Below are 57671 nucleotides of genomic sequence, written 5' to 3'. Positions count from 1 at the left end.
TTCGCCAGTTGCAGTTCCAGCCGGAGGGCGCAGCGCTGCCGCTGGTGCCGCAACCGGTTTTCTTCAACGGCCACAAACCCCACGCGACCACTATTGCCCCGCGTTTGGGAGCAGACAACGCCCTATTTGGCTTGAACAAAGCAGGAGTACAACCATGAACTTCGAAATGACCGCAGAAGAGTTGGCCGTGGTCGGCAGTGCCGAGCAAGTGGCCCGTGAAGTGATTCAACCGTTGGCCCAGCACTACGACGAAATGGAGTCGTTCTGTCTGGCGAGCATCAGGGCCCTGGGGGACCTGGGCTGCATGGGGATCAACCTGCCAGAAGAATATGGCGGCCTGGGCATCGGCAGTCTGGCCATGAGTCGTGTGGTGGAAGCGGTGGCGGGTGCCTGTGCCTCCACCGCATCGGCCATGACCGCGCACTTTTTGGCCACTGACTCGATCCTGCTTGGCGGCACAGAAGAGCAAAAGCAGGAGTGGCTGCCACGGGCGGCCAGTGGCGAATTGCTCGGAGCCTTCGCCCTGACCGAGCCGGCGGCGGGCTCCAATCCGGCCGACATGCGCAGCCGCGCAGTGCGGGAAGAGGGCGGCTGGCGTGTGCGCGGCAGCAAGCACTACATCACCAACGCCAAGGAAGCGGACTTTATCGTGCTCTACGTCAAGACTGACGCAGACGCCGGTCACAAGGGCATAAGCGCATTTATGGTGCCCCGTGGAACAGCGGGTATCAGCTTCTCCAGCCCGGAAAAAACCATGGGCCTGCGTGGCAGTACCATCTATGAGCTGTCCTTCGATTGCTGGCTGCCGGAGTCGGCGCTGCTGGGTGTTGAGGGTCAGGGTTTCAACACGGCAATGGCGGTGCTGGATCGCGGGCGGGTGGAAGTCGCGGCCATGTCGCTCGGCATTGCCAATGCCGCACTGCAAGCCAGCCTGAGCTGGGTGCGTGAACGTCAGATCGGTCCCAAGCCGCTGGCGGCCTATCAAGGCACGCAATGGCGGCTGGCAGACATGTACGCTCAGCTTGAAAGTGCGCGCATGCTGACCATGAAAGCTGCCGCCCGGCGTGACAGCGGCGAGCGCTTCAGCCTGGACTCGGCCACCGCCAAGCTGGTAGCCGCCGAATGTGCGGGGTTTATCACCGATGCCGCGCTGCAATTGCACGGCGGCTATGGCTACAGCCGGGACTTGCCGCTGGAGCGCTATGTGCGTGACGCGCGAATCCTGCGGATTTTCGAAGGCACTTCCGAAGTGCAGAAAATCATCATCTCCCGCGCCTTGCTCGACGCCGCCAGATAGTCGGTCTGTGGCAGGTTCGGATTGGAGCCTGCCCGCTGTTGCAAGGATGCACTGAGGTTCGGTCAAGGATTGGAAAAGTCTTTCCCAAAACAACACGGCGCACCTTGGGTGCCAGCCTGAAGGAACTGCTTATGTCCACGCACAACCAGGATTCACCACGGGCCTCGCTGGTCGAACAGCGCTCTATTGATTACATCCCTGAATCGGAGCGTCACGGGCGCCTGTTCAGTCAATTCACCCTGTGGTTCGGGGCCAACCTGCAAGTGACCGCGATTGTCACCGGGGCCCTGGCCGTGGTGCTGGGCGGCGATGTGTTCTGGTCGTTGATCGGCCTTTTGATCGGGCAAGTGCTGGGCGGCACCATCATGGCGTTGCACGCTGCACAGGGCCCGAAACTGGGGTTGCCGCAGATGATTTCCAGCCGTGTGCAATTCGGCGTCTACGGCGCCGTGATCCCGATTGTGCTGGTGTGCCTGATGTATGTGGGCTTTTCAGCCAGCGGTTCGGTGCTGGCCGGGCAGGCCGTGGGGCAGTTGGTCGGGGTGAGCGATTCGTGGGGCATCTTGATTTTTGCTGCGCTGATCGTACTGCTGACCGTTCTGGGGTATCGCACCATTCACATGATCGGCCGTGTGGCGAGCGTGGTCGGGGTGCTGGCGTTTTTCTACCTGTTCTACACCTTGATTTCACAAAACGACATTGGCCTGCTGCTCAGCAATAAACACTTTTCGCTGAGCAGTTTTCTCCTGGCCATTTCGTTGTCCGCATCCTGGCAGATCGCCTTTGGGCAATATGTTGCGGACTACTCGCGTTACTTGCCGGCCAATACCTCTTCGTTGAAAACCTTTCTGGCGGTGGGGCTGGGCTCTGTGGTCGGCTCGCAAATCTCGATGGTTTTCGGTGTGTTCGTGGCAGCGCTGGCGGGAAGCCAATTTGCCGGGCATGAGGTGTCGTACATCGTCGGCATGGGGGCGAGCGGTGTGATGGCGGCGGTGCTGTATTTCTGCGTGGTGTTCGGCAAGGTGACCATCACCACGCTCAATGCCTACGGCAGTTTCATGTCGTTGGCGACCATTGTCAGCGGTTTTCGCGGTAATCACGACATATCCAAACCCCTGCGCCTGTTTTACATCCTGCTGATGGTGGGTTTTGCCACCGCACTGGCGCTGCTGGGGCAGCATTCGTTTCTCAAGGATTTCTCGGCATTTATCCTGTTTTTGCTGGCGTTCTTCACCCCGTGGAGCGCGATCAACCTGGTGGACTTCTACCTGATCAGCAAAGAGCGGTACGACGTGCCGGCCTTGTCTAACCCGAATGGCCGATACGGGCGCTGGAACCTGCGCGGTATTCTGGTCTACGCCTTTGGGGTGGTGGTTCAATTGCCGTTCATTGCGACCAGCTTCTACACCGGGCCTCTGGTGGAGCAACTGGGCGGGACTGATATCTCGTGGATCATCGGCCTGACGCTGCCAGCGCTGGTGTATTACTTCGTGGCGCGCAAGTCGGTGCAGTCGTTGCCGGATCAACTGATTTTGCCCGTCGAGCCCGCAACGGTTTAAGGGCTATCCAATCAACACAGGTGCGCAGTGCTGTTTGTTGTCGGCACTGCCCCTGTAGCCATAGAGGAAGAAACTATGAAGGTGCTGGCCTGTATCAAGCGCGTGGTCGATTACAACGTTAAAGTGCGCGTCAAAGCGGACAACTCCGGCGTTGACCTCGCCAACGTCAAGATGTCGATGAACCCCTTCTGCGAAATCGCTGTGGAAGAAGCCGTACGCCTTAAGGAACAAGGGATTGCGACTGAAATCGTCGTCGTCTCCATCGGCCCGACCACTGCTCAGGAACAGCTGCGTACCGCGCTGGCACTGGGTGCAGATCGCGCCATTCTCGTCGAGTCCGCCGAAGACCTGACCTCCCTGGCCGTCGCCAAGCTGCTCAAGGCCGTTGTCGACAAGGAACAGCCTCAGCTGGTGATCCTGGGCAAACAGGCCATCGACAGTGACAACAACCAGACCGGCCAGATGCTGGCTGCGCTGACCGGTTTCGGTCAGGGCACTTTCGCCTCCAAAGTCGAAGTGGCAGGTGACAAGGTTGCCGTGACCCGTGAAGTGGATGGCGGCGCGCAAACTGTTTCGCTGAGCTTGCCAGCGATCATCACCACTGACCTGCGTTTGAACGAGCCGCGTTATGCGTCCCTGCCAAACATCATGAAAGCCAAGAAGAAGCCGCTTGAAGTACTGACCCCGGACGCGCTGGGTGTTTCCACGGCCTCGACCAACAAAACCCTGAAAGTTGAAGCGCCTGCCGCACGCAGCGCTGGCATCAAAGTCAAGTCGGTGGCTGAACTGGTCGAGAAACTGAAAAACGAAGCGAAGGTGATCTGAGCATGACTGTCCTGATAATCGCAGAGCATGACGGTGCGGGCATTGCATCGGCAACCCTGAATACGGTGGCTGCTGCTGCCAAAATTGGCGGTGATTTGCACGTGTTGGTTGCAGGCCAGGGCATTGGCGCTGTAGCCGAAGCCGCCGCGAAAATCGCTGGCGTGGCTAAAGTGCTGGTCGCCGACAACGCGGCTTACGCCCATCAGTTGCCTGAAAACGTGGCGCCATTGGTTGCTGCTCTTGTTCAAGGGGCAGGGGGTGCTGGCTACAGCCACATCCTGGCGGCTGCCACGTCCAACGGCAAAAACATCCTGCCGCGCGTTGCTGCGCAGTTGGACGTGGATCAGATCTCCGAGATCGTTTCGGTCGTCAGCGCTGATACTTTCACGCGTCCGATCTATGCCGGTAACGCCATTGCCACCGTGCAGTCCACTGCGCCGGTAAAAGTGATCACCGTACGTGCGACCGGCTTCGACCCGGTTGCCGCAGAAGGGGGTTCGGCAGCGGTTGAAGCGATTACAGCGGTTCACGATGCAGGCACTTCGTCGTTCGTTGGCGAAGTACTGGCCAAGTCGGACCGCCCTGAACTGACCGCTGCCAAAATCGTCGTTTCCGGCGGTCGCGGCATGCAGAACGGCGACAACTTCAAGCATCTGTATTCACTGGCGGACAAGCTGGGTGCCGGTGTGGGGGCTTCCCGCGCAGCAGTGGACGCAGGTTTTGTGCCTAACGACATGCAGGTCGGCCAGACCGGCAAAATCGTTGCGCCACAGCTGTACATCGCGGTGGGCATTTCCGGCGCGATCCAGCATCTGGCCGGCATGAAAGACTCCAAGGTGATCGTTGCGATCAACAAGGACGAAGAAGCACCGATCTTCCAGGTGGCCGATTACGGCCTGGTAGCGGACTTGTTCGAAGCTGTGCCTGAACTGGAACAGGCAATCTGACCCCAGAGGTGAGAGATGCAAAAAAGCCCCCGGAGATTGTCCGGGGGCTTTTTGGTACAGCAGGGGTTATCAGCTGTAGCTGTTAACTTTGACCAGTGCAGGCTCTGTTTGAGCCTTTTCCCAGGTCAGGGTCAAGGTTTGCAGGATGCGCGCCATGTAGTCGCTATCGGCGGCAGCCTTCTTGCCCACGTAGCCTTGGCCACGGCGGTACATTTTGAGGTGGGCTCGCATCTGTGGACGGTCCTCCTCGAAACTGGTTTCTTCCTTGCACGAAGCCACTGCATCGATACGAACATCACCGGCGTCACTGATCCACAGAATGTGATCGTTCAGCGTGTCTTTCTGGGCGGCGAAGAGTCGAGCCAGCTCGTTAACAGTCGGTTGGTTATTCAGGTTCATAGCTAACTCCTTGACCACTCGTTGATCTGTCTAATTGATTCGCGCAACTGCACCTGCAGCGCTACGTAGTGTCCATCTAAAGCAGATCTGTCTTGAGTTCGTCATATGTAGTCGTAAAACACGGCACTACATAAAGAGCGTAAAGCGAGGGAGATCAGCGTGAACCAGGATGCCAGGGTGACATGACGCATCAGCCACAAGCTTCTTGAGGACGTTTCGCTAGCCTCTGTCGTCTTTGACGCGGACGATCAAGCCAGGTCAGCTTCATCAATTCTGCCTTGTGGGCAGTACCTATCCCGGAACAGCCCGACAGCTCGTCGGACATGCTTGCAACAACCCTTTCCAGCGCTTCCGGTGGGGAAGACGTCTGCATAATGCTGGGGGAAAATCGTGTCGTCAATACATATGTAGTGATTATTTTTATGCACTACATATGTGACTGATGGGTCGTTTTTCAGCATGCCGGTCATCCCGTCAGGCACGGGCACACGCAGCCCGCGCCGCGAGGTTTCGCTGGGCGACGGGCTGCCTGGGGTCAGATCAGTGGGGTGAGCCGGCGCGTTGAAGCGCCTGCAAAATCAAGCTAGAGGCTGCGTACCCGCCCCGGATAATTCATCACAAACTGCACATGGGCCTTCACGCCCGTGGCCAGGGTTTGGTCATCGGCGGTGAAGTAGGGGCTATGGTTATTCGCCACTTTGCTCATGTCCTGGTCTTCAGGCGTGGCCCCCAGGAAGACGAACAGCCCCGGCACTTTCTCGGCGTAGTACGAGAAGTCTTCGCTGGGCGACAGGGATGCCTCCAGCCGTTGCACCTTGCCGGGCGCTGCGAGTTCAAGCGCCGGGACCATGGCCGCCGTCAGTTGCGGGTCGTTGGTGGTGACCGGCGCATGGTTGACCAGCAACAGGTTGGCTTCGGTCTCATAGGCGCTGGCAATGCCTTGCACCAGCGGCGGCATTTTTTTCAGCAGGGTGTCGCGCACCGCCGCGCTGTTGCTGCGGATGGTGCCGGTCATTTCCACGGTCTCTGGAATGATGTTGGCTGCCGAACCTGCATTGACGGTGCCGACGCTGATCACCCCCATCCCCAGGGTCAGGTCGGCACGCCGGCTGACCAGGGTCTGCAGGCCGTTGATGATGCCTGCACTGGCCACCACGGGGTCAACTCCGCTCCAGGGCGCCGAGCCGTGGGTCTGCTTGCCCTTGACGATGATGCGAAAGCCGTCGCTGCTGTTGAGTACGGTACCGGCCTTGTAATACAGGTGGCCGGTGGGATAACCCGCCATCACGTGCACGCCGAAGATGGCTTCGACCTTGGGCGAGTCCAGTGCACCGTCGCGGATCATGGCCTGGGCGCCAATCAAGGCATCGGACTCGAACTCGTCCACGTCCGCCGCGCCTTCTTCTGCGGGCTGGAACAGAAATACGACCGTGCCCGCGACCTGATCACGGTGTTCGGCCAGTACTCGGGCTGCGCCCACCAGCATGGCGGTATGGGTGTCATGGCCGCAGGCGTGCATGACCGGAACGGTTTTGCCCAGGCGGGTACCGGTGGCCGTGCTGGCGTACGGCAGGCCGGTCATCTCCTTGACAGGCAGTGCGTCCATGTCGGCGCGCAGGGCCATCACCGGGCCGGGGAGTCCGCCCTTAAGCACGGCCACCACCCCCGTCTTGCCCACTTGGGTGCGCACCTGCAAACCCAGGCTCTTGAGCTGTTCGGCGACCAATGCAGCGGTCTTGAACTCCTGATTGCCCATTTCGGGGTTCTGGTGAAGGGTATGGCGCAGCGAGATGACCTGGGCGTTGACCGAATCGACGGCGGGATCGACCCAGCTCAGGTCCGCGGCCTGGCTGGCGGTGGCAGTCAGTGCGCTCAATAGCGCGAGGTACAAAGGGGCAGGGCGTAGACGGGCAAGCATTGAGCTTCTCTTGTTTGTTGTTTTTGGGCCGCACAGGTTATGTCGTCACCCATCGGAGTGGTTCGACCGGCTGGCTAAAACCGTTCGATTATCGAACATTGGCCAAGGGTCCAATTGATCTGCACCCATGAGCGGGCCTAATCTGGCGTACGTGACACCCATAAAAATGACAACACCGAGTACCTTGCCGATGGATAGCCGCCTGCTGAGTGAACGCAGTAGCGTGTTCCGACACGCGGACCCCCATGCCGTATCCGATTACGTGAACCTGCATGTGGGTCAGCACTGTATTGGCCTTTCCAGAACCACACGCCCCCTGGCGAGCCTCAATCACCGAAAATTCGCCGAACTTGACCTGTGCCGCATCAGTTACGGCGGCAGTGTCCGCGTGACGTCGCCTGCGCTGGAGACCATCTTTCACCTGCAGGTCCTGTTGAGCGGCAATTGTCTGTGGCGTGGCCCGACCCGTGAGCACCATCTGGTGCCGGGCGAGCTGTTGCTGATCAATCCCGACGACCCGGTCGACCTGACGTACTCCCAGGATTGCGAAAAATTCATCCTTAAGATACCGGCCAGCTTGCTTGAATCGGTGTGTGACGATCAGCGCTGGCGGCGACCTGCGGGTGGTGTGCGCTTTATGCGCAATCACTATCGGCTCGATGAGCTGGAAGGCTTTCTCGGCTTGCTGGGCATGGTATGCCAGGAGTCCGAGGCCAGCGACCCGCTGCTGCGGGTGCAGGAGCACTACACGCAGATTATCGGCAGCAAGTTGCTGACGCTGATGCAGACCAACATCAGCCGTGAAAACCTGGCCTCTGCCAGTGCCAGTATCGAGCGCATCCTCGACTACATCGAACGCAACCTGAAGCAGGACCTGAGCGGTGAAGACCTGGCCGCACAGGCGCACATGAGTCCGCGCTCGCTCTACACCCTGTTTGAACGCCAGTTGGGCGTTACCCCCCTGCAATACATCCGCCAGCGCAAGCTCGAGCGTATCCACGCCTGCCTGAACGACCCGAGCTGCACGGTACGCAGCCTCACGGAACTGGCGCTCGATTACGGCTTTATGCACTTGGGCCGTTTTTCCGAAAGCTACCGTTTGCAGTTTGGCGAGCTGCCTTCGAGCACCTTCAAGCGCCGGCATTGCGTCGCCCTGTAGATACTCTGTTGCCAGCCGGCCTGCTCAGAGAAATGTGCTTCGCTAAAAAGGTCGGCCTGTAGGCCGCCTCGGCGGGCAGTTGATCTTGTTTTTGCACTGGTTTTTGATCTGCCTGCCCTTCGGGAGGCCGAGAGGAGGTTCTGCGTAGTGGGTCGACCGGCATGGATGCCGGGAGAGCCGTGTTGGGTCATGGATGGCCCGTCACGGCTGGCGCGGCGTCCTGCCGCGCCACCCCCATAACAGCACCTGCGTTCGGCCTTCTGTGATGGGCATTCGCGTCGTCTGGACATACGTGTGGCTCCAGTAAAAGCAAAATGCATCGCAGACGCCACAGAGCCTTGCACAAAACGTTTTAGCGCCAACAAACAAGTCGCTGACGAGGAACGAAGTCTGCGATCGGCATGATCGCGGTGCATCAGAAGCATTGGATTGAATGGTTTTGCGGTCGCTGTGCGCCCGATCGCAGCCTCGCGGAGCTCGTCAGCGGCTACGTAGTGACAGAGCTCTGCGCACTAATCGGATAACGATCCGCAGTAAACGGATATTGCTTCTCGAATCGACTCCCTAACCTGACCGGGCCTGAACAATAACAACGGAGGCCCTGGCCATGTCCCTGGGAATCGATTACTTGAATGCCATGCTTGAAGAAGACAAGGACAAGGGCGTCTACCGCTGCAAGCGCGAGATGTTTACCGACCCTGATCTCTTCGAACTTGAAATGACCCACATCTTCGAGGGCAACTGGATCTACCTCGCCCACGAGAGCCAGATCCCCAACGTTAACGACTTTCTGACCACCACCATTGGGCGCCAGCCGATTTTTATCGCGCGCAACAAGGCCGGTGAGCTCAACGCTTTCCTCAATGCCTGCAGCCATCGCGGCGCCATGCTGTGCCGGCACAAGACCGGCAATCGTGCCAGCTACACCTGCCCGTTCCACGGCTGGACTTTCAACAACAGCGGCAAGCTGCTCAAGGTCAAGGACCCGAGCGCGGCCGGCTACCCCGAAGGTTTCAACTGCGAAGGCTCCCACGACCTGACCAAAGTTGCCCGTTTCGAGTCCTATCGCGGCTTTCTGTTTGGCAGTCTCAACCCTGACGTCAAATCCCTGGCCGAACACCTGGGTGAGTCGGCCAAGATCATCGACATGATCGTCGACCAGTCCGCCGATGGCCTGGAAGTACTGCGCGGCGCCAGTTCCTATATCTACGAAGGCAACTGGAAACTCGCCGCTGAAAACGGCGCCGATGGCTACCACGTCAGCTCCGTGCACTGGAACTACGCCGCCACGCAAAACCAGCGCACCCTGCGTGAAGCCGGTGAAGAAATCAAAACCATGAGCGCCGGTAGCTGGGCCAAGAGCGGTGGCGGTTTCTACTCGTTCGACCACGGCCATTTGCTGCTCTGGACCCGCTGGGCCAACCCCCAGGATCGCCCGGCCTACGAGCGCCGCGACGAGCTGTCACGGGACTTCGGCCAGGCCCGCGCCGACTGGATGATCGATAACTCGCGCAACCTGTGCCTGTATCCCAACGTCTACCTGATGGATCAGTTCAGCTCGCAAATCCGCATCGCCAGGCCCATCTCGGTCGACAAGACCGAGATCACCATTTACTGCATCGCCCCCAAGGGCGAGAGCAGTGAAGCGCGCACCAAGCGTATTCGCCAGTACGAAGACTTCTTCAACGTCAGCGGCATGGCCACCCCGGATGACCTGGAAGAGTTCCGCTCCTGCCAGACCGGTTACGGCGCAGGTCGCGGCTGGAACGATATGTCTCGCGGTGCCGAGCACTGGGTCGAAGGTGCCGATGCCGGTGCCCTGGAAATCGACCTCAAGCCCTTGCTGTCCGGCGTTCGTACCGAAGATGAAGGCCTGTTTGTGCTGCAACACAAGTACTGGCAGGAAACCATGCTCAAGGCCACGGCGTGCGAGCCTGGGCTGATCCCCGTGGAGGCCGTGCAATGAACAGCCTCTATGGAATGGTGTGCGAATTTCTGTATCGCGAAGCGCGTTACCTGGACGACGGCCAGTGGGATCAATGGCTGGAGCTGTACGCCGCCGATGCGAGTTTCTGGATGCCGTGCTGGGACGACAACGACACCCTGACCGAAGACCCGCAAAGCGAAATTTCGCTGATCTGGTACGGCAGCCGTGGCGGCCTGGAAGACCGGGTGTTCCGGATCAAGACCGAGCGCTCCAGTGCGACCATGCCCGACACCCGCACCTCCCACAACCTGAGCAATATCGAGATCGTCGACGAGGCCGACGGGCTGTGCCAAGTGCGCTTCAACTGGCACACCCTGAGCTTTCGCTACAAGACCACCGACAGCTACTTCGGCACCAGCTTTTACACCCTCGACCTGCGCGGCCCCCAGCCGCTGATCAAGGCCAAGAAAGTAGTGCTCAAGAACGACTACGTGCGTCAGGTCATCGACATCTACCACATCTGATCAACGCTGTGATGCGTGCCTGAAGGTGCCTGCGGGCACCTGCGGCCCGGCATCGCCTGCGAGGTACATTATGAGCTTTCAAATTGCGCTCAATTTCGAAGACGGCGTTACCCGTTTTATCGAAGCCAACAGCCAGGAAACCGTCGCCGATGCGGCTTACCGCCAGGGCATCAATATCCCGCTGGACTGCCGCGACGGTGCCTGCGGTACCTGCAAGTGCTTTGCCGAAGCCGGGCGCTACGAGCTGGGCGACGATTACATCGAAGACGCGCTGAGTGAAGATGAAGTCGAGCAGGGCTACGTGCTGACCTGCCAGATGCGTGCCGCCAGCGACTGCGTATTGCGTGTGCCCGCGTCTTCGACAGTGTGCAAGACACAGCAGGCCAGTTTTGAGGCGAGCATCAGCGATGTGCGCCAGCTGTCCGAGAGCACCATTGCGCTGTCGATCAAGGGCGAGTCCCTGAGCAGCCTGGCCTTCTTGCCGGGTCAATACGTCAACTTGAATGTACCGGGCAGCGACCAGTCGCGGGCTTACTCCTTCAGCACGCTGCAAAAGGATGGCGAGGTCAGTTTCCTGATTCGCAATGTGCCGGGCGGATTGATGAGCAGCTTCTTGACCGGGATTGCCAAGGCGGGCGACAGCATGACCCTGGCCGGGCCGCTGGGCAGCTTCTATTTGCGCCAGATCCAGCGCCCGCTGTTGCTGCTGGCCGGAGGCACGGGGCTGGCACCGTTTACCGCAATGCTGGAAAAAATCGCCGAGCAGGGCAGCCCGCACCCGGTGCATCTGATCTATGGCGTGAGCAACGACTTTGATCTGGTTGAAATGGACCGCCTGCAGGCCCTGAGCGCCCGCATTGCCAACTTCAGCTTCAGTGCCTGCGTGGCCAACCCGCAGAGTCAGCATCCGCTCAAGGGCTACGTCACCCAGCATATCGAGCCATGCCATCTGAACCAGGGCGATGTCGACGTGTACCTGTGCGGCCCGCCGCCGATGGTGGAGGCAGTCAACCTCTACATCCGTGAGCAAGGCATTACACCGGCCAATTTCTACTACGAAAAATTCGCCGCTGCCGCTTGATTCCTTTTTAACCGAGGTTGCCATGAACAACAGATTCGACAACAAGGTCGTGCTGGTTACCGGCGCAGCCCAAGGCATCGGACGCCGTGTGTGTGAACGCTTGCTGGCCGAAGGCGCGCAGGTCATTGCGGTGGATCGTTCTGAACTGGTTTTCGAGCTGCAGGGCGAGGGCGTGCTCACCCTGACGGCCGACCTTGAGCAGTACACCGACTGCGCTCGGGTGATGGCTGAGGCGGTAAAAACCTTTGGCCGTCTCGATGTGCTGATCAATAACGTGGGCGGCACCATCTGGGCCAAGCCGTTCGAGCACTATCAGGTCGAAGAAATCGAGGCTGAAGTACGCCGCTCGTTGTTCCCCACCCTGTGGTGCTGCCATGCGGCGCTGCCCTACATGCTGGAACAGGGCCGTGGCGCAATCGTCAATGTGTCTTCAATCGCCACCCGCAGTGTCAACCGCGTGCCTTACGGCGCGGCCAAGGGTGGAGTGAATGCACTGACTGCCTGCCTGGCGTTCGAGAACGCCGGGCGCGGCATTCGGGTCAATGCCACCGCACCGGGGGGGACCGAGGCACCGCCGCGACGTATTGCGCGCAATGACGCCGAGCAAACCCCGGACGAGAAAGTCTGGTACCAGCAAATCGTCGACCAGACCCTGGACAGCAGTTTGATGAAACGCTACGCCAGCCTCGATGAGCAGGTCGGCGCGATCCTGTTTCTGGCCAGCGACGAAGCCTCCTATATCACCGGCGTAACCCTGCCGGTCGGCGGCGGCGACCTCGGCTGAAGGGCCGGTATCAAGTACCTGACGGGAAGACTGAAATGAACCAAGTCCTGATTGAAAGCCTGACGACCCTGATCGTCGACCTGCCCACCATCCGCCCGCACACGCTGGCGATGCACACCATGCGCAAGCAGACCCTGGTGATCCTGCGCCTGCGTTGCAGCGACGGCATCGAAGGTATCGGCGAAGCCACCACCATCGGCGGCCTGACCTACGGGTACGAGAGCCCGGAAAGCATCAAGGCCAACATTGATGCGCACCTCGCGCCAATGCTGGTGGGCAAGCCTGCGGACAATATCAATGCCGCCATGCAGACCCTGGACAAGATTGCCAAAGGCAATACGTTTGCCAAGTCCGGGATCGAAAGCGCGTTGCTGGACGCTCAGGGCAAGCGCCTGGGGCTGCCGGTCAGCGAGCTGCTGGGCGGTCGGGTACGTGACAGCCTGGAAGTGGCCTGGACCCTGGCCAGTGGCGACACCGCCCGGGATATCGCCGAAGCCGAGCAGATGCTGGATGTGCGCCGTCACCGGATCTTCAAGCTCAAGATTGGGGCCAACCCGCTGGAGCAGGACCTCAAGCATGTGCTCGCCATTAAAAAGGCCCTGGGCGACCGGGCCAGCGTGCGCGTCGACGTCAACCAGTACTGGGACGAATCCCAGGCCATCCGGGGCTGCCAGGTGCTGGGTGACAACGGTATCGACCTGATTGAACAGCCGATTTCACGGGTCAACCGCTCGGGCCAGGTGCGCCTGAACCAGCGCAGTCCGGCGCCGATCATGGCCGACGAGTCCATCGAAAGTGTCGAAGACGCCTTTAGCCTCGCAGCAGACGGCGCGGCCAGCGTATTCGCCCTCAAGATCGCCAAAAACGGCGGCCCTCGCGCCGTGCTGCGTACTGCGCACATTGCCGAAGCTGCGGGTATCGCCCTGTACGGCGGCACCATGCTTGAAGGCTCGGTGGGCACGCTGGCATCGGCCCATGCGTTCCTCACCCTCAAGCAACTGACCTGGGGCACAGAACTGTTCGGGCCGTTGCTTTTGACCGAAGACATCGTGACCGAGGCGCCCCGGTACCGGGATTTTGAGCTGCACATTCCGCGTACCCCGGGTCTGGGCCTGATGCTGGACGAAGAGCGCCTGGCGCGCTTTAGCCGCTGACACTCTGAATAACCCCTGTGGGAGCGGGCTTGCTCGCGATGCAGACGACTCGGTGCATCAGGCCAACCGCGCTGATGCTATCGCGAGCAAGCCCGCTCCCACAGCCACTTCCCCTATTTCTTCAAGGAGAGCCCCATGCTTTTCCACGTAAAAATGACCGTGAACCTGCCACTCGACATGGACCCGGCCAAGGCCGCGACGCTCAAGGCCGACGAAAAGGAACTGGCCCAGCGCCTGCAACAGGAAGGCAAGTGGCGCCACCTGTGGCGCATTGCCGGGCACTACGCCAACTACAGCGTATTTGACGTGGCCAGCGTCGAGGCCTTGCACGACACGCTGCTGCAATTGCCGCTCTTCCCCTACATGGATATCGAGATCGAAGGGCTGTGCCGCCACCCGTCCTCGATCCATGACGACGACCGCTAACCCTTTCATTCCCTCGCACAAGAACAAGATAAGGTGAGCCCCATGACCGTGAAAATATCCCACACTGACGGTATACAGAGCTTCTTCAAAGAAGCCGCCGGCTTTGGCAGCGACAATGGCAGTCCGCGTCTCAAAAGCATCATCCTGCGAGTGCTGCAGGACAGCGCAAAAATCATCGAAGACCTTGAAATCACCGAGGACGAATTCTGGAAGTCCGTGGACTACCTCAACCGTCTGGGCGGCCGCTCGGAAGCCGGTCTGTTGGTAGCAGGCCTGGGCATCGAGCACTTTATCGACCTGTTGCAGGACGCCAAGGATGAGCAGGCCAGTCAGGTCGGCGGCACGCCTCGCACCATCGAAGGCCCGCTGTACGTGGCCGGTGCGCCGCTGTCCGAAGGGCACGCGCGGATGGACGACGGCAGTGAAGAGGGTGTCGCCACTGTGATGTTCCTCGAAGGCCAGGTGTTCGACACCCAGGGCAAGCCGCTGGCTGGCGCCACGGTCGACCTGTGGCACGCCAACACCAAGGGCACCTATTCGTTTTTTGACCAGAGCCAATCTGAGTACAACCTGCGTCGGCGCATCATCACGGATGCCGAAGGTCGCTATCGCGCCCGCAGTATCGTGCCATCGGGCTACGGCTGCGATCCACAGGGGCCGACCCAGGAATGCCTGGATCTGCTGGGGCGTCACGGCCAGCGTCCGGCCCATGTGCACTTCTTTATCTCGGCCCCCGGCCATCGGCACCTGACGACCCAGATCAACCTGTCGGGCGACAAGTACCTGTGGGACGACTTTGCCTATGCCACCCGTGAAGGTCTGGTGGGCGAAGTGCAGTTTCGCGACGATGGCGCCCGTGATGTGACGGGGCGTTATGCCGAACTTGCCTTCGACTTCCAGCTGCAGCAGGCCGCCGCCCCCGCAGCCGAGTTGCGCAGCCATCGCCCGCGGGCGTTGCAGTAAAGCTGTTCGTCCAGCAACAGTTGAGCAACACCCAGGCGTGAATCCGGGCACTCCGGGGGGGGGGTAATCCCCCCCCGGACAAGCCCTGAATCCGGGCCCGCAAGGTGAATCGATACAGCGGCATGGTCTGTGCAATGTTCCTGAAAAAACACTTCAGGAACCACACCCATGCCTGCAACCGCTTCGAACAAACCGTTCATTCGTCGTAGCCGACTCTGGCAAGCCCTGACCCTGGCCGTCGTCAGTACAGGGCTTGCGACACTGGCCAGCGCCGATGACAGCGATGTCCCTTCGCTGGCCGGCAAACGCATCGCCATCAGCATGACGGGCACCAGTCATTATTTCGATGTGAAAGCCTTTGAAGCGCAGGTCGAGGAGGTCAAGCGCCTTGGCGGCACGCCGATCACCCTGGATGCCGGGCGTAATGATAAAAATCTGGTGACGCAACTGCAGACGGTGGTGACGCAAAAGCCGGATGCCGTGATCCAGACCCTGGGCACCCTGAGTGTGATTGACCCGTGGCTCAAGCGCATCAGCAAAGCCGGTATACCGCTGTTCACCATCGACGCACCCTCGCAATACAGCCTCAACAACACCACTTCGGACAATGTCGCCACGGGTAAAAACCTGGCCGGGCAACTGGTGGCAGACAGCGGTGGCAAGGGCAACATTCTGGTGTTCAACGGTTTCTATGGCGTGCCGGTGTGCGCGATCCGTTATGACCAGCTCAAGCTGGCCCTCAAGGATCATCCTGAGCTCAACATCATCGACCCCGAACTGCGGGATGTGATCCCTAACACCGTGCAGGATGCCTACAGCCAGGTCAGCGCGCTGCTCAACAAATACCCCAAGGGCAGCGTCACCGCGATCTGGTCCGCCTGGGATATTCCCCAACTGGGCGCCAGCAAGGCGCTGGTGGACGCCGGGCGCACGGAGATCAAAACCTATGGTGTCGACGGCACGCCTGAAGTGCTTGAGCTGCTTAAGCGCGAGGACTCACCGGTGGGCGCAGTGGTGGCCCAGCAACCGGCACTGATCGGTAAAACCGCCGTGCAGAATGTGGCGCGCTACCTGGCCGGGCAGCATGACTTGCCCAAGGAAACCCAGGGGCCGACGTTGCTCACTACCGCGGCCAACCTTGAGCAGGTGCAACGTCTGCGAGGCGACCAGTGATTCCCCCCGCGCTGCATCTGCAGGGTATCGCCAAGCGCTTCGGGCCTACCCAGGCCCTGGACGGCGTAGACCTGTGGGTCGAGCGCGGCTCGATTCACGGCCTTGTGGGTGAGAACGGCGCCGGGAAATCGACCCTGATCAAGGTACTGGCTGGCATCCACCGGGCCGACAGCGGCACGCTGGCGATCGACGGGCAGCCCTTTACTGCGTTGAGTCCGCGTCAGGTCGAAGCCTTGGGCGTACATTTCATTCATCAGGAGCGTCTGTTGCCCGGCCGTTTTACCGTGGGTGAAGCGCTGTTTTTTGGTCATGAACTCAGGCGCGGCCCTTTTGTCCGGCGCCGCGCCCAGGACCGTGAGGCAGCACGGCTGTTACGTGAGTACTTTGATCTGGAGTTCCCGGCGGGCGCACTCGTCAGCGAGCTGGACAGTGCGCAGCGTCAGATTCTGCAAATTACCCGGGCCTTGCTGGCCAAGCCCAAAATACTGGTGTTCGACGAACCCAGCGTGTCCCTGGTCAAGCGCGAAGTCGATCAGCTGCTGGCAATCATTCGTCGTTTGCGCGATCAAGGCCTGACGATTGTGTATATCTCTCACTACCTGCAGGAAATCGAAAGCCTGTGTGATCAGGTTACGGTGCTGCGCAATGGTCGGGCCGTGGCGGTGGTCGATCCGCGTACCACCTCGACCACCCAGATTGCCCGGCTGATGGTCAATCGCGACGTCGGCGAGATGTACCCCAAAGACGTGGTCAAGCCGGGTGAGGTGGTGCTTGAACTCAAGGGTTTGGGCTTGGGTACTGCGTATCACGACATCAATGTGAGCCTGCGCCGGGGCGAGGTGCTGGGGCTGACCGGACTGGTGGGTTCCGGTGCCAAGGAACTGCTTAAAAGCCTGTTCGGCCTGGTGCAGCCCGACCGTGGCAGTGTGCACTTGCAGGGGCGCCTTGTGCGCCTCAAGTCCCCCCGCGACGCCGTTCGCAAAGGCATTGCGCTGGTCCCTGAAGAGCGCCGCAGCCACGGGGTAGCGCCGCTGCTGTCAGTGCTTGAAAACCTGACCCTGGCCGGGCTTTCGCGGTTCAGCCGCTGGGGCCTGATGAACCCTGCGGCCGAGGCCCGGGAAAGCGAACGACTGATCGCTGAACTGGGTATCAAGACTGCGGGCCGCGAAGCCCCGGTCCGGCAACTGAGTGGCGGCAATCAGCAAAAAGTCGCACTGGGTAAATGGTTGGGTCGCGGCTGCGCGGTGTACCTGCTTGACGAGCCCAGTGTGGGGGTCGACATCGGGGCCAAGGTCGAGATCTATCGCCTGATCGGCCGCCTTGCCCAGCAAGGCGCGGCAGTGCTGGTGCTGTCCTCGGACTTGCCGGAGCTGATGGGTATTACCGACCGGATTCTGGTGATGCACCGTGGGGCCCTGGCCGGTGAGTTCGATGCACGCCAGGTCGACAGCGACCGTTTGCTGGCCTGCGCCACAGGGGCCCGTGAGTTGTCCGCCCCGTGCCTTTCTACCGAGCGGGAGCCTGAACATGCCGTCGTCTGAAATCCTCGCCCGGCCTTTAGTGCGCAGGCTCGGCCTGCTGGTGCTGCGCCGGGGTTCACTGCTGGCGTTCCTGCTGATTCTGGCGGTGTTCGCGGTCAGCGCACCCAACTTTCTCAGCCCGGGCAACATTGCCAACGTGTTTGCCCAGTCGGCGATCCTGGGCATCCTCGCCTTTGGCCTCACCTGCGTGGTGATCGGCGGTGGTTCCAACGTTGTTTCGGGCGGTCTCGATCTGTCCCTGGCGGCCAATCTGGGCCTGTGTGCGGCGGTCTACAGCAGCCTGAACAACGCGGGACTGCAGGCCGGGGAGGCGATTGGCCTGACCTTGCTCTGCGGGCTGGCCGTCGGTGCCCTGAACGGTTTTACCGTGGTGGTGCTGCGCCTGCCGCCACTGCTCGCAACCCTGGCGAGCATGAACCTGATTGCCGGGCTGGAGCTGGTACTGACCCAGAACAGCGTGTTGCCCACCGATTCGGCGTTGCTGGACACCCTGGCCAATGGCGAGTGGCTGCAGGTGCCTGCGCTGGCCTGGGTGCTGCTGGGTGTGGCGTTGTTGCTGGGCCTGCTGATTCAGCACACTCCTTATGGATTGCGTTTGTACGCGGTAGGCGAATACCCCGAGGCGGCAAGGGCCGCCGGGTTGGGGGTGGGCCGCTAAGTGTTTTCCAGTTACCTGGTCGCGGGGCTGTGCGCCGCCATTGCCGCCTTTTGTTCGGCCGCGTATTTCAGCGGCAGCACCACGGGTTCCGGGGAAATGCTGCTCTCGGTCGTGGCCATCGCTTTTCTGGGGGTGGTGTTTTCAAGGCGGCTGGTGGCGAACATCCCCGGCACGTTGTTGGCGACGCTGTTGCTGGGTTTTTTGATTAACGGTTTCCAACTGCTGAACATCGCCAGCTTCTGGGTCAATGGTGTGCAGGGGGTCCTTATTTTAGTGGTGGTGGCCATGTCCAGCGCCTTGCGCACAGAGGAGGGCGGACAATGAACACGCTCGCTGCAACGCCCGTGTCTAGGCTGTTTTTATCCCGTACATTGCGGGGGATCCTGCCGCTATTGATCGTCGTGATCGTTGGGTTTTTCGCGGCGACAGCGCCGGGGTTCTTGACCCTCGGCAACCTGAGCAGCCTGCTGCTGAACAATTTTGTGCTGCTGGCGATAATTGCCATCGGCATGACCTGGGCGGTGGCGGCAGGGGGGATCGACTTGTCGGTGGGCACGGCGCTGGACTTCGCCAGCCTGGCCTTTGTGGTGGTGCTCAATGGCGGTCATGGCCTGGCCATTGCGATACCCGCAGCCTTGCTCGCCGGGGTGCTGGTGGGCGGCTTCAATGCGGGGCTGATCGCAGGTCTTGGCATTACGCCGTTTCTGGCAACCCTGGGTACGTTGTTTATCGGCATCAGCGTTCAGCAATTACTGTCTGAAGGGGGGCAGCCGATCTACATCGCGCAGAGTGTTTTGCCGGGGCTCACTGGTATGACGTGGCTGGGGGTGCCGCTGCCGTTGTGGCTGTTACTGGGCGTGGCGGTGGGGTACGGGGTGATACTGGCCCGAGGGCGACTGGGGCGAGAAATCCTGGCGGTTGGCACCCAGGTGCAATTGGCGCGCTACTCGGGGCTGTCGATCCGCGTGATCAGCCTCAAGGTGTTTATCGCCAGTGCGCTGGCCTGTGCCGTGGCCGGGATTGTGCTCAGTTCCACGGTCAACGCCTACGTGCCGATGTCGGGCAATGCGTTCTTGATCAATGCCATTGGAGCGGTGTTCATGGGCACCACCCTGAGCCGAACCGGGCGCGCCAACATCCCCGGCACGTTGCTGGGGGTGTTGTTCATCAATGTGATTGCCAATGGTCTGTTGCTGATTGGCTGGAACTTCTATTGGCAGCAGGTGGCGACCGGCGCGCTGATTTTGCTGGTGCTGGCGTTCAGTTTCGCCAGTCGCCGCCTGCAGTTGGGGCACTCGTCGTGATCTATCCGGCTTTGAGGCTATTGCCGATCTGCCACACATACAGCGGCTCAGTCCCGTTAACGGCCCAGTCACCGACAATCCGTGCCTTGTATATCCACGGGTTGTGGGAGGCTGCCGTGCGGGCATTGCGCCAATGGCGATCCAGCGCCTTGCTCACACTGACCCCTGAAGCCCCCAGGGCGTTGAACAGATCGCTGGTCGCCCGCAGGATCAACTCCGACACCACGACCTGAGCTTTTGACGTCTCGATCTCGGCATCGATGTTGGCCTGGCGCTCGGCGTCTGCGTCCTGGGCCAGTCGCGCTACATAGGCCCGTTGCAGAGGTTCCGCCGAGCGCAGGGTAGCCGCTTCGGCCGCATACACCTGGGCCGATATCTGCCCGACCACCTGCAGGATCTGGGCGTCGCCACTGGCGGTGTCGGCATTGCCGTGGCTGAACACCCGTTTGCGCTCGCGAACCTCTTGGGCAATATCCCGTTCCACGGCACGGCCAATGCCCGCCAGTACGGCCAGCAGCACCAATTGATAAAAGGCCGTCTGGTATTTAAACCGCGTCTCGAAGGGAATCACGTGTTCGGCGCTCAGGGGGACATCCACATACTGCGAGGTGCCGCTGCCGGTGGTGCGCTGCCCGAAGCCGTCCCAATCATCGCTCTGGGTCACGCCGGGATGACTTGCATGCACCAGCGCAATCACGTCGGCGCCGTTGTCGGAGCGTTGGGCGTACACATCGATCCAGTCGGCAAAGATACTGCCGGTGCTGTAGTACTTGGCCCCGTTGAGCAGGTAGTTCTCACCGTGGGGGGTGATTTTGGTGAGGATTTCCCCCAGTTTGACCGCGCCGACCTCGGTCCAGCCATTGCCCACCAGTTCCCCTGCCACAAAGCGTGCGAACCAGGCCCCGCGTGACGGGCTCGGAGGTGCATTGAGGCGGTCTTCGACAAACGCAAAATGGCCGCGCAGTGATTGTGGAATGTTGGAGTCGGCTTCGGCCAGCTCGATCAGCAACTGGAACAATTGACCGATGGACGCACCGGCACCGCCATACTCGACGGGCACTCTGATTGCGCCAAAACCGGCCTGTTTCAACCAGCGAATGGGCTCGTAGGGCAGCTCGCGAGCGTGTTCGCGTTCAACATTGCCGGCGGCGATTTTGCGGAACAAGGGACGAAAGCGATTGGCCAGGGTTTCGTAGTCGGTACCCGCGGACAGAGGTGATGCGGTCATGGCAGTTCTCCTGAAATGGAAGGTTCCTGTCATGGGGGATTGCATGGTTTGTGCCGTTGGCGACAAGCCCGCAAAGCCTGGGATTCGCTCAAGCCAACTGACTGCTGGCCAACAGTTAAAAGCCAAGGTGTACGAAAACAGCACAGCCACCCTCACGAATACCCCTGTGGGAGCGGGCTTGCTCGCGAGGGTATCGTCGCGATTTAACTCAAGGATCGCGGCGTCCGTATCGCGACCAGCCCCGCTCCCGCAGAGCAGGCGTAGAACCGGCACGGCCTGTGCAACAGCGCCTGCAATGTGTAGCGTCAGGAGCAATTCGATGTCCCGTGAAATCCGTTTGAATGCCTTCGACATGAACTGCGTCGGCCATCAGTCCCCGGGCCTGTGGGCCCATCCCCGTGACCGCTCGTGGCAGTACAAGGACCTTGAATACTGGACCGACCTGGCCAGGATCCTGGAACGTGGCAAGTTTGACGGGCTGTTTATCGCCGATGTGCTGGGGATCTATGACGTGTATCGCGGCAATGGCGATGCGGCGATCCGCCAGGGCGCACAGGTGCCGGTCAATGATCCGCTGCAATTGATTCCGCCAATGGCCCTGGTGACGGAGCACCTGGGGTTTGGCCTGACCGCTTCGTTGTCGTTCGAGCATCCGTACCCCTTTGCCCGGCGCCTGTCGACGCTTGACCACCTGACCAAGGGCCGTGCGGGCTGGAACATTGTCACCTCCTACCTTGAAAGCGGTGCCAAGAACATCGGCCAGCAAGCCCTGACCGAGCACGATGCCCGCTATGACTATGCCCAGGAGTATCTGGAGGTTTGCTACAAACTGTGGGAAGGCAGTTGGGAAGAGGGCGCCATCCTGCGTGACCGCGAGCGGCGGGTGTTCAGTGACCCGAGCAAAATCCATGAAATCCGCCACGACGGCAAACATTTCCAGGTCCCGGGCATCCACCTGTGCGAACCCTCACCGCAGCGTACGCCGGTGCTCTATCAGGCTGGCGCCTCCAGCCGGGGCAAGCAGTTCGCAGCCGAGCAGGCCGAGTGTGTGTTTGTGGCCGCGCCGTCCAAGGTGCTGCTGAAAAAAACCGTCGCCGATATTCGTCGACGTGCCGCCGAGGCGGGGCGTGACCCCTCGAAAATTCTGATTTTCAACCTGCAGACCGTGATCCTCGGCGAGACTGATGCACTGGCCAAGGCCAAGTTCGAAGAATACAAAAGCTATGTCAGCTACGAAGGTGCAATGGCCTTGATCAGTGGCTGGACCGGGATCGATTTCAGCCAGTTCAAGCCCGACGAGCCCCTCAAACACGTGCACACCAATGCGATCCAGTCCGCCGTCGAAACCTTCTCCACGGCCGATCCGAACACCCTCTGGACCCCCAATGCGCTGGCGGACTGGGTGGGCATCGGCGGTTTCGGACCGCTGTTTGTCGGCAGCCCTGAAACCGTGGCTGACCTGCTCGAAGAGTGGGTGGCCGAGACCGATGTGGACGGCTTCAACCTGGCTTATGCGGTGACCCACGAGACCTTTATCGATGCCGTGGATTTGCTGGTGCCTGAGCTGCAAAAGCGCGGTGTGTACAAGAAGGAGTACGCCCCGGGCACCCTGCGCGAGAAGTTGTTTGGCGAAGGTCCCCGCCTGGCTGAAGGACATCCGGGGGCGGGCTATCGCAACCTGGGCGAGCTTAATCGGGCCCACGAAAAACAACGGGCCTGAAGCTCGGCGCTGGACACAGCGGGTGAGCTGAACGCAGCATGGGTGATCGATCCTGCGTTCAGCGCTTAATAACTCCAAGAACGAGTGAGTAACCATGAGTGAGCCGCAAACCGGACAGGCAACTCCTGCCATCCGTGAGGCCGATGTATTGATTGTGGGCGGTGGCCTGAGCGGCACCTTGTTAGCCATGCAACTGCTGCGCTTACCCGGCGCCCGGCGCATCGTGCTGGTGGAGCCCAGGCCCGAGCTGGGCCGGGGCGAGGCTTACAGCGCCACCGAACTGGGGCATACCCTGAACGGTAATGCAGCGCGCATGAGCATCGAGCCCGATGATGCCGATGACCTGACACGTTGGTTGCAGGCCCACCTTGATGACGGCGGCTGGCCGGAGTCGGGTGCCCAGGATCTACCGGTCAGCGAATTGTTCCCGCCCCGCGGGCTGTTCGGCGTGTATGCCCAGCAGCGTCTGGCGCAGGCAATGATCATTGGCGAGGCGAATGGCTCCAGCCTGACCCATGTGCGCGATGAAGTGATCGACCTGCAAACCCTGGAGCACGGCGTGAGGGTCACGCTCAAGGAGGGAGCCCGGTGGCAGGGCGCAGTGGCCGTATTGGCAACCGGCATGTTCCCGGCGGCCCGTACGGCCCAGCGCGAGTCCAGCGGCCTTAACGCCGCGGCACTCGACCCGTGGAATGTCGACGCATTGCGAGCGCTGCCGCCGGATGCCCGGGTGCTGATCATCGGCTCGGGGCTGACCATGATCGATGCCCTGGAATCCCTTGACCAGGCGGGTCATCGCGGGCCGATCGACGTGTATTCGCGTCACGGCCTGTTGCCCCATGTGCGCCGTCAGCCGCCCGCCTGGGAGGATTTTCTGAGCCTGTCGCCGGAGCTGCGCAGCCCCTTGCAGTTGCTGCGCGAACTGCGTCGTCAATGTGCGCAGGCGCAGGCGCAGGGTATCGACTGGCAGGCGCCGCTGGACACTGTCCGGGTGCACATTCCAAGGCTTTGGAGCCAGGCCAGTGATGCACAGCGCCGCCAGTTTGTGCGGCATGCCCGGCCTTGGTGGGAAAGCCATCACCATCGTTCGCCGCCCCAGGGCAATGCCTTGCTGGAACGGTTGCTCAAGGAAGGTCGGCTGATGGTGCGTGCCGCGTCCCTGCAAGGAGTAGACAGTGCCGGCCTTCGAATTCGACTGCGTTACCGTGGGCAAACTGAAGCGGTGTGGGTGCAAGGGGATGGGCTGATCAACTCCACCGGCATTGAATACGACTGGCGCCGGGTGGATAAAGCCTTGCCCCGGCAACTGCTGCAGCGTGGGTTGATACGGCCCGGCAACCTGGGGCTGGGCATTGCCGCCGACGCGGGCGGAGCGGTTTTGAATGCCGATGGCGAGCCGGGACAAAGGCTGTTTGCGATGGGCCCGCCGTTGCGTGGCATGTGGTGGGAAAGCACTGCGGTGACCGACGTTGCACTACAAGCCAAGGCATTGGCCAATCGGTTGGCTGTAGAGTTTTGACCTGACAGACCGCGTCGGCTGCATCCACTGCCTGGCACAAATCCCTGTGGGAGCGGGCTTGCTCGCGATGGCATCTACCCGGTAGGGCTGAAAGACCGCGTCGCCAGCATCGCAGGCAAGCCAGCGCCTGCAGGTCTTGCGTTAGCCCCTGAATCTGCGTCCCGGACATAGAATCGGACACGCACAATGGCCATATAAATCCCCTTTTGGCCTGCCTCCCTCTGTGATCGGTTCTGGCTGTCGGCAAGAATCAACCCCACCACTCAAATAACAACAAATCCTTTCGTCCTTACCCTCGGCCTTCTAAAGGCCTCTGCCGTGTACAGAACATAACAACTATCGATCTCACGCCGAACCTGGGGAACTGATCCATGGACACTCTGAAATGCTTACTGGGCGCCACTGTCTGTGGGCTCACGCTGCTGGCCACCAGCGTACATGCCGAACAGCGCGAGTTGCGGGTTTACAACTGGGCGGACTATATCCTGCCGTCCGTTCCCAAGGACTTCGCCAAACAGACGGGCATCAAGGTGACCTGGGATTCTTTCGACACCAATGAAGCCCTTGAAGCCAAGCTGCTGACCGGCAACTCGGGGTATGACCTGGTGGTGCCGTCCAATCAGTTTCTCGATACCCAGATCAAGGCGGGAGTGTTCCAGAAGCTGGACAAGTCCAAGCTGCCCAACTGGCAGCACCAGGACCCGGCCCTGCTCAAGTTGCTGGACACCAATGACCCTGGCAACCAGTACGCGGTGCCTTACATGTACGGCACGGTGCTGATCGGCTTCAACCCGGCCAAGGTCAAGGCCGCGCTGGGCGAGAATGCTCCGGTGGACAGCTGGGATCTGGTGTTCAAGCCCGAAAACATGGCCAAGCTGAAATCCTGCGGCGTGGCGATGCTTGATTCCCCCTCGGAAATCCTGCCGTTGGCGCTGCATTATCTAGGACTGGACCCCAACAGCCAGAACCCGGCCGATTATGAAAAAGCCAAGGAGCTGATGCTCAAGGTCCGCCCCTACGTGACCTACTTCAACTCGGCCAAGTACATGACCGATATCGCCAATGGCGACATCTGCGTGGCCATCGGTTATTCGGGCAGCTTCTACCAGTTCGGCAATCGCGCCAAAGAGTCGGGTAACGGTGTCGTGGTCGATTGGCGCTTGCCCAAAGAGGGCGCGCCGATCTGGTTTGACACCTTCGCTATCCCTAAAAGCGCGAAAAATGTCGAAGAGGCCCACGAGTTCCTTAACCACCTGCTGGAGCCCAAGGTCATTGCCGGGATCAGTGATTTCCTTGGCTACCCCAATGCCAACAAGGACTCCCTGGCGCTGATCAACAAGGACATCACCGCCAATCCGAACCTGACCCCAACCAGCGAGGCGTTGAAATCCCTGTACGTGGTGCAGCCGCTGCCGCAGAAAATGGAACGGGTGCGCACCCGGGTCTGGACCAGTATCAAGTCGGACAAGTAACCCCTCAGGGGTAGTGAATGGGGGTTATCGTCAAGTGCCTGCCGGGTTCCTAAACTGGGGGCACTTAATCGAACGACGAGAACAGCACCATGCGTATCCGAGAGCTTGGCATCACTATCGGTTCAGGTACCCCGGGCGTGTACAACGCCATCACCGACGTACCGGGTGTGCGAGTGGGGCATCACACGCTCAATGTTGAAACCGATGGGGTTTCCATCCATTCCGGTGTCACCGTGATTGAGCCGCGGGCCGGAGCCACCCATTTGCAGCCGTGTTTTGCAGGCGTGCATGTGCTCAACGGCAACGGCGACGCCACGGGGCTGGAGTGGATCCGGGAGGCGGGCTTGCTGACCTCGCCCATTGCCTACACCAACACCCACAGTGTCGGCGTGGTTCGCGATGCGCTGGTAGCTGCCGAGCGGGAGATGGGCAAGCAACATACCTACTGGTGCATGCCCGTGGTGCTGGAGACCTACGACGGAACGTTGAACGATATCTGGGGCCAGCACGTGACTGCCGAGCATCTGCAACTTGCCCTGCAAGCGGCCGAGTCCGGGCCTGTGGCAGAGGGCAACGTGGGGGGCGGTACCGGAATGATCTGCCACGAATTCAAGGGCGGGATCGGTACGTCATCACGGGTATTGAGCCCGGAGCAGGGGGGCTGGACGGTAGGGGCGCTGGTGCAGGCCAACTACGGCGTGCGTGAAGCCTTGCGGGTGGGCGGCTACCCGGTCGGCACGGTGCTGGATGACGTGCCATCGCCCTTCAAAAGCGGGGTCAATGTCGGCGTGCCGGGCATGGGGTCGATCGTGATTACCCTTGCCACCGATGCGCCCTTGTTGCCCCATCAGTGCACCCGTCTTGCACAGCGTGCCAGTGTCGGGTTGGCGCGGGTGGGGGGAGGAACCGAGGACTCCAGCGGCGATATCTTCATTGCCTTCGCGGTGGGCAACCAGAACTTGCCAGCGGCCAACTTCGGTCATCCGGGTGAGCCGACAACGGCGTTGCAGATGGTCAACAACGACTACATCTCGCCGCTGTTCGTGGCAGCGGCCGATGCGGTAGAAGAAGCCATTCTCAATGCCATGCTGGGCGCCGATGACCTGACAGGCTGTGGCCATACGGTGCTGGCGCTCAAGCCTGAGCGATTGCTGGCGGCGCTCAGGCAGGTGGGCTGGAAAGCACCTTGAGCCTGTAGTCGCTGCCGAGGCACGAAGGCTGCGAGCCTTTAGCGATATACATCGCCAATCGCAGCCTTCGTGCCTCGGCAGCGACTACGGCCGGGGGCGGGATATTGGTTCAGAGCTTCGGCAATTGCCCGACGCGAGCCATCATTTCGGTGACGATCTGCAAGTCCAGCATGAACTGCTCCACCGTCTTGAACTCGTTGTCGGTATGGCCGGTGTACTTGACGTTGGGCATGGCCAGACCGAACTGCACGCCATTGGGCAGTTCATGGACCGATGTCGCACCCGCCGAGGTGCCGAAGGTGTGTTCCATGCCGAGGTTTTCGCTGGCTACGGCCAGCAGCGCCTTGACCCATTCACCCTCCGGGTTGCGGTACATCGGTTCGGCGATGGTGTAGTCAAACGTCACCGCCACCTGCTTGCTCTTGCTCCAGGCATCCAGCTTCCCGGCAATCTGCTCCTTGAGCGCCTGCGGGGACTTGCCCTTGGGCACGCGCAGGTTCACGGCAAGCTTGAGGGCCTTGTCATCCAGCCCGACAAACGTCAGTGACGTGGTCAGCGGCCCCATGAACCCGTCGGCAAAACCAATCCCCAACTTGCCACCTTCGTAGTCCAGGCCCCAGTTCTCGGCGCCATAGTGGGCGGCATCGGTAATGTGGTTGTGCTTGAGGGCGACCTGGCCATCAATGCTGCTGATGAAGTCCAGCATCCTTGCCACCGGATTGACCCCGGACTCGGGCTCTGAGGAGTGGGCAGACACCCCCGTGACGGTCAGCACGACATCCTTGCCGACCACCTTGGCGCTCACTTCGAAATTCCCGCCATTGCGCTTGGCATAGTCGGCACCGGCTTTATTCAACGAGGCGGCCAGCTCTTCAGGCGTGTCCGTGACCAGGGTGGCGACCGAGGTCGACGGGATCTGATTGGTTGCCATGCCGCCCGTGAGCGAGATGATTTCCGCGCCCTGACCCTCGGCGTTACGCCGTGCAAAGGTGGCCATGACCGTGCCGTAGCCTTTCTCGGCAATCACTACGGGGTAGCCGCCATCCAGCGCCAGGTTGTAGTTGGGGACCGGGTTGTTCTCGAAGTAATAGGGGATGGCGTCACCGGAGGTTTCCTCGGTGGTGTCGATCAGCAGCTTGAAGTTTCTGGCCAGCGGCAACTTCTCCTCCTTGATCACTTTCATGGCGTACATCGCCACCACAATCCCGTTTTTGTCATCCTCGGTGCCACGACCGTACATGCGATCGCCAATCAGGGTGACCTTGAACGGATCGAGTTTTGTGCCGTCCTTGAGCACCCAGTTTTCCGGGGTTACCGGCACCACGTCGGCGTGGGCGTGAATACCGACCACTTCATCGCCACTGCCTTGCAGGGTGACTTCATAGACGCGGTTGTCGACATTGCGAAAGTTCAGGTCGAAGGCCTGGGCAAGGCCCTTGATCTTGTCGGCGATCTTGATGAATTGCGGGTTCTCGTACTGGGGCACACCGTCCAGGTTGACGGTCGGGATGGCAACCAGCTCACGCAGGGTCTGGGTGGCCTCCTTGCCGTATTTCAACCGCGTGTAGAGGCCCAGCAGACGATAGATTTCGTTCTGTTGCTCAGGGGTCAATGCCTTGTTGTCGAGAAAGGCGTTGAGGGTCGGCTGCAGGTTGTCGGCCTTGGCCAGATCGCTCTTGGCCAGCGCACCCAGAAAATGCCTGAAGTCAGTGACCGGGGTTTCACTGAAGGTCTTGAGGATGGTCGCGCTCTGTTGCGGCGTGATGGTGGCGTGGGCAGCGGTGCTGAACGCCGCAAGGCTGGCCATCATCAATGTCGCGGCGGCCAGGTGCTTAAGTGGAAAGTGCATGGTGTGGGGCATTCCTTTGCGGGCAGTGGGGTGGAAATGGAGGTAAATGAAACAAAACATTTCCAAACTTACACTGCAAGGAAGTGCAACGGTAGGTGCTTTTTATTCCTGCGCCTGTAAAAACAGCGAGAACAGTTCGGACTGTGACTTGATTCCCAGCTTGCTGTACATGTGCTTGCGATGCACCTTCACCGTCTCTGCGGAAATCGCCAGTTTTCGGGCAACTTCCTTGTTCGAACAGCCGCTTAGCAGCAATAGCCCCACCTCCATTTCCCGTGCGGTCAAGGGTGTACTCAACTGCTCGGTAGCGGTTTCCAGGCGGCTTTGCCAGTTGGGTGTCAGCTCTGCTGCCTCCCTGGGTTCACGCTCGAACACCAGGCGCTGGCGCATCAGTGCGGCCACCCAAGGCTGTACCAGCCCCAGCAATGCGGTCTGTTCCAGGCTGAACCGGCACTGGCTGCCCAGGGACAGGCTCAGGGTTCGTTCATTGTCGAGTTGCACATTGATATGCACCTCGTCGGTGACGATATTCAGGCGGAAGTAGCGCTGATAGTAATCGGTCTGTTCAAAGCATTCCGGGGCCACGTCCTGCAGCCGGAACAGCCCGCTTTTCGGTGATTCGCGGTTGGCAATGTAGAACGGGTCCAGCAGGTACAGGCCCTTGAGATAATCCTGGAACAGTGAATCCATACCGCCGTCTTCGCCGGGGGATTCGGCCAGGACCTGCGGTTTGCCGGCGCTATAGATCAGCACCACCCAGTTGTCCACGGGCACATAGCGGCCCAGCAAACGCACCAGCGCCGTCCAGAAATTGGGCTGGTTGAGGGTTTCGATCACCCGGCCCACCGCGTCATGCCAAGCCACATCCTGCAACGTCAGATTCATCTCACTACCCATTGGGTGTTACCCCATCGAAGTCATTTAAAGGCGCTGTGCCGCGCACCATACTCGGCTCATCCCTGGGTAAAAGGACCTGAGATGAACATTGAAATGGTGCAACTGGCTGGCCGTGACGGCGACACCGCTTATAACCTGTCGCGCACATTGAATGCCATCGCCACCTGCGCTGGCGATACGGATTTGCTGGTGTTTCCCGAGACCCACCTGACCGGATTTGTCGGCGGCCAACAGCTGGCGCAGGTGGCCGAGCCCCTGGACGGTCCGACTCTGCACGCTGTGCTGCAGGCCGTACGGGAGCGTGGTGTCGGTGTGGTAGTCGGGATTGCCGAGGTCCATGAGGGCACGTTCTACAACACCTCGGTACTGGTGACGCCCGAGGGGATCGCGCTGCACTACCGCAAGACCCATCTTTGGCCCTCGGAGCGTGGCGACTTCTGCCCTGGCGACCGTTTTACCACCGTTGTGTGGCAGGGCGTTCGGATTGGCCTGCTGATCTGTTACGACATAGAACTGCCGGAAACCAGCCGGGCCCTGGCGCAACTGGGGGTCGAACTGATCATCGTCACCAACGGCAACATGGATCCCTATGGCCCTGTGCACCGCACGGCAATCATGGCCCGCGCCCAGGAAAACCAGGCATTCGCCGTGATGGTCAACCGCGTAGGGGCAGGGGACGACGGGCTGGTGTTTGCGGGTGGCAGCATGGCGGTCGACCCGTTTGGGCGGGTGCTGGTTGAGGCCGGGCGCGAAGAAAATCGCCAGGTGGTGGCGCTGGATTTTGATCAGCTGAAGGCTGCCCGTCGTGATTACGACTACCTCAAGGATCGCCGTTTGTTGCTGTCGGGCACCCAGCTCGAACATGCAGACGGTCGTCGCGAACTGTTGATCGGAGCCTGAACATGAATAATAAAAACGGTATGCGCCTGGCCCTGGCCGCGGTGTTGAGTTGCAGCCTCGCGAGCGCGGTTGCGGCTGAACAGCAGGTGAACATCTACAACTGGTACGACTTTATTGCCCCCGACACGATGAAAAACTTTAAGGCCGAAAGTGGAATCGGCTCGATGTACGACGTGTTCGATAACAGCGATGTGATGCAAAGCAAGCTGATGGCCGGGCGCAGTGGCTATGACGTTGTCGTGGCCACCGGGGATCTGCTGCCCAACCTGATCAAGGCCGGGGTGCTCAAGGAGCTGGACCCTGCGCAGTTGCCCAATCGCTCACACCTGGACCCGGACATCCTGGCCAAGATGCAGAGTAACGATCCGGGTAATCGCTACGCCGTGCCTTACCTGTGGGGCACCACGGGGGTGGGCTATGACGTCGACAAGGTCAGGGCCGTACTGGGGGCGGATGCGCCGATCGATTCCTGGGACCTGATCTTCAAGCCCGAGAACCTGAGCAAGCTCAGCCAGTGTGGCGTGGCGATGCTGGACGCTCCCAGTGAAATCATCCCAATCGCCCTGCATTACCTGGGCCTGCCCTACAACAGCACCAACCCCCAGGACTACCAGAAGGCCGAGGCCTTGCTGCTGACGCTGCGGCCTTACATTCGCTACTTTGACTCGTCCAAATTCATCACGGACCTGGCCAATGGCAACGTGTGTGTGGTGGTGGGTTGGGCAGGCGGGGTGCAGGACGCCAAGACCGCCTCCCAAGTGGCCGGCAATGGACGAAACATCCGTTACAGCATTCCTCGCGAAGGTGCGCCGATCTGGGTCGAAAGCATGGTCTTGCTCAAGGACGCGCCCAACCCGCAGCAGGGCCTGGCATTCATCAACTACATGCTGCGTCCGCAGGTGATTGCGCAGACCTCGACCTACCTCAAATACCCCAATGCCAATCAGGATTCCAGGGCGCTGATAGACGAAAAAATCCGCGACAACCCGGAAATTTACCCCGGCAAGGACGTTATGCAGACGCTGTTCCCGCTTGAGCCGCTGCCCCTGAAACTTGAGCGGGTACGGACACGGGTATGGAGCAAGGTTAAAAGCGGGACGTGAGCCCCACAAAACCAGAGCTTCATCATCACGGTGGGAGCGGGCTTGCTCGCGATGCAGGCGGCGCGGTTTTCCGTTGAACCGCGCCGCCTGCATCGCGAGCAAGCCCGCTCCCATAGGAGTGCTACAGAATCGCCGTCTCGCGACAGACTTTGCTCGCCCTCGGCATCGCCGGCAGCACTGCTTCTTGCAAGGTCCGTGCTGCCGGGTGGGTAAAGCGCATTTGCGGGGTGACGGGCATGTCCTCCACCAGCTTGCCTTCGGCCAATACCACCACTCGCTGGCAAAAACGCTGCACCAGGCTCAAGTCATGGGTAATCAGCAAAAACCCCGTGCCGCAGTCGCGCCTTACTTGTGCCAGCAAATCCAGAATCTGCACTTGCAGCACCCGATCAAGGTTGGACAGGGCCTCGTCGAGAATAATCAGCTGAGGTCCGATCGCCATGGCCCGGGCAATCCCGGCGCGCTGCAGTTGGCCGCCGCTCAGTTGCGCGGGGAGTTTGTCGATGTCCCGGGCTTCCAGCTGGACCTGCTGCAACAGGTGTTCAACCCGGGCCTTGCACGACTCGGCAGACATTGTGCTGAGATGGCGCAGAGGCTCGGCAATGCTCCAGCCAATGCTGCGCTGGGGGTTGAAGGCGCTGAGGGCGTCCTGGAATACCATCTGCACGCTTTGCAAAAACGGCGGCTGGCCATTGAACGCAATGCTGCCCTGATCGGCGGTTTCCAGGCCCATCAGCAGGCGCGCCAACGTGCTTTTGCCGCTGCCGCTGCCCCCCAGCAGGCCAAGGCTCTGGCCTTGCTCCAGGTCCAGATTCAATCCGTCGAGCACGTGCACTCGATGCCGTTTGCTGAAAAAACCGCCAGCGGTGTAACCGTGACTCAGGTCGCGTACTTGAATAAAGCTCATGGCGCGCAGCCCTCCAGGGTCAATGAGTGATGCGCCGCCAGCAGCGTGCGCGCTTCCTTGCTTTGCGGTGCGTTGAACAGCTCATGCACACCGGCATGCTCGACAATCCGCCCGTTGGCCATGACGCTCACCCGGTCGGCGCAGCGCGCGACGACGCCCATGTCATGGGTTATCAGCAGCACGCCCAGGTTGCGTTGTTCCACCAGCCGCTCGAGCAGGTCGAGAAAGCGGGCCTGGGCCACAACATCCAGATCGCTGGTGGGTTCGTCGGCCAGCAAAAAGCGACTGTCGGCCAGCAGGGCCAGGGCAATCATCATCCGCTGCAGCATGCCGCCGCTCAGTTGAAAGGCGAATGAGTCGAGCACCCGCTGATCATCGTGCAAACCCACTTCGTGCAGGGTGGTCTGGATCAGCCGCTCGGCCTCGGCGCCTCCCAGGCCTCGGGTCTGAAGGGTTTCGAGTGCGTGCTGGCGCAATGAGCGCACCGGGTTGAAGGCGCTGCGCGGGTTTTGCAGCACCAGCGCCACTTCACGGCCGCGCAGGTGCGTGGCCTCAACCGGGCGCCCGTCCAGCAGCAAGGTTGCGCCGCTGCTGTGGACACCGGGGGGCAATAAATCGAGGATGCCCAGGCTGGTCAGGGACTTGCCGGAACCGCTGGCGCCCACCAGTGCATGCACCTGGCCAGCCTTGAGGGTCAGTTCCACCCGGTCAACCAGGGTGCGTTGCTGGTGTTTGAGGGTCAGGTCGCGAATGGTCAATGTGTGCTTCATTCCTTGATCTCCGCCAGTACGCTTGGGTCGAGCCGGTCACGCAATGCATCGCCCAGCAGGTTGAAGGCCATGACCGAGATAAAGATCATCAGGCCGGGCCAGAGCAGGAGCTGCGGCTGGGTCCAGATAAACTCCTTGGCGTCGTTGATCATCACCCCCCACTCAGGCGTCGGCGGGCTGACGCCCAGACCGAGAAAGGACAGGCCCGAGACGTGCAGCATCATATGGCCGATGTCCATCGACGCCAGGACCAGCAGTTGCCCCACGACGTTGGGCATCACGTGCTGGCGCAGGCGGGTCAGGCGTGAAGCACCGGCCAGTTGCGAAGCCAGTACATAGTCGCGATTGCGCTGGGCCAGGACCATGCCGCGCACCATCCGCGCATACCAGGCCCAGTGGGACAGGGCGATCGCGATGATGACGTTGGTCAGGCCGGTGCCCAGCAAGGCAATCAGAAAGAACGCCAGCACCAGGGTAGGGAAGGTCAGGAACATGTCGCAAAGACGCATCAGGAACATGTCCACCTTGCCGCCGACGATGCCCGCGATACCGCCTATGACCACGCCCAGCACCAGCACCAGGCCCAGCACCAGCACCACGCTGCCCAGGGACAGTTGCGTCCCGACGATGAGGCGCGAGAGCACGTCGCGCCCCAGGTGGTCGGTGCCCAGCCAATGGCTGGCGCTGGCGGGCAGCAGGCGGTCGTCCAGATTCACCAGGGTGGCGTCGTAAGGCGCCAGCCAGGGGCCGAGCAGCGCCATCACCAACAGCAGGGCCACCAGTACGTAACCGATGCGCAGGCCGTGTTTTTTGCGGGAATAAGCCGCAGCTATTGCGCTCATGCCATCACCCCCGACAGACGCGTACGTGGATCGAGCCAGGCGTAGCAGATGTCCACCACCAGATTGCACACCACCAGCAGCGTGGTCAGCAGCAGGGTGAAGCACTGCATCACCGGAAAGTCGCGATTGAGCACCGCGCTGACCGCGAAGCGCCCGACACCGGGCCAGGCGAAGATGGTTTCGATCACCAGTGCACCGCCCAGCAACTCGCCGATATGCATGCCCGTGGCGGTCACCAGCGGCATCCAGGCATTGCGCAGGATATGGTCACGCCACACCCGTTTTTCATTGAGGCCACGGGCCCGGGCGTAAAACACATGGCGATGCTGGCGCACGTCAAGCAGGCTGGCGCGCAGCAGGCGGGCGTTGATCGACATCGACATCAGCGCAATGGCCAGGACCGGCATCAGCAGATGCTGCGGGCTGCCCCGGCCCATCGGAGGCAACCAGCCCAGCCACAGAGAGAACATGGCGATCAGCAGAAATGCCAGCCAGAAATTGGGCATCGACACGCCGATAAAGGTGATGAAACGCACCACCTGATCGGGCCAGCGCCCTTTCCAGCGGGCAGCCGCCAGGCCCAGGGGAATGCTCATCACCAGCGTGGTGAGCAGGGCCAGGCCACCCAGCTGCAAGGTAGCAGGCAGGTAATAGAGGATGTCGTCGAGCACCGGGCGCCCGGTGATATAGGAAATGCCGAAATCGAGATGCAGGGCATTCCACAGCCAGGTGAGGTATTGCTCGGGCAGGGGGCGGTCAAGGCCAAGGGCATGCCGCGCCTCGGCCAGAGCGGTGTCGGTGGGCGGGATCTGCGACAGGCGCAGATAGTCCAGTGCCGGGTCGCCGTTGCCCAGGTGCAGCAGGACAAAGACGATCAACGACACCCCCAGCAGCACCGGGATCAGCAGCACAAGCCGCAGGATGATATAGCGCAGCATGGTTATGGCTTCCCTGCGGTGGGGTGCATGACCTCGAACGGCACGTCAAACAGCGTGCTGCCGAATTGCACGTTGTCGACGTTTTTGCCGCTGACACTGATGGCCGTAAGGTGTGAGATCGGCAGGTACACCGCCTGATCGTGCAGGGTGGTGAGGATTTCGCGGTAATCCTCGGCGCGCTTGCTTTCATCCGTTTCGCCCAGTACGTCGGCGATTTTATGGTCGATGGCGTCCTTCATCGGCAGGCCGCGCTGGGCCATGTAATCCGCGTGGCCTGCGTAGCGCATGGAGCTGACAAATGAGTGGGGGTCATAGGGCGCGCCCCAGGTGTCGGCGAAAATCATGCCGAACTTGCCTTCACGCTGGCGCTGGACCAGGGCGCCGTCTTCTTCGGCGCGCAACTTGACCTCGATACCAACCTTGGCCAACTCCCCCTGAATGATTTCAGCGAGATTTTTTTGCAGGGCGCTGGGGCCCAGAAACACCAGATCGGTGCTCAGTGGCTTGCCGTCTTTCTCGCGAATACGTTTACCCGCAGGGACTTTCCAGCCAGCCGCCTCAAGGGTTTTTTTCGCCTGCTCGGGGTCATGGGGCAAAGCCTTGAGGCCAAGATCGGCGTACGGCATGTTACTGGCGAACAGCGCATCGGCACGGGGTTCCTGGCCATGCAGCACCTTGGCGATGATGGTGTCCTTGTCCACGGCCTGATTGATTGCCTGGCGCACCGCCAGTTCATTGGTGGGTGCCAGGCCGGTGTTCATTGCCACGGTGCGAGTGGCCAGTGGTGCGGAAATGGCGGCTTTGAAGCCTGAATCGCGCAGGCGTACGAAAGTGCCCGGCGAAATTTCGCCGTCGGCGCCCTGGATCAGATCGATTTCTCCGGTTTGCAGGGCGATGGCGCGGCTGTCGGGGTCGGAGATGACCTTGACCATGACCGAGTCATAGGCCGGTTTTGGCCCCCAGTAGTGCTCGTTACGGTCGAAGCGGTCGTATTCGCCGCGCCGGGTCTGGGCGAGTACCCAAGGCCCGGTGCCTACCGGTGTGCCCGGCTTGGCGTCGGGTGCGCCAAACCGCAGTGGGCGCACTTGCGCCAGCTCCATCAGGGTCGGGTAATAAGGGTGTTTGAGCACCAGCACCAGCGTGTGCTCGTCCGGCGCTTCGACGCGCTCAAGGGTGGAGACCAGCTCCATCCACTGGTGGCGCTTGCTGTTGGCCAGCACCGCATCAAGGTTGGTTTTGGCGGCACTCGCGTTGAAGGGGCTGCCGTCACTGAAGGTTACGTTGTCGCGCAGGGTGAAGGTGTAGGTCTTGCCGTCCGGCGACACGGTCCAGTGAGTTGCGAGCCAGGGTTCCAGGGTGCCCTGTGCCGTGTACCGCACCAGGGGTTCATAGACCATTGCCTGGGCATACATCTGGTTGGGCGAATAGCCTCGGGGGTCCAGCGGACCAGCATTGGTCGGCCATGAATAGGTCAGCGTGGGGGCCGGGGCGGCGGCCCAGGCAGTCGAGATGCCTGCGCTCAGGCAGGCTCCAATCATCCATAAAGCCAGCTGTTTTTTAGTCCGTGACTGCTTCACACTGCTTCTCCCTCAATTGATGGCTATTGGCCTGATCAGATGCTGGGTATGAAGTCTATGTCAAAAGTTCATAACTGCGAGGCTGATTGGATGCAGAGGGTCACTATTTCGCTGGACGATGATTTGTTGGCTGCCATTGATGCGCGTGTGGGCACCCACGGCTATCAGGGGCGCTCCGAGGCCATACGTGATTTATTGCGTGCCGGGTTGCTGGAACCGGAGCAGGGTGACCCTCAAAGTGCCTGTGTCGCGACCTTGAGCTACGTGTATGACCACGCTACGCGGGAGTTGTCCAAGCGTCTGAATACGGCCTTTCATGAGCACCATGACCTGACGCTGTCGACGCTGCATGTGCACCTGGATCAGGGCAAGTGCATGGAAGTCTCGGTGCTCAAGGGCACGGTGGGGGAAGTGGCGGAGCTGGCGCGTCATGTGATGGCCGAGCGTGGGGTTCGGCATGGCAGTGCGCAGATTATTCCGTTGGGCTAGGCGGTCCGGGTACCAAAAGCGCTATGTGGTGGCTTGGGCACGACCTGTAGTCGCTGACGAGCCGTGCGAGGCTGCGATCGTCTTGGTGCGCCACTGCGACGTAGCAGTCGTAAAGTCAGCTTCCTCGGTGAATCAGGGATACAGCGTGTACCGGTTTTACGACCGCTTCGCGCTCGATCGCAGCCTCGTTCTACTCGTCAACGGCTACGAAGAGGGTTAGACGACGAATCCCGATACAACGCGTTGCAGGTGTCGCCATACCAGTCGGCCCAGGGTAATGGACCAGTTGCACAAGGCAATCCCCAGGATTATCCAGAGCAGGGTGTGCATTCCGTAGTTAACGATGACCTGCCCGGCCAGCCAGGGAAAACCAAATACCCCGACAAAATACGCCAGGCTGAACAGCACCAGCGACTGTGGCGTCAGCCCGGCAGGTGCTTCGTTGGCAGCCAGGCCGTTGATTACCGAGTACGTCAGACCGTAGCCGACCCCAAGCACAATGGCTGCCAATAAATAGATGAACCCGGAGCTGACAAAGAACATCAGCATCAACACCGAAACCACCATCAAGGCCGTCAGCAAGCAGGACATGACATAGGGGTCGCGCCTGACAATCAACCCCGCAACCAGCAGGCGACAGGTGATTGCGGCACCCATGAAGCCCAGGAAGAAGAGTGAATAGTCCAGCTGGTTGAGCGTCGCGTAAGAGGTTTGAAAACTGGACAACCCTCCGAAGATGGCGCCGCCCAGGCCAACCATCATGATCGCGAACACGGCCTTGGAACGCAGCACCAGCGCAGCAGCCTGCGGCGTGATTTTGCAGGGGGCGACGGAGCCGGGCGTGCTGTGCTGGCGCTTGATTCCAGGGCCGATGACCACAAACATCAGGCCACCCAGCAGGCTGGCAACGGCCGCCACCAGGAATGCCGATTCCACCGGGTAACCCAGTGCCTGGGCTGCACGACCGAGCAAGGGACCGGTGCCGATGCCGGTCATCATGCTGCCCGAGAGCAAGGCGAAGTGTTTCACCCGTTGCGCGGGCTCGATGAGCATGGCCACGACGATCGGCCCCAGGGTGTAAAACACTCCCCAGCCCAACCCCAGCAGCAAGCCAAAGATCAGCACCGCGGTGCCATGATCGGGCAAGGTAGCGAAACCCAGGCAGGCGGCGGCCAGCAGCAGGGAGCCACAGGCTATGGCCCTGGTAGCGCCAAACAGGTCGGTCAGGTGGCCGGAAAAAATCACGGCCAGGAAGGTACTGAGCATGGCGACCGAGATGATCGTGCCAGCCTGCGACTCACTGCCGCCGTGGGCACTGAGCATCATTGCCAGTAAAAAAGTGGTGCCATAAGACAACGACAGCAGGTAACTGGCGAGGCAGAAGAGCCCGAAGACGCCCTTGGCCTGTTGGGGGGGAGTGGATGGCATTGCGGGTCGTCCCTGAAGTTCGAGTGTTGTTGTGCGGCACATCGAACGTTAATAACAGACAACCCCTGATCTCAGGATTCAAACGTTTGAATCCTGAGATCGGCAGAACCTAAACAAACACGCTGTCGAGACGCTCCAAGCCACAGAGCGCAGCCTTGGGTTATTGGTCAGCGGCCACAAATCCCGGTTTCAGGCTCGCACTTTGATGGGCGCGGGTAATCACCGTGATGACCGCCAATGCCGCAATGACCAGTCCCGGTGAAGTCGCCAGCAGCACCCCGGTCGTTCCGGCCCCGGCGGCGAGGATCTGACCTGCGGCCAAGGGACCTGCAACCGAACCCAGGCGCCCGATAGCGACCGCAGCGCCGACGCCGGTTGCCCGTACGGCGGTCGGGTACAGTGGCGGAGCCATTGCATACAGCACCAGCTGCGCCGCCATGACAAACAGGCCCACGGCAAAGCCTGCGGTGGCCACGGGCACAATCCCTACCGAAAAGCCGATCCCGGCCAGTGATGCCAGTAGCCCGGCATAGACGCCCAGAACCACCTTGATCGGGTTGCAGCGGTCCAGCAGCAGGCCACCGAGCAAGGAGCCCAAGGCACCGCCTATGTTGAACAGCATTTGCACCATGCCCGCTTGCGGTTTGGTAAAGCCCTGGGCGAGCAGCAGCGTGGGCAGCCAGTTCAGCAGCATGTACATCACGGTCAGGGTAAAGAAGTAACTGAGCCACAACGCCAGGGTCGAACGGCCACGACCTTCACCAAACAGTGCCTGGCCCGTGGACACGCGCAAAGCCTGACTGACGTCCTGGCGGAAAACCCGGGACTCGGGCAGCAGCATGATCATCAGCGGCACCACCAGCAACGGGGCCAGCCCGCCGATGATAAAGGTGGTCTGCCAGTGGTCATGGGAGAACATCGCCACTACCGCTGCCAATGCGCCGCCCAGTGGCACGCCGCAATACATGATGCTGATCGCTGTGCCACGACGGCGTTCGTCGACCGCTTCGGCACACAGGGCGATCAGGTTGGGCAGGGCAGCACCCAGGCCAAGGCCCGTCATGAATCGCACCAGCAGCAAGTGGGAGTAGCTGTCTACATAGGCGGTCAACAGGGAGAAGACGCCAAACAGGATGACCGCGCCGATGAGGATTTTTTTACGGCCGATTCGATCGGCAATCCAGCCGCCGAAGAACGCACCGGGCAGCAGGCCGATGATCCCGGCACTGAACACCCAGCCCATCATTTTCGGGTCCAGGGCAAAGGTTTGACGCAGGCCGGCGGCGGCAGTGCCCGCGGCTTGCAGGTCAAACCCTTCGATAAGCGCAACGATAAAGCACAAAGCGATTGTCAGCGTCGAACGATGCTGTGGAGTGTTCATGGACGAACCTCGTTATTGTTTTTGTAGGGGGGCTTTCTGCGAGCCAAATAAAGATTAACAAAGATAACTAAAAAAAGAAGCTGAGATTGTTATTGGCTTCAAAATGAGATTTAAGGTGTTTAAGACGGGCTTTAAGCCCGTATCTGTCAGTGATTATCAAAACTAGATAAGAAACATAATGTTCGATTATCGGTCATTTATGATTGACGTTGCTTTGACTTGTTTCCATTCTCTGGCTCAGGAAACGCCAAGAGAGCGTTCTGGTTCTGTCAAAAACAACAATAAATGGACATTCAATATGCATACGCTCAACCAAGGCGCCCTGCGCTTGTTCCCGCTTTCGTGCATTGCCCTGTGCCTGTTCAGCACCCCGGTTTGGGCCCAGGGATTTATCGAAGATAGTCACGGCACCCTGACCTTGCGCAACTACTACATGGACCGTGATTACAAGGACGGTGGCGCCAAGACCGCAGCGCGGGAATGGGCCCAGGGCTTCATTGCCAACATGGAGTCGGGCTTTACCGAGGGTACGGTCGGTTTCGGGCTGGATGTGCGTGGTCTGCTGGGGGTCAAGCTGGACTCTTCGCCTGACCGCAGCGGCACCGAACTGTTGCCGGTCAATAGTGACAAACAGGCTGCGGATGAGTACTCGCGACTGGCCTTCACCGGCAAGCTGCGTTTTAGCCAGACCACGCTCAAGACCGGTGACGTGTCGATTTTTCTGCCGTTTGCCTTTGCCAGCCCGTCGCGGCTATTGCCCCAGACCTTTCGCGGGACCACCGTCAGCTCCAAAGAAATTGACGGCCTGACCTTCAACACCGGTTATATCGACGCGATCAACAAACGTGACTCCACCAACTACCAGGCCATGACCATCGCGTCCCCCAATGGCCGATTCAAGGGCTCGGCTGAAACCTCGCACCTGGCTTACGGCGGTGGTGATTATCAGGTCAACAAGAACCTGAGCGTGCGCGCCTACCATGTCGAGGTGGCGGATTTGTACAAGCAAAGCACCCTGGCATTGCTGCACGACCTGCCCCTGGGTGATGGCGTGCTGACCACCGACCTGCGCAGTTTTTTCAGTGATGAGGCGGGCAGTGCCAAAGCAGGCAAGGTCGACAACATCAACGCATCGGCGCTGTTGGGTTATCGGCTGGGTGGGCATCGTTTAAGTGTGGGCTACATGCACTCCAGCGGTGATACGGCGACGCCTTACATCTCGGGTACAGAATTGATGGGCATGAGCGAAATGACCATGAGTTCGGACTTTCTCAATGCCAAGGAGCGCACCTGGCAAGCCATTTACGACTACGACTTCACGGCGGTGGGGGTGGTGGGATTGAAAGGGCGGTTGCGTTATGTGCGCGGTGACAATATCGAACTGGCGTCCTTGAATGCGGATGATCGCAAGGAGCGCGAGTTTCAGATGGAACTGGGGTACGTGATCCAGAGCGGGCCGCTGAAAAACCTGGGTCTTTTGGCGAGGAAGTCTATTTACCGAAACGACTTCCCGACAGGTGCGGCCTTTCGCGATGAAAACCAGACCCGCTTTCTGGCCATCTATACCTTGCCGATCTGGTAGGGGCGGTTTTGCGACCGCTGCGCGCTCGAACGTAGCCTCGTACTACTCGTCAACTGCTACGCAGCATTCGTAGCAGCTGACGAGCCGTGCGAGGCTGCGTCCGGCTGCGAAGCAGTCGTGAAATTAGCTAGCACGGTTAATCAGGCACTGCGCGTGTTGCGGTTTTGCGACCGCTGCGCGCTCGAACGTAGCCTCGTTCTACTCGTCAACTGCTACGCAGCGCCTACAGCCCCGGCCTACTCCTGATACACCTTTTTCAGCAGGCGCAGCAGTTCTTCACGCTCGGCGCTATCCAGCGCCGAGGTCGCGTCAATGTCGCTTTGGGCAGCGATGGCCTTGAGCTCTTTGAGCAGGGCTTCCCCGGTCTTGCTCAGGAAGATGCCGTAGGAGCGCTTGTCGGGTTTGCAACGAACCCGTACCGCCAACGCCCGACTCTCCAGTTTGTTCAGCAATGGCACCACTTGCGGGGGCTCAATCGCCAGCGCACGGGCCAGGTCTGCCTGCATCAGGCCGGGATGCTGGTCAATGATCGCCATTGCCGAAAACTGCGCCGGGCGCAGGTCATGGGCCGACAGTCGGCTGATCAGGTTCTGGAACAGCTTTAACTGGGCGCGACGCATGGCATAGCCGATCAGTTCGTCCAGCGCGGTGTCCAGGGGGGCCTGTACGTCCGGGCTTTCAGGCAGGGCCTCTTGGGCGACGACAGGGGTGGCTGACTTGGCCATAAATAGAGGGGTCCTTGCTCGAATGAAGTTAATAAACCTATCTAGTTTGCCGCGGTTGAAGGTTGATAGCCATCGCTGCGTTATTTTACGTGCGGTTGCCGCCAAAAAATTTGGTTAATTTAATTAATGGTTAATTGACATAACTAATTTTGCCGGTTAGTTTTTACTCATCTTCAAGCGAACAACAAGAGAGCAATCGCTATGAGCCAATACGAAGGCCGCTGGAAAACCGTCAAAGTCGAAATCGAAGACAGCATCGCCTGGGTGATTCTCAATCGTCCGGAAAAACGCAATGCCATGAGCCCGACCCTGAACCGTGAAATGATCGACGTGCTGGAAACCCTCGAGCAGGACCCGCAGGCAGGCGTGTTGGTGTTGACCGGTGCGGGCGATGCCTGGACGGCGGGCATGGACTTGAAAGAGTACTTTCGCGAAGTGGACGCCGGTCCCGAGATTCTTCAGGAGAAAATCCGCCGTGAAGCGTCGCAGTGGCAATGGAAGTTGCTGCGCATGTACGCCAAGCCAACAATTGCCATGGTCAATGGCTGGTGCTTTGGTGGCGGCTTCAGCCCGCTGGTGGCGTGCGACCTGGCCATCTGCGCCGACGAGGCAACGTTTGGCCTGTCGGAAATCAACTGGGGCATTCCACCGGGCAACTTGGTCAGCAAGGCAATGGCAGACACCGTAGGCCACCGCCAGTCGCTGTACTACATCATGACCGGTAAGACCTTCGACGGGCGTAAAGCCGCCGAGATGGGCCTGGTCAATGAGAGCGTGCCGCTGGCGCAGCTGCGTGAAGTCACCATTGAACTGGCGCGCAACCTGCTGGAGAAAAACCCGGTTGTTCTGCGTGCGGCCAAACATGGCTTCAAGCGCTGCCGCGAGCTGACCTGGGAGCAGAACGAAGATTACCTGTACGCCAAGCTCGACCAGTCGCGACTGCTGGACACCGAAGGCGGGCGTGAGCAGGGCATGAAGCAATTCCTCGATGACAAGAGCATCAAGCCAGGCCTGCAAGCCTACAAGCGCTAATCTCGCTGTTCAGGGTGCGCCGGTCGCACCCTGTAAATGAATTCCCGATAACGACAATAAAGAGGAATCACCATGTTGGACGTGCCCCTGCTCATCGGCGGAAAGTCGTGCCCGGCCCGTGATGGCCGAACGTTCGAGCGCTGCAACCCGGTGACGGGTGAGGTGGTGTCACGCGTGGCCGCCGCCACTCTGGAAGATGCCGATGCCGCAGTTGCCGCGGCTCAGGCTGCTTTTCCTGCCTGGGCCGCGCTGGCGCCCAATGAACGGCGTACGCGGCTGCTCGCTGCTGCCGAGTTGATGCAGGCACGGGCGAGCGAGTTTATCGAGGCGGCGGGTGAAACCGGGGCCATGGCCAACTGGTATGGGTTCAACGTCAAGCTGGCGGCCGGCATGCTTCGTGAGGCCGCTTCCATGACCACCCAGATCAACGGCGAAGTGATCCCTTCCGATGTGCCCGGCAGTTTTGCGATGGCCTTGCGTCAACCCTGTGGCGTGATCCTGGGCATCGCGCCCTGGAATGCCCCGGTGATTCTTGCCACCCGTGCGCTGGCCATGCCGCTGGCGTGCGGCAACACCGTGGTGCTCAAGGCTTCCGAGCTGAGCCCGGCCGTTCACCGGCTGATTGGCCAGGTGTTGCAGGATGCGGGACTGGGGGATGGCGTGGTCAACGTCATCAGCAATGCTCCGGCTGATGCACCGGCGATTGTGGAGCGACTGATCGCCAATCCGGCGGTGCGCCGGGTCAACTTTACCGGCTCAACCCACGTGGGGCGCATTGTTGCCGAACTGGCAGCCCGTCACCTCAAGCCGGCCCTTCTGGAGCTGGGGGGCAAGGCGCCGTTTCTGGTGCTGGACGACGCTGACCTTGACGCCGCAGTCGACGCCGCAGCCTTTGGCGCTTACTTCAATCAGGGCCAGATCTGCATGTCCACCGAGCGGCTGATCGTGGACAACAAGGTGGCTGATGCCTTTATCGACAAGCTGGCAGCCAAGGTGGCCACCTTGCGCGCCGGTCATCCCCAGGCGGACGACTCGGTACTCGGCTCGCTGGTGGACGCCAGCGCCGGTGTGCGGATCAAGGCACTGATCGACGATGCGGTCGGCAAAGGCGCGCGGCTGGTGGTGGGCGGTCAGGTCGAGGGCAGCATCATGCAACCGGCGTTGCTCGATGGCGTAACCCCGAGCATGCGCCTGTACCGCGAAGAGTCCTTTGGCCCGGTTGCCGTGCTGCTGCGCGGGGACGGCGATGAGGCCTTGCTGAGTCTGGCCAACGATTCGGAGTTCGGGTTGTCGGCGGCTATTTTCAGTCGGGACACCGGGCGTGCCCTGGCACTGGCCCAGCGGGTCGAATCGGGCATTTGCCATATCAACGGCCCGACGGTCCACGATGAAGCGCAAATGCCTTTTGGTGGGGTCAAGTCCAGCGGTTACGGCAGTTTTGGCGGCAAGGCGTCGATCGAGCAATTCACCCAGTTGCGCTGGATCACCTTGCAGAACGGGCCGCGCCACTACCCGATCTGATCGTCTGCACAAGGCATAACAATAACAAGGAGCCATGCCTGCGCCATGCCGCTTAAGTGTCGGACGGGCAGCGCATGCCTTGATGGAGGAGCATGACGTGAGTTTCGAATTCAATTCCCCGGCCAAGTCCCCTACACCGACGCCACGTTATCGCGAGGTGGCCATCGGTCACCCGGCGGTCGAAGTGCTGGAGGTCGGCGGCATCTTGCACATGCGCTCCCTGGAAATCCTGGAGCCGATGCCCGAACGCTTGCTTGATCGCCTGGTGCACTGGGCGCAGATCCGGCCCGGGCACACCTTTATCGCTGCACGGGACGCTGATGGCCAATGGCGTCGCATCAGCTATGCCCAGATGCTGGAAGACGTTCGCGCCATTGCGCAAAGCCTGCTGGCCTATGGCCTGGGGGCAGAGCGTCCGCTGGCGATCCTGTCGGGCAACGATATTGAGCATTTGCAGATGGCGTTGGGGGCGATGTACGCCGGTATTCCTTACTGCCCGGTTTCGCCTGCCTATTCGTTGCTGTCCCAGGATTTTGCCAAGTTGCGCCATGTCTGCGACCTGTTGCAGCCGGGCCTGATCTATGTCAGTGACGCTTCGATCTATCAGCGTGCCGTGGACGCGGTATTGCCCGCAGACACGCCATTGGTAGCGGTCCGCGGCGAGATGGCGGGGCGGCCCCAGGTGAGCTTTGCCAGTTTGCTGGAGCAGCCGGGCGGCGCCGAGGCCCAGGCTGCGTTTATGGCGTCAGGCCCGGACAGCATCGCCAAATTTCTCTTCACTTCAGGCTCGACCAAGCTGCCCAAAGCGGTGATTACCACCCAGCGCATGCTTTGTGCCAATCAACAAATGCTGTTGCAGACCTTTCCGGTTTTTGCCGAAGAACCCCCGGTGCTGGTGGACTGGCTGCCCTGGAACCACACGTTTGGCGGCAGTCATAACCTCGGGATCGTCCTGTACAACGGCGGTACGCTGTACCTGGATGGCGGTAAACCAACGGCTCAGGGCTTTGCCGAAACCCTGCGCAACCTCAAGGAAATCTCGCCAACTGCCTACCTCACCGTGCCTAAAGGCTGGGAAGAACTGGTCACGGCGCTGGAAACCGACAGCGAGTTGCGCGAGCGTTTTTTTGCCCGCATCAAACTGTTCTTTTTCGCCGCCGCGGGCCTTTCGCAAAGTATCTGGGACCGCCTCGACCGGGTTGCCGAGCAACACTGTGGCGAACGCATCCGCATGATGGCCGGGCTGGGCATGACCGAGGCTTCGCCTTCATGCACCTTCACCACCGGGCCGTTGTCGATGGCCGGTTACATCGGTCTGCCGGCGCCGGGCTGTGAGGTCCGTCTGGTACCGGTGGATGGCAAGCTGGAAGGGCGCTTTCGCGGCCCGCACATCATGCCCGGTTACTGGCGCGCCCCCGAGCAGAGTGCCGAGGCGTTTGACGATGAAGGTTTTTACCGCTCCGGTGACGCCATCAAGCTGGCCGATCCTTGCAACCCGCAATGGGGGTTGATGTTCGACGGGCGGCTGGCCGAGGACTTCAAATTGTCATCCGGGGTGTTTGTCAGTGTGGGGCCGCTGCGTAACCGGGCCGTGCTCGAAGGTTCGCCCTATGTTCAGGATCTGGTGATCGCAGCGCCGGATCGCGAATGCCTTGGTGCGTTGGTATTTGCCCGGCTGTACGAGTGCCGACAGTTATCGGGCTTGCCTGCTGACGCCAGCGACGCGCAGGTGTTGGCCAGTGAACCGGTGCGCCAGTGGTTTGCTGACTGGTTGCAGCGGCTCAATCTTCAGGCCAGTGGCAATGCCAGTCGCCTGGAATGGATCGCGCTGCAGGATGAGGCCGCGTCGATCGATCGCGGTGAAATCACCGACAAGGGTTCGATCAATCAGCGTGCAGTGCTGCAATGGCGAGCGGCGCATGTGGAAGCGCTTTATCGCGGGCAGGCGCCTTCGATCCTGCGTGCTGGCAAGCCGTCGTGAGCCCTGGGGGGCAGTACTCGGCATTCACCGATGTCGCCATTCTTGAGGCGGTTCGTACCCCGTGGGTCGACCTGGGCGGGGCATTGGCCCAGGTTTCACCGATCGACATGGGGATCAAGGTCGCCCGTGAGGTACTGGCCCGTGCCGGGCTGGACGGAGGGGCAGTGGACTCGGTACTGGCGGGTTCAATGGCCCAGGCCAGCTTCGATGCGTACATGTTGCCGCGTCATATCGGCCTCTACAGCGGTGTGGCGCAACAGGTGCCTGCCCTGGCGGTGCAGCGTATTTGCGCCACAGGGTTTGAACTGTTGCGCCAGGCTGCCGGGCAGTTGCATGACGGCATGGAACTGGCGCTGTGCGTGGGCACGGAGTCCATGTCCCGCAACCCGATTGCCGCCTACACCCATCGCGGTGGATTCCGCCTGGGGGCATCGGTCGAGTTCAAGGATTTTCTCTGGGAAGCACTGTACGACCCGGCTCCCGGCGTGGACATGATCGCCACGGCGGAAAACCTGGCCACGGAGTACGGCCTGAGCCGTGAGGCCGTGGACGGCTATGCCCTCAATAGTCACCAGCAGGCACTTCACGCCCAGGCCAGCGGCTGGCTGGGGGATGAAATCGTCACCCTGCGCAATGAAGTGTTTGAGCTGGAAGGCTACCAGCCGCGGGGTATCAGCCTGCCGCGTCGATGTGAGTCGGTCAGCCTCGACAGCCATCCGCGATCCACCGACGCCGCGGCCCTGGCCAGGCTGGGGGCCATTCACCCAGGGGGTGTGCAGACGGCGGGTAACAGTTGCGCAGTGGTGGATGGCGCTGCTGCCGCGCTGGTCGCCCGTGCATCGGCGGGGCAGCCGGCCCTGGCCAATTTACTGGCGACGGCGGTGGTCGGTGTTGCGCCACAACGGATGGGGATCGGCCCGGTGCCTGCGATCCAGTTGTTGCTCAAACGCAGCGGTTTGGCGCTGGACGCGATTGATCTGTTTGAAATCAACGAGGCGCAGGGCGCACAGGTTCTGGCGGTGGCACAGGCACTGGAACTGGACCGGCAAAAACTCAATTGCCGTGGCGGCTCCATTGCCCTGGGGCATCCCCTGGCCGCCACCGGCCTGCGCCTGGTGCTGACCCTGGCCCGGCAACTGCGCGAGCAGAATCTGCGTTATGGCATTGCCGCTGCGTGTGTCGGGGGTGGCCAGGGCATGGCGGTACTGATCGAGAATCCGCATTTTTCCACGATTTGAGGTTTTCCCATGTGGCAATACCAGGCGCCGCTGCGCGACATGCAATTTGTGATTGAACACTGGCTTGAGGCCCCACGGGCCTGGGCGCAAACAGAGCGCTTCCAGGACCTCGATCTGGCGCTGGCCCGCCAGGTGCTTGAAGAAGCCGGGCGGTTCAGCGCTCAGGTGCTTGCGCCGATCAACAGCAGTGGCGACCGCCAGGGATGTAGTTTCGACGCGGGCCGGGTGACGACGCCCGCCGGATTTGTCGAGGCGTATCGTGTCTACACCGAAGGCGGGTGGTCAGCCCTGGCGTGCGATGAGGCCTACGGCGGGCAGGGCTTGCCGCAGCTGCTCGACGCGGCGCTGCAGGAAATGCTCTATGCCAGCAATCATGGCTGGGCCATGTACACCGGCATCGCCCATGGTGCCTACCTGTGCCTCAAGGCCCATGCCCCGCAGTGGATCAAGGCGCGTTATTTGCCGCAGATTGTCAGCGGTGAAGTCTTGCCCACCATGTGCCTGACCGAGCCGCAGGCAGGCAGCGACGTCGGCCTGCTGCGCTGTCGTGCCGAACCGCAAGACGACGGCAGTTATCGTGTGAGCGGCAGCAAGCTGTTTATCTCTGGCGGCGAACACGACCTGAGCGCAAATATCCTGCATCTGGTGTTGGCGCGACTACCCGGTGCGCCTGCTGGCAGCCGGGGCATTTCGCTGTTTCTGGTGCCCAAGCTGCTGGACCACCATCAGGTCAACACCGTGCGTTGCGACGGTATCGAACACAAAATGGGGATCAAGGGCAGCGCAACCTGTTCGCTGGTGTTCGAGCAGGCACAAGGCTGGCTGATTGGCGAGGCCAATCGCGGTCTGGCGGCGATGTTCGTGATGATGAACTCGGCGCGGCTGCACGTGGGTCTGCAGGGACTGGGACACGCCGAAGCGGCGTGGCAGAACGCTCGCGACTATGCCCTGGAACGCAAGCAGATGCGTGCGCCGGTGCGGCCTGTCGGGGTCAGTGCCGACGCCGCCGACCCGATCCATTTTCACCCGGCCATGCGCCGCACCTTGCTGGAGTTGCGCGCCTGCACCGAGGGGATGCGGGCCGTGGGCTATTGGGTGGCGCATCTGCTCGATGAGGCTGAGCACCAAGAGAGCCCGGCCGAGCGACAGCGCGCCCTGCAACTGGCAGAACTGCTGACGCCCGTGATCAAGGCGTTTTTCACCGACCAGGGGTTTCGCCAGGCCAGCAACGCTTTGCAGGTGTTCGGCGGTTACGGCTATGTCAGCGAGTTCGCGATCGAGCAAACCCTGCGCGACAGCCGGATCGCGATGATTTATGAGGGGAGCAACGAGATCCAGGCCAATGACTTGCTGTTGCGCAAAGTGCTGGGTGATGACGGCCGGGCGTTTGCCGAGTTGCTGGCGGTGATGCGCCAGGAGTCCGCGCTGGCCCTGGAGGCCTCGGAGTGTGCCGGTTTTGGCACTGAGCTGGAGCGATTGTGCGACAAGCTTGAAGCGGTGGTGGGCGCAGTTCGTGAGCGCGCTGGCGAGGAGGTCGAGTATCCCTATCGGGTTGCCGGGGACTTTTTGCGGTTGTGCGGGGTGGCCCTGCTGGGGTTTGCTTGGGTACGAGGGGCGCGGGTGTCCCGTTTGCTGCCCGACAGCGACCCTGTACGCGCCGGCAAGCTACAGACCGCGCAGTTCTTTTTTGCCTATGTATTGCCAGAAGCCGACTACCGAATCGCCTCCATTCGTGGCGCACAGGCGAGCCTGGCGTTTGTCGAGTGATACCCGGAAAACACTGCTTCAGTGGATCCAATAAATCGATTTTCAAGTGACTAATACTGGGTTCGTGGCCAGACAGGATTTCTGGCTACGAGATTGGTCGATAATCGAACGCTAAAGTGTAGAGGGTCTTTGTAATGCAACGTATTGTATTTAAAGGAAAAAATTAATATACCTGCGCCGGTTTCAGGATCTGAGGGCCGGGGTTATTGAGATTGTGACAATCCCTCATATTGCCTGTGGATCCATTAACGGGTTGACTAGCGCCCTGGCGATGGCTGGATTCCTTCCTGACCGTCGCCCATAAAAATTACAAAAAAAAGGGTCTCGTCATGAAAGGCTTATCCAGAGCACAGAACTGTCAGGGTTCTGTCCGCTTTATGTCTGCGCGCACTGCCGTGTTTTGCGTTTGCCTTGCCCGGGTCGCTTGCGACAGGCAGGTGCAATGATGGATATCGATCTGAAAGCTCGCGTGGATAACGGTCCGATGGTGCGGTTTCAATGGCTCGCCATCGGGATCTGCATCGTGTTGAACATGATCGATGGCTTTGATGTGCTGGTGATGGCGTTCACGGCGGCTTCGGTGTCGGCCGAGTGGGGCTTGAGCGGGGCGCAAATCGGCATGTTGCTCAGTGCCGGGCTGTTTGGCATGGCGGCGGGTTCACTGTTTCTCGCCCCCTGGGCCGACCGCATCGGTCGACGCCCATTGATCCTGTTGTGCCTGGTGGTCAGCGGCACGGGCATGCTGCTGTCGGCGTTGAGCCAGATACCGGTGCAGTTGGCGCTGCTGCGCGGGCTCACGGGGCTGGGGATTGGCGGGATTCTGGCCAGCAGCAACGTGATTGCCAGCGAGTACGCCAGCAAGCGCTGGCGCGGCCTGGCAGTGAGTCTGCAATCCACCGGCTATGCCCTGGGCGCCACCCTGGGCGGTTTGCTGGCAGTCTGGTTGTTGACCCATTGGGGCTGGCGTTCGGTGTTTGTCTTCGGCGGGGTTGTGACCTTTGCGGTGATCCCGCTGGTGTTGCTGTGGCTGCCCGAGTCGCTGGACTTTTTGCTGGCGCGCCGCCCGGCCACGGCCTTGCAGCGTATCAATAGCCTGGCCCGACGCCTGGGTCAGCCAGCCTTGAGCCAGATGCCTGCTGCGGTGGTGAGTCCGGCGGGTGCCAGTACTGGCCTGGCCAAGCTTCTGGCGCCCGCCATGCGCCGCACCACGCTGCTGATCTGGCTGTTGTTCTTCCTCGTGATGTTCGGCTTTTACTTTGTGATGAGCTGGACGCCAAAACTGCTGGTGTCGGCCGGGCTTTCGGCGCAACAGGGCATTACCGGCGGCGTGCTGTTGAGCGTGGGCGGGATCTTTGGCGCGGCGCTGATCGGCGGCTTGTCATCGCGCTGGCCGCTGACCCGGGTGCTGTCGCTGTTCATGCTGATTACCGCGGGCTTGCTGGTGCTGTTTGTCGGCTCGGGGTCTTCGGTCATGGCCGCGTTGGGGCTTGGATTGCTGATCGGGCTGTTTTCCAATGGCTGCGTTGCCGGGCTCTATGCATTGTCGCCAGTGGTGTATGACGCATCCGTACGAGCAACGGGCGTGGGCTGGGGGATCGGCATTGGGCGTATCGGCGCGATCCTGTCGCCCATTGTGGCCGGTTTTCTGCTGGATGCCGGCTGGCAGCCCCTGCACCTGTATGGCGTGTTTGCCATCGTGTTCGTGTTCGTGATCGCGGCCGGTTGCTTGCTGCTGCTCAAGCCGTCGACTTCGCAGGCACAACCGGCGCTGGCCCAGGCCTGATTCAACCTTCTGATCAATGCCCGGCCTGGCCGGGCGCATACCCTTATCTATTTGTCTGGGCGGGCTGTATCAGCTGCGGGGAGCGGCTGCGCCCAACAATCGGAGAACAATAATAATGAAGATGCTTACAGGTTTGCTGTCGTTGTCGGTGTGTGCCTCGGCAATGGCCCAGGATGAAGGGTTTTTTGACGGCGCGAAGGCCGATTTGATGCTGCGCAACTACTACTTCAATCGTGATTTTCGTGACCACAGCGCCGGCAAAAGCAAGGTGGATGAATGGGCGCAGGGCTTTATTCTGAAATTCAGCTCCGGTTACACCCCGGGGCCTGTGGGTTTTGGCCTGGAAGGGATTGCCATGCTTGGGGTCAAGCTCGACAGCAGTCGCGTGGCCAGTGGTTCCGAACTGCTGCCGGTGAACAGCGATGGTCGCGCGGCCGATAACTTTGGCCGGGCAGGGCTGGCGGCCAAGGCGCGTTTTTCGGAAACGGAAGTGAAGGTTGGCGAATTGCTGCCGGATGTTCCGGTGTTGCGCTACGACGATGGGCGACTGCTGCCGCAGACCTTCCGTGGCGCCATGCTGGTGTCCAGGGAGATTGAAGGCCTGGGGCTGCAGGCGGGGCAATACCGGGCCGTGAGCCTGCGCAACTCTTCGGACATGCAGGATCTGGCGGCGTGGGCTGCGCCGGGCGTGACCTCCGACCGATTCACCTATGCGGGGGCTGAGTACCGTTTCAATGAGCAGCGTACCCAGGTGGGGGCGTGGCATTCGCAGTTGGCGGATATCTATCAGCAAAGCTATTTCAATCTGCTGCACAAACAGCCGATGGGTGACTGGGTGCTGGGCGCCAATCTGGGTTACTTCATCGACAAGGACGATGGCAGCGCGCGTATCGGTCGGGTCAGCAGCCGCACAGCGTATGGATTGTTCTCCGCGGCTACGGGCGGGCACACGTTGTACCTGGGGTTGCAGCGGGTCAGCGGGGACAGCGGCTGGATGTCGGTGTACGGCAGCAGCGGGCGCACGCTGGGCAACGACATGTTCAACGGTAACTTCAGCAATGCCGACGAGCGCTCCTGGCAAGCGCGTTACGACTACAACTTTGCCGCGCTTGGGGTGCCTGGATTGCTGGCGATGGTTCGCTATGGTCATGGCGACAACGCCACCACCAAACAGGGGGCTAACGGCAAGGAATGGGAGCGCGATACCGAAGTCGGCTATACGTTCCAGAGCGGCACGCTGAAGAACCTCAGCTTGCGCGTCAACAACGCCACCAACCGTCGCAGCTTCAACAGCGACTTCGACCAGACCCGTGTGATCGTGAGTTATCCGTTGTCGATGTAGGGGGGGCTGCGATGCAGGTCGTGCGGTGTGTCTGTCGAACCGCGTGGATACCATCGCGAGCAAGCCCGCTCCCACAAGGGGTGTGCCAGGCAGTAGATTCTGAGAATGGCGCACTGCCTGTGGGAGCTGGCAGTGCGGTGTGTCTGCGGAACCGCGTGGATACCATCGCGAGCAAGCCCGCTCCCACAGGGAGGTGTGCCAGGCAGTAGATTCTGAGACCGGCGCACTGCCTGTGGGAGCTGGCTTGCCTGCGATGCGGGCAGCTCGGTGTGTCTGTCGAATCGCGTCGATACCATCGCGAGCAAGCCCGCTCCCACAGGGGGGATGTGCCAGGCAGTAGATTATGAGAATGGCGCACTGCTTGTGGGAGCTGGCTTGCCTGCGATGCAGGTCGTGCGGTGTGTCTGCTGAACCGCGTCGATACCATCGCGAGCAAGCCCGCTCCCACAGGGGGGATGTTCCAGGCAGTAGATTATGAGAGCGGCGCACTGCCTGTGGGAGCTGGCAGTGCGGTGTGTCTGTGGAACCGCGTCGATACCATCGCGAGCAAGCCCGCTCCCACAAGGGGGTGTGCCAGGCAGTAGATGCTGAGGGATGTGCGCGCCGCTCAGTCTCTATGGCCGCTCATGCGTTACTATGGCCGCTCACGTTTTCTGGATGCTGCCTGGATGAGCAAACCCGGTCAATTGGTGCTGATTGCACTGCGCAAGATGATCGCCTCTGGCGAGCTTGCCGCTGGCGAACGCCTCATGGAAATTCCCACTGCCGAGTTGTTCGGCGTATCCCGCATGCCGGTACGCATGGCCTTTCGCACGCTTGAGCAGGAAGGCTTGCTGGTGCGTTTCGGCGGGCGCGGTTTTCAGGTGCGTTCGGTCAGTGCCAATGACATTGCGGGTGCGGTGGAGGTGCGCGGGGTGCTCGAAGGCCTGGCGGCACGTTTGACAGCCGAACGCGGGCTGTCGGGAGAGGCACGGGCCGCCCTGGAGTTGTGCCTGTTGCAAGGGGATGAGCTGTTCGATAAAGGCTTCGTCACCGAGGACGATCTTGAGGTCTATCACGACCTCAATATGCGCTTTCATCAGGTTATCGTTGAGGGCAGTCACAACCCGGCGATTGCCGATGCCCTGGCACGCAATGATCATTTGCCGTTTGCTTCCGTGACGGCGCTGGCGGTTGATCGCAAGGACATGGCCCGTGAATACCGGCGCTTCAACTATGCCCATATGCAGCATCATTCGGTGTTCGATGCGCTGGTCAGTCGCCAGGGTGCCCGCGCCGAAGCGATCATGCGCGAGCACGCCAACGCGACGTTGCGCTATGCCGAAATTTTCGGCTCGGCCACCGCCAATGAGCGGATGAAAGTGATCCACCGCTCCGATTGAGGTTCAGATATCCAGCACCAGCATGGGCGATTTCGAGCGCGAACAGCACGGAGTGAACTGATCGTTGCAAGCCTGCTCCTCTTCGGTGAGGAACATGTCGCGATGATCCGGAACGCCTCCCAGCACGCGGGTCAGGCACGTGCCGCATACCCCTTGCTCGCATGACATGGGTATATCGATGCCGTGACTTTCCAGGACCTGGACCACGGTTTTGTCCGCTGGAATATCGAAGACCTGGCCGGTGCTGCCCACCTTGACCGAAAAGCTGCCGTCGTTGCTGCTGTCAACCGGGGCGGCGGCGAAGTACTCACGGTGCAGGGCGTGCTCCTGCCAGTCTTGAGCGCGCGCACTGTCCAGAACATGCTGCATGAAGCCACCCGGGCCGCACACGTACAAGTGGGTGCCGGGCTGCGGGCTGGCCAGTACCTGGGCTGCATTCAGGGCGGTCTCTGGCTGCTCGTCGAAGTGCATGAACACCCGGTCGGCAAAAGGCGAGTTGCGCAGGCGCTCGATAAAGGCCGCCCGCTCGCTGGACCGGGCGCAGTAATGCAGTTCGAAATCTGCGCCGCTGTGGGCCAGGCGCTCCGCCATGCACAAAATCGGGGTGATCCCTATGCCCCCTGCAAACAGCAAGCTGCGGCGGGCTTCGTGGACCAGCGGGAACAGGTTGCGCGGTTCACTGATGCGCAGGCTATCGCCACGCTTGATCTGTTCATGCAGGCTTTGCGAGCCGCCCCGTGACGCCGGATCCCTGAGCACGCCAATCAGGTAGCGATGCTGTTCATCAGGATGGTTGCACAGGGAGTATTGGCGGATCAGTCCGCCGGGCAGGTGCACATCAATGTGCGATCCGGCACTGAACGCGGGCAGGGCGCTGCCATCGGCGCTGGCCAGCTCATAGGTGCAAATGCCCTGTGCTTCGTTGTTGCGAGATACCACCACCACATCAATCATGCTGCTTCCTCAAAGCGTTGCCATTGAGGGGGCTGGCCCACGTGCGCTCGCCCCCGTCCGGGAATTACTGCGCAGTGGCGATCAGGTGTGGCTCGGGTGTGCGTTCGCTGGCGATGATGCGGTCCAGGACGCGGCGTGACTGCACGCCGCCCGAGTCGATATTGAGCTTGAGCAATGCGCGTTGCGGGTGGTCCAGCAGGTTTTGTTGCTGTTGTTCGAGCATCTCCAGGTCTTCGCTGAAAATCTTGCCCTGGCCCTCGCGGATGGTCGCGGTGAGCGCCTGATCCTGAGGGTTGAAGTTGCGTGCCATCCCCCAGAAGTACCAGATCGAGGTGTCTGTTTCAGGGGTGATGAAATCGACCACGATGCTCGATGCCTTGAACTCGGGGGCTGCGTGGTAGCCGCCTTTGCCCGCGTGAGCGACCCCGACTTCGATCAAGACGTGGCTGGGTGGCGAGAAGCGGCAGATCTGCCAGCGGTCCACCGGCACATCGTCGGCCAGATTATTGCCGCGCAAGGCCATGCGCCAGAACGGCGGGGCCATGATGTTTTCCATGTGCCGCGCCGTGACGACTTCGTTGCCTTCAACCGTGGTGGTCGGGGCGACTTCGTCGATTTCCTTCTGGCCAATGCTGGAGGCGTGTACGTAGGTTTCGTGGGTCAGGTCCATCAGGTTGTCGATCATCAGGCGATAGTCGCAACCGATATGAAACAGGCCGCCGCCATAGGCCCATTCATCGCTCACCGCCCACTCCAGGTGGTGGATCAATGCAGGGTCGGCTTGATCCTGATCGCCGGGCCATACCCAGATAAAGCCGTAGCGTTCGACCACGGCATAGGTCTTGTTGCACGGGAAACCGCGTACCCGCTGTCCGGGCATCTCGACGGTTTTGCCGTCGCAGCCCATGACCAGCCCGTGATAGCCGCACACCAGGTTGCCGTTCTCGACATAACCCAGTGACAGGGGAGCACCGCGATGCGGGCAAAAGTTCTCGACAGCGGCGACTTTGTTTTCGTGGCCGCGATAAAAAACCATTTTCTCGCCGCAAATCTGCCGGCCCAAAGGCTTGTCGGTGATTTCATCGGGGGTGCATGCGACGTACCAGGTGTTTTTTGGGTACATGACCAATCTCCAGATCAGGTGTTATTGCTCTTATGGATCCATTAGGCGGCATTGGGATCTTTCAAGTCAATTTCACGCGGGAGTATTATTGGGTTTGAATGGGTGTTTTGGCGATTATCGAACACAAAATGCAAAGATAAGCGGTAACAGTGGATCCATTAAATAAATATGCAGGGAGTGCCGATGTTCATCAACAGCTCCCCGAGAAGGCTATAAACTACCGTCTGCGTGGTTCTGGCTCGAAGGGTCTGCAAGGGCGGTCGTGTCATGGGCTTGTTAGATCATCGATAGCGAGTAGTGCATTCTTTAAATGACCAACCCCACTTCTACCTCCAATGCCACCTGGCAGCCGGTCATCGCGCTGGCGCTGGCCGCCTTTGTGTTCAACACCACGGAATTTGTGCCTGTGGGGTTGTTGAGTGCGATTGGCGGCAGCTTTGATCTGTCCACTGCCAAGGTCGGACTGATGCTGACCATCTATGCGTGGGTGGTTTCGCTGGCATCGCTGCCCATCATGCTGCTGACCCGCAACGTCGAGCGCCGCAAGTTGTTGCTCGTGCTGTTCGGGCTGTTTATCGCCAGTCATGTGCTGTCGAGCCTGGCGGCCAACTTCGGCATTTTATTGTTGAGCCGGATCGGGGTAGCGTTGTCTCATGCCCTGTTCTGGTCCATTACGGCGTCACTGGCGGTGAGGCTGGCGCCAGAAGGCAAGGAGGTGCAAGCCTTGGGTCTGTTGGCGACGGGTACGTCGCTGGCGATGGTCATGGGTGTGCCGTTGGGTCGCTTGCTGGGTGAGGCGATGGGCTGGCGCACTACCTTTATCGTGATTGCGGTGCTTGCCGCAGTGCTGGTGTTTTGGCTGGCCAGGACCTTGCCGTTGTTGCCAAGCCAGAACTCGGGTTCCCTCAGAAGCCTGCCGGTGTTGTTCAAGCGACCTGCGCTGGTGGCGGTCTATGTGCTGACGGCGGTGGTGATCACGGCACAGTTCACTGCCTACAGCTACGTCGAGCCCTTTGTGCAGGGTGTGGCCGGCATGAGTGGCAGTACCGTTACCTTGATTCTGCTGCTGTTCGGCGGTGCGGGGATTATCGGTTCCCTTTGCTTCAGCTGGTTCCACAAGTACAGCCCGCAGGCTTTCCTGCTGATCGCTGTAGGTCTGATCGCGCTGAGCCTGCTGTTGCTGTTGCCGGCCAGCAACTGGATTGAATCCCTGGGTGTGTTGAGCATTATCTGGGGGATGGCGATCATGGGGTTTGGTTTGGCGATGCAGTCCAGGGTTCTGACACTGGCGCCCGATGCGACGGATGTGGCGATGGCCATGTTCTCGGGTATTTACAACATCGGGATCGGCGGGGGTGCGCTGCTGGGCAGTTCGGTGGGCAGCCATTTCGG

The 57671-nt window shown here is 60.7% G+C and carries 48 protein-coding genes and 1 pseudogene (1 of these 49 running past the window's edge); 34 read left to right on the top strand and 15 right to left on the bottom strand.

Annotated features, from left to right (window positions below):
- From AC19YQ_RS21670 to AC19YQ_RS21650, 5 genes are all read left to right on the top strand, one after another.
- Positions 1–158: the 3' end of a CoA transferase gene (locus tag AC19YQ_RS21670; protein WP_133078499.1), read on the top strand. The gene continues 1003 nt to the left of window position 1, outside the view; the window shows 158 of its 1161 coding nt (coding positions 1004–1161); the start codon falls outside the window, past its left edge; the stop codon is at positions 156–158.
- A complete protein-coding gene (locus tag AC19YQ_RS21665) occupies positions 155–1297 on the top strand; it encodes an acyl-CoA dehydrogenase family protein (RefSeq protein WP_500595923.1) in 1143 nt (380 codons plus the stop codon). The genes AC19YQ_RS21670 and AC19YQ_RS21665 overlap by 4 nt, the downstream gene beginning before the upstream one ends.
- 131 nt (positions 1298–1428) lie before the next feature.
- Entirely contained in the window at positions 1429–2856 is a 1428-nt protein-coding gene (locus tag AC19YQ_RS21660) for a purine-cytosine permease family protein (protein WP_500595922.1), read from the top strand.
- Between the two features lie 75 nt (positions 2857–2931).
- Entirely contained in the window at positions 2932–3681 is a 750-nt protein-coding gene (locus tag AC19YQ_RS21655; protein WP_500595921.1) for an electron transfer flavoprotein subunit beta/FixA family protein, read from the top strand.
- A gap of 2 nt (positions 3682–3683) precedes the next feature.
- Positions 3684–4628 carry an electron transfer flavoprotein subunit alpha/FixB family protein gene (locus tag AC19YQ_RS21650; RefSeq protein ID WP_500595920.1) on the top strand — a complete coding sequence of 315 codons (945 nt, stop codon included), beginning with the start codon at positions 3684–3686 and terminating at the stop codon, positions 4626–4628.
- Positions 4629–4697: 69 nt separating this feature from the next.
- Here the strand turns inward: AC19YQ_RS21650 and AC19YQ_RS21645 are convergent, their stop codons facing one another.
- Both AC19YQ_RS21645 and AC19YQ_RS21640 read right to left on the bottom strand, forming a co-directional pair.
- Entirely contained in the window at positions 4698–5027 is a 330-nt protein-coding gene (locus AC19YQ_RS21645) for a hypothetical protein (RefSeq protein ID WP_133078504.1), read from the bottom strand.
- A gap of 583 nt (positions 5028–5610) precedes the next feature.
- Positions 5611–6945 carry an amidohydrolase gene (locus AC19YQ_RS21640; protein WP_500595919.1) on the bottom strand — a complete coding sequence of 445 codons (1335 nt, stop codon included), beginning with the start codon at positions 6943–6945 and terminating at the stop codon, positions 5611–5613.
- 190 nt (positions 6946–7135) lie between these two features.
- Between AC19YQ_RS21640 and AC19YQ_RS21635 the strand changes: the two genes are divergently transcribed.
- The 12 genes and pseudogenes from AC19YQ_RS21635 (at position 7136) to AC19YQ_RS21580 (ending at position 19639) form a co-directional block, all read left to right on the top strand.
- Positions 7136–8104: a helix-turn-helix transcriptional regulator gene (locus AC19YQ_RS21635; protein WP_326399053.1), complete on the top strand. Its 969-nt coding sequence runs from the start codon at positions 7136–7138 to the stop codon at positions 8102–8104.
- Positions 8105–8711: 607 nt separating this feature from the next.
- Positions 8712–10070 (top strand): benzoate 1,2-dioxygenase large subunit, encoded by a 1359-nt coding sequence (gene benA, locus AC19YQ_RS21630; protein WP_326427054.1) that lies wholly within the window; start codon positions 8712–8714, stop codon positions 10068–10070.
- Complete coding sequence (benB, locus tag AC19YQ_RS21625) at positions 10067–10555, top strand: benzoate 1,2-dioxygenase small subunit (protein WP_133078507.1); 489 nt, start codon at positions 10067–10069, stop codon at positions 10553–10555. Before benA ends, benB begins: the two co-directional genes overlap by 4 nt.
- A 70-nt stretch (positions 10556–10625) precedes the next feature.
- Positions 10626–11636 (top strand): benzoate 1,2-dioxygenase electron transfer component BenC, encoded by a 1011-nt coding sequence (gene benC / locus AC19YQ_RS21620; RefSeq protein WP_219262703.1) that lies wholly within the window; start codon positions 10626–10628, stop codon positions 11634–11636.
- 22 nt (positions 11637–11658) lie between these two features.
- Positions 11659–12420 (top strand): 1,6-dihydroxycyclohexa-2,4-diene-1-carboxylate dehydrogenase, encoded by a 762-nt coding sequence (locus AC19YQ_RS21615; protein WP_133078509.1) that lies wholly within the window; start codon positions 11659–11661, stop codon positions 12418–12420.
- A 35-nt stretch (positions 12421–12455) separates the two neighbouring features.
- On the top strand, positions 12456–13574 hold the full coding sequence (locus AC19YQ_RS21610; RefSeq protein WP_500595918.1) for a muconate cycloisomerase family protein: 1119 nt from the start codon (positions 12456–12458) through the stop codon (positions 13572–13574).
- Positions 13575–13709: 135 nt separating this feature from the next.
- Positions 13710–14000 carry a muconolactone Delta-isomerase gene (gene catC / locus AC19YQ_RS21605; protein ID WP_133078511.1) on the top strand — a complete coding sequence of 97 codons (291 nt, stop codon included), beginning with the start codon at positions 13710–13712 and terminating at the stop codon, positions 13998–14000.
- 42 nt (positions 14001–14042) lie between these two features.
- A complete protein-coding gene (gene catA, locus AC19YQ_RS21600; protein ID WP_500595917.1) occupies positions 14043–14963 on the top strand; it encodes a catechol 1,2-dioxygenase in 921 nt (306 codons plus the stop codon).
- Between the two features lie 168 nt (positions 14964–15131).
- Positions 15132–16136, top strand: coding sequence for a sugar ABC transporter substrate-binding protein (locus tag AC19YQ_RS21595; protein ID WP_500595916.1), 1005 nt, complete (start codon positions 15132–15134; stop codon positions 16134–16136).
- Positions 16136–17677 carry a sugar ABC transporter ATP-binding protein gene (locus AC19YQ_RS21590; RefSeq protein ID WP_500595925.1) on the top strand — a complete coding sequence of 514 codons (1542 nt, stop codon included), beginning with the start codon at positions 16136–16138 and terminating at the stop codon, positions 17675–17677. Before AC19YQ_RS21595 ends, AC19YQ_RS21590 begins: the two co-directional genes overlap by 1 nt.
- Positions 17664–18659, top strand: a pseudogene (locus AC19YQ_RS21585) (ABC transporter permease). The gene AC19YQ_RS21590 and the pseudogene AC19YQ_RS21585 overlap by 14 nt, the downstream one beginning before the upstream one ends.
- The gene (locus tag AC19YQ_RS21580) at positions 18656–19639 is read left to right on the top strand and encodes an ABC transporter permease (protein ID WP_500595915.1); all 984 of its coding nucleotides are present in this window, start codon (positions 18656–18658) and stop codon (positions 19637–19639) included. The pseudogene AC19YQ_RS21585 and the gene AC19YQ_RS21580 overlap by 4 nt, the downstream one beginning before the upstream one ends.
- A 1-nt stretch (position 19640) precedes the next feature.
- On the opposite strand, the gene AC19YQ_RS21575 is transcribed toward AC19YQ_RS21580, so the two are convergent.
- Positions 19641–20867: an acyl-CoA dehydrogenase family protein gene (locus AC19YQ_RS21575; protein ID WP_500595914.1), complete on the bottom strand. Its 1227-nt coding sequence runs from the start codon at positions 20865–20867 to the stop codon at positions 19641–19643.
- 319 nt (positions 20868–21186) lie between these two features.
- Here AC19YQ_RS21575 and AC19YQ_RS21570 point away from each other — a divergent pair, with 319 nt between their 5' ends.
- From AC19YQ_RS21570 to AC19YQ_RS21555, 4 genes are all read left to right on the top strand, one after another.
- Positions 21187–22587, top strand: a complete 1401-nt coding sequence (locus tag AC19YQ_RS21570) for an LLM class flavin-dependent oxidoreductase (RefSeq protein ID WP_500595913.1) — start codon at positions 21187–21189, stop codon at positions 22585–22587.
- Positions 22588–22681: 94 nt separating this feature from the next.
- Positions 22682–24106, top strand: a complete 1425-nt coding sequence (locus AC19YQ_RS21565) for an FAD/NAD(P)-binding protein (RefSeq protein ID WP_500595912.1) — start codon at positions 22682–22684, stop codon at positions 24104–24106.
- Between the two features lie 371 nt (positions 24107–24477).
- Complete coding sequence (locus AC19YQ_RS21560; RefSeq protein WP_500595911.1) at positions 24478–25578, top strand: polyamine ABC transporter substrate-binding protein; 1101 nt, start codon at positions 24478–24480, stop codon at positions 25576–25578.
- A gap of 89 nt (positions 25579–25667) precedes the next feature.
- A complete protein-coding gene (locus tag AC19YQ_RS21555; protein ID WP_133078519.1) occupies positions 25668–26768 on the top strand; it encodes a DmpA family aminopeptidase in 1101 nt (366 codons plus the stop codon).
- 109 nt (positions 26769–26877) lie between these two features.
- On the opposite strand, the gene AC19YQ_RS21550 is transcribed toward AC19YQ_RS21555, so the two are convergent.
- Positions 26878–28617, bottom strand: a complete 1740-nt coding sequence (locus tag AC19YQ_RS21550; protein WP_500595910.1) for a dipeptidase — start codon at positions 28615–28617, stop codon at positions 26878–26880.
- Positions 28618–28719: 102 nt separating this feature from the next.
- Complete coding sequence (locus tag AC19YQ_RS21545) at positions 28720–29502, bottom strand: response regulator transcription factor (RefSeq protein WP_500595909.1); 783 nt, start codon at positions 29500–29502, stop codon at positions 28720–28722.
- Positions 29503–29595: 93 nt separating this feature from the next.
- Between AC19YQ_RS21545 and AC19YQ_RS21540 the strand changes: the two genes are divergently transcribed.
- Positions 29596–30414, top strand: coding sequence for a carbon-nitrogen hydrolase family protein (locus AC19YQ_RS21540; protein ID WP_500595908.1), 819 nt, complete (start codon positions 29596–29598; stop codon positions 30412–30414).
- Between the two features lie 2 nt (positions 30415–30416).
- A complete protein-coding gene (locus AC19YQ_RS21535; RefSeq protein ID WP_500595907.1) occupies positions 30417–31517 on the top strand; it encodes a polyamine ABC transporter substrate-binding protein in 1101 nt (366 codons plus the stop codon).
- Positions 31518–31638: 121 nt separating this feature from the next.
- Here the strand turns inward: AC19YQ_RS21535 and AC19YQ_RS21530 are convergent, their stop codons facing one another.
- The 5 genes from AC19YQ_RS21530 to nikA are packed head-to-tail and all read right to left on the bottom strand — an operon-like array spanning position 31639 to position 36551.
- Positions 31639–32424 carry an ATP-binding cassette domain-containing protein gene (locus tag AC19YQ_RS21530; RefSeq protein WP_500595906.1) on the bottom strand — a complete coding sequence of 262 codons (786 nt, stop codon included), beginning with the start codon at positions 32422–32424 and terminating at the stop codon, positions 31639–31641.
- Positions 32421–33194 carry an ATP-binding cassette domain-containing protein gene (locus AC19YQ_RS21525; RefSeq protein ID WP_133078525.1) on the bottom strand — a complete coding sequence of 258 codons (774 nt, stop codon included), beginning with the start codon at positions 33192–33194 and terminating at the stop codon, positions 32421–32423. The genes AC19YQ_RS21530 and AC19YQ_RS21525 overlap by 4 nt, the downstream gene beginning before the upstream one ends.
- Entirely contained in the window at positions 33191–34036 is an 846-nt protein-coding gene (nikC, locus tag AC19YQ_RS21520; protein WP_500595905.1) for a nickel ABC transporter permease subunit NikC, read from the bottom strand. The genes AC19YQ_RS21525 and nikC overlap by 4 nt, the downstream gene beginning before the upstream one ends.
- Positions 34033–34974, bottom strand: a complete 942-nt coding sequence (nikB, locus tag AC19YQ_RS21515; protein ID WP_326427046.1) for a nickel ABC transporter permease subunit NikB — start codon at positions 34972–34974, stop codon at positions 34033–34035. The genes nikC and nikB overlap by 4 nt, the downstream gene beginning before the upstream one ends.
- A 2-nt stretch (positions 34975–34976) precedes the next feature.
- The gene (nikA, locus tag AC19YQ_RS21510) at positions 34977–36551 is read right to left on the bottom strand and encodes a nickel ABC transporter substrate-binding protein (protein WP_500595904.1); all 1575 of its coding nucleotides are present in this window, start codon (positions 36549–36551) and stop codon (positions 34977–34979) included.
- A 90-nt stretch (positions 36552–36641) separates the two neighbouring features.
- Here nikA and nikR point away from each other — a divergent pair, with 90 nt between their 5' ends.
- Entirely contained in the window at positions 36642–37040 is a 399-nt protein-coding gene (gene nikR, locus AC19YQ_RS21505) for a nickel-responsive transcriptional regulator NikR (RefSeq protein ID WP_339475868.1), read from the top strand.
- Positions 37041–37256: 216 nt separating this feature from the next.
- On the opposite strand, the gene AC19YQ_RS21500 is transcribed toward nikR, so the two are convergent.
- Both AC19YQ_RS21500 and mhpT read right to left on the bottom strand, forming a co-directional pair.
- On the bottom strand, positions 37257–38468 hold the full coding sequence (locus AC19YQ_RS21500; protein WP_500595903.1) for an MFS transporter: 1212 nt from the start codon (positions 38466–38468) through the stop codon (positions 37257–37259).
- 160 nt (positions 38469–38628) lie between these two features.
- Complete coding sequence (gene mhpT / locus AC19YQ_RS21495; protein WP_500595902.1) at positions 38629–39849, bottom strand: 3-(3-hydroxy-phenyl)propionate transporter MhpT; 1221 nt, start codon at positions 39847–39849, stop codon at positions 38629–38631.
- 298 nt (positions 39850–40147) lie between these two features.
- Here mhpT and AC19YQ_RS21490 point away from each other — a divergent pair, with 298 nt between their 5' ends.
- Complete coding sequence (locus AC19YQ_RS21490) at positions 40148–41431, top strand: OprD family porin (protein ID WP_326397785.1); 1284 nt, start codon at positions 40148–40150, stop codon at positions 41429–41431.
- Positions 41432–41667: 236 nt separating this feature from the next.
- On the opposite strand, the gene AC19YQ_RS21485 is transcribed toward AC19YQ_RS21490, so the two are convergent.
- The gene (locus AC19YQ_RS21485) at positions 41668–42156 is read right to left on the bottom strand and encodes a MarR family winged helix-turn-helix transcriptional regulator (RefSeq protein ID WP_019822411.1); all 489 of its coding nucleotides are present in this window, start codon (positions 42154–42156) and stop codon (positions 41668–41670) included.
- Between the two features lie 201 nt (positions 42157–42357).
- On the opposite strand from AC19YQ_RS21485, the gene AC19YQ_RS21480 reads away from it, so the two are divergent.
- The 8 genes from AC19YQ_RS21480 (at position 42358) to AC19YQ_RS21445 (ending at position 54202) form a co-directional block, all read left to right on the top strand.
- Complete coding sequence (locus AC19YQ_RS21480) at positions 42358–43188, top strand: p-hydroxycinnamoyl CoA hydratase/lyase (protein WP_019822412.1); 831 nt, start codon at positions 42358–42360, stop codon at positions 43186–43188.
- A gap of 72 nt (positions 43189–43260) precedes the next feature.
- The gene (locus AC19YQ_RS21475; RefSeq protein WP_500595901.1) at positions 43261–44709 is read left to right on the top strand and encodes an aldehyde dehydrogenase; all 1449 of its coding nucleotides are present in this window, start codon (positions 43261–43263) and stop codon (positions 44707–44709) included.
- Between the two features lie 97 nt (positions 44710–44806).
- Positions 44807–46690, top strand: coding sequence for a feruloyl-CoA synthase (locus AC19YQ_RS21470; RefSeq protein WP_500595900.1), 1884 nt, complete (start codon positions 44807–44809; stop codon positions 46688–46690).
- Positions 46687–47928 carry a thiolase family protein gene (locus AC19YQ_RS21465; protein WP_500595899.1) on the top strand — a complete coding sequence of 414 codons (1242 nt, stop codon included), beginning with the start codon at positions 46687–46689 and terminating at the stop codon, positions 47926–47928. The genes AC19YQ_RS21470 and AC19YQ_RS21465 overlap by 4 nt, the downstream gene beginning before the upstream one ends.
- 9 nt (positions 47929–47937) lie before the next feature.
- Positions 47938–49695: an acyl-CoA dehydrogenase gene (locus tag AC19YQ_RS21460; protein WP_500595898.1), complete on the top strand. Its 1758-nt coding sequence runs from the start codon at positions 47938–47940 to the stop codon at positions 49693–49695.
- Between the two features lie 445 nt (positions 49696–50140).
- Positions 50141–51478, top strand: a complete 1338-nt coding sequence (locus AC19YQ_RS21455; protein WP_500595897.1) for an MFS transporter — start codon at positions 50141–50143, stop codon at positions 51476–51478.
- Between the two features lie 115 nt (positions 51479–51593).
- Complete coding sequence (locus AC19YQ_RS21450) at positions 51594–52820, top strand: OprD family porin (RefSeq protein ID WP_500595896.1); 1227 nt, start codon at positions 51594–51596, stop codon at positions 52818–52820.
- Positions 52821–53488: 668 nt separating this feature from the next.
- Positions 53489–54202 (top strand): GntR family transcriptional regulator, encoded by a 714-nt coding sequence (locus AC19YQ_RS21445; protein ID WP_133078537.1) that lies wholly within the window; start codon positions 53489–53491, stop codon positions 54200–54202.
- 3 nt (positions 54203–54205) lie between these two features.
- Here AC19YQ_RS21445 and AC19YQ_RS21440 read toward each other — a convergent pair whose 3' ends face one another.
- Positions 54206–55156 carry a PDR/VanB family oxidoreductase gene (locus tag AC19YQ_RS21440; RefSeq protein WP_500595895.1) on the bottom strand — a complete coding sequence of 317 codons (951 nt, stop codon included), beginning with the start codon at positions 55154–55156 and terminating at the stop codon, positions 54206–54208.
- A gap of 64 nt (positions 55157–55220) precedes the next feature.
- Positions 55221–56279 carry a Rieske 2Fe-2S domain-containing protein gene (locus tag AC19YQ_RS21435; RefSeq protein ID WP_133078539.1) on the bottom strand — a complete coding sequence of 353 codons (1059 nt, stop codon included), beginning with the start codon at positions 56277–56279 and terminating at the stop codon, positions 55221–55223.
- Positions 56280–56589: 310 nt separating this feature from the next.
- Between AC19YQ_RS21435 and AC19YQ_RS21430 the strand changes: the two genes are divergently transcribed.
- Positions 56590–57671 (top strand): sugar transporter (locus AC19YQ_RS21430; RefSeq protein ID WP_500595894.1); only part of this gene is annotated, 1082 nt, incomplete at its 3' end.

The organism is Pseudomonas sp. MF06569, assembly GCF_059862735.1.
This window is presented reverse-complemented; position numbering and strand designations above follow the sequence as displayed.

Bases quoted from the DNA above. Each gene is read 5' to 3' on its own strand.
- AC19YQ_RS21665 (WP_500595923.1), top strand. From the start codon at position 155: ATGAACTTCGAAATGACCGCAGAAGAGTTGGCCGTGGTCGGCAGTGCC.
- AC19YQ_RS21660 (WP_500595922.1), top strand. From the start codon at position 1,429: ATGTCCACGCACAACCAGGATTCACCACGGGCCTCGCTGGTCGAACAG.
- AC19YQ_RS21655 (WP_500595921.1), top strand. From the start codon at position 2,932: ATGAAGGTGCTGGCCTGTATCAAGCGCGTGGTCGATTACAACGTTAAA.
- AC19YQ_RS21650 (WP_500595920.1), top strand. From the start codon at position 3,684: ATGACTGTCCTGATAATCGCAGAGCATGACGGTGCGGGCATTGCATCG.
- AC19YQ_RS21645 (WP_133078504.1), bottom strand. From the start codon at position 5,027: ATGAACCTGAATAACCAACCGACTGTTAACGAGCTGGCTCGACTCTTC.
- AC19YQ_RS21640 (WP_500595919.1), bottom strand. From the start codon at position 6,945: ATGCTTGCCCGTCTACGCCCTGCCCCTTTGTACCTCGCGCTATTGAGC.
- AC19YQ_RS21635 (WP_326399053.1), top strand. From the start codon at position 7,136: ATGGATAGCCGCCTGCTGAGTGAACGCAGTAGCGTGTTCCGACACGCG.
- benA (WP_326427054.1), top strand. From the start codon at position 8,712: ATGTCCCTGGGAATCGATTACTTGAATGCCATGCTTGAAGAAGACAAG.
- benB (WP_133078507.1), top strand. From the start codon at position 10,067: ATGAACAGCCTCTATGGAATGGTGTGCGAATTTCTGTATCGCGAAGCG.
- benC (WP_219262703.1), top strand. From the start codon at position 10,626: ATGAGCTTTCAAATTGCGCTCAATTTCGAAGACGGCGTTACCCGTTTT.
- AC19YQ_RS21615 (WP_133078509.1), top strand. From the start codon at position 11,659: ATGAACAACAGATTCGACAACAAGGTCGTGCTGGTTACCGGCGCAGCC.
- AC19YQ_RS21610 (WP_500595918.1), top strand. From the start codon at position 12,456: ATGAACCAAGTCCTGATTGAAAGCCTGACGACCCTGATCGTCGACCTG.
- catC (WP_133078511.1), top strand. From the start codon at position 13,710: ATGCTTTTCCACGTAAAAATGACCGTGAACCTGCCACTCGACATGGAC.
- catA (WP_500595917.1), top strand. From the start codon at position 14,043: ATGACCGTGAAAATATCCCACACTGACGGTATACAGAGCTTCTTCAAA.
- AC19YQ_RS21595 (WP_500595916.1), top strand. From the start codon at position 15,132: ATGCCTGCAACCGCTTCGAACAAACCGTTCATTCGTCGTAGCCGACTC.
- AC19YQ_RS21580 (WP_500595915.1), top strand. From the start codon at position 18,656: ATGAACACGCTCGCTGCAACGCCCGTGTCTAGGCTGTTTTTATCCCGT.
- AC19YQ_RS21575 (WP_500595914.1), bottom strand. From the start codon at position 20,867: ATGACCGCATCACCTCTGTCCGCGGGTACCGACTACGAAACCCTGGCC.
- AC19YQ_RS21570 (WP_500595913.1), top strand. From the start codon at position 21,187: ATGTCCCGTGAAATCCGTTTGAATGCCTTCGACATGAACTGCGTCGGC.
- AC19YQ_RS21565 (WP_500595912.1), top strand. From the start codon at position 22,682: ATGAGTGAGCCGCAAACCGGACAGGCAACTCCTGCCATCCGTGAGGCC.
- AC19YQ_RS21560 (WP_500595911.1), top strand. From the start codon at position 24,478: ATGGACACTCTGAAATGCTTACTGGGCGCCACTGTCTGTGGGCTCACG.
- AC19YQ_RS21555 (WP_133078519.1), top strand. From the start codon at position 25,668: ATGCGTATCCGAGAGCTTGGCATCACTATCGGTTCAGGTACCCCGGGC.
- AC19YQ_RS21550 (WP_500595910.1), bottom strand. From the start codon at position 28,617: ATGCACTTTCCACTTAAGCACCTGGCCGCCGCGACATTGATGATGGCC.
- AC19YQ_RS21545 (WP_500595909.1), bottom strand. From the start codon at position 29,502: ATGAATCTGACGTTGCAGGATGTGGCTTGGCATGACGCGGTGGGCCGG.
- AC19YQ_RS21540 (WP_500595908.1), top strand. From the start codon at position 29,596: ATGAACATTGAAATGGTGCAACTGGCTGGCCGTGACGGCGACACCGCT.
- AC19YQ_RS21535 (WP_500595907.1), top strand. From the start codon at position 30,417: ATGAATAATAAAAACGGTATGCGCCTGGCCCTGGCCGCGGTGTTGAGT.
- AC19YQ_RS21530 (WP_500595906.1), bottom strand. From the start codon at position 32,424: ATGAGCTTTATTCAAGTACGCGACCTGAGTCACGGTTACACCGCTGGC.
- AC19YQ_RS21525 (WP_133078525.1), bottom strand. From the start codon at position 33,194: ATGAAGCACACATTGACCATTCGCGACCTGACCCTCAAACACCAGCAA.
- nikC (WP_500595905.1), bottom strand. From the start codon at position 34,036: ATGAGCGCAATAGCTGCGGCTTATTCCCGCAAAAAACACGGCCTGCGC.
- nikB (WP_326427046.1), bottom strand. From the start codon at position 34,974: ATGCTGCGCTATATCATCCTGCGGCTTGTGCTGCTGATCCCGGTGCTG.
- nikR (WP_339475868.1), top strand. From the start codon at position 36,642: ATGCAGAGGGTCACTATTTCGCTGGACGATGATTTGTTGGCTGCCATT.
- AC19YQ_RS21500 (WP_500595903.1), bottom strand. From the start codon at position 38,468: ATGCCATCCACTCCCCCCCAACAGGCCAAGGGCGTCTTCGGGCTCTTC.
- mhpT (WP_500595902.1), bottom strand. From the start codon at position 39,849: ATGAACACTCCACAGCATCGTTCGACGCTGACAATCGCTTTGTGCTTT.
- AC19YQ_RS21490 (WP_326397785.1), top strand. From the start codon at position 40,148: ATGCATACGCTCAACCAAGGCGCCCTGCGCTTGTTCCCGCTTTCGTGC.
- AC19YQ_RS21485 (WP_019822411.1), bottom strand. From the start codon at position 42,156: ATGGCCAAGTCAGCCACCCCTGTCGTCGCCCAAGAGGCCCTGCCTGAA.
- AC19YQ_RS21480 (WP_019822412.1), top strand. From the start codon at position 42,358: ATGAGCCAATACGAAGGCCGCTGGAAAACCGTCAAAGTCGAAATCGAA.
- AC19YQ_RS21475 (WP_500595901.1), top strand. From the start codon at position 43,261: ATGTTGGACGTGCCCCTGCTCATCGGCGGAAAGTCGTGCCCGGCCCGT.
- AC19YQ_RS21460 (WP_500595898.1), top strand. From the start codon at position 47,938: ATGTGGCAATACCAGGCGCCGCTGCGCGACATGCAATTTGTGATTGAA.
- AC19YQ_RS21455 (WP_500595897.1), top strand. From the start codon at position 50,141: ATGGATATCGATCTGAAAGCTCGCGTGGATAACGGTCCGATGGTGCGG.
- AC19YQ_RS21450 (WP_500595896.1), top strand. From the start codon at position 51,594: ATGAAGATGCTTACAGGTTTGCTGTCGTTGTCGGTGTGTGCCTCGGCA.
- AC19YQ_RS21445 (WP_133078537.1), top strand. From the start codon at position 53,489: ATGAGCAAACCCGGTCAATTGGTGCTGATTGCACTGCGCAAGATGATC.
- AC19YQ_RS21440 (WP_500595895.1), bottom strand. From the start codon at position 55,156: ATGATTGATGTGGTGGTGGTATCTCGCAACAACGAAGCACAGGGCATT.
- AC19YQ_RS21435 (WP_133078539.1), bottom strand. From the start codon at position 56,279: ATGTACCCAAAAAACACCTGGTACGTCGCATGCACCCCCGATGAAATC.